Source organism: Pseudoxanthomonas sacheonensis, assembly GCF_031455975.1.
Taxonomy (GTDB): Bacteria; Pseudomonadota; Gammaproteobacteria; order Xanthomonadales; family Xanthomonadaceae; genus Pseudoxanthomonas_A; species Pseudoxanthomonas_A sacheonensis_A.
On the sequence record NZ_JAVDTT010000002.1, the window covers coordinates 56512 to 114182 of the forward strand.

Below are 57671 nucleotides of genomic sequence, written 5' to 3' on the forward strand. Positions count from 1 at the left end.
GTCTATCCTATTGACTACGCTTTGCTCAGTAGGTTCTCCGTTCAAGCGCGATACATGCTTTTCTAATCCGTCACGAGCAATGTAGAAGAGCTCTTGGCGAAGTCTCGCCTTCATCGCTCGAGGGGCGTGGGGTCTCAGGGAATCTGCAACGCTTAGTCCTGTTACGTAATGACGTTGTCCGCGCTTTGACAAACGCCATTTCTTGTCATTTGCCTCAAATCCATTGCGCGAGAAGATCTTAACTATGTCTTTACGCTCGGGCAGCAACTTATTGGACGAGAACGTGATGTCGTCGGCATAACGTGTGTAGTTGCAGTCCAGCTTTGCCGCAAGTTCTGAGAATTCAATGTCGAGAGGATGCGCGACGAGATTCGCTATCAATGGGCTGGAATTCAAGCCAAGCGGAAGCTCTTCATTAATCGTCAAGAACTTTGCCAGGATCTTAGAAATATCGCTCCGGATGCCCGCCCCCCTCAAAACTAGTTCCACACGACCAATGGTTATAGATGGGAAAAAGTTCTTGATATCAGCGCCCAGCAATCGTTTGGCGCCTTTGTGTCTCTCTGCGTTATCCCGCGTCGACCTTCCCTTTAGATAGCCGAATGAATCTGGGTGAGGAAATCCCCTTACTCGCGCACCTAGGTAAGCGCTCAAGCACGCAGCAGTGGATTTGTGCGCGAGCTTAAGGGGTATGGAATCTGGTTCCCAGACTAGTCTGTAATCCGGAAGTGAGACGACTTGCGCCCTGATTCCTGTGTTAGCGATCTCAGTAAAGTGGGGTGGCGACCTAGACGGCGCACGTTTCGCTATTTCGTGACGACGATAAAGATCGTGGGGTTTGATGTTCTCCACCACCTCTATAAAAAGTGGGGTGCTAACGCCCAAGGCACGCGCCAGGCCTTCGGTTGATCCTATCGCGCTTAGGTCCGGTACGAACTTAGATATGCTCATAAAGAGGGGCGGATGCTAAACCAGGCGAAGCAAGTGATACCGCGATGGCGGACGCGAGTCGCGCCCTGAACAACAAGTCTAGTCATCCGCCCCAAGCTGCAGCTTAACATGCTAGACCTTCCGAAGCCTTACCACGTCGAGCTGCTTTCACACGCAACACATAGGCTGAGTTGGTCCCATCAGTCCAGCGCGCAGGCTGGGTCGGCTCTATCAACCCAACATTGCAGGGATAAAGGCGGGGGGGGTCGATAGAACTAACCCGGCCTATAGCCCTTTGGTGTGAATTATTTACAGTCCCTAGCTTACTGATCGAGTGTCGGGGTGAGCCCAATGCGTGTAACACTCCAGCCTGCACGGGGGTGCGCGGTGGGTTTCTCACCGCTTGACACGGGGAGAGGGAATGATGATTCCTGTCGAATTGCCGAACAGAGAAAAGGAACGCGGCGTGAGCATCTTGCTGCGTTACAAAGGTATAGCCGTCGATGACGGCATCATGGACGTCTACGACGCCGCGCGGAACATGATGGCGTTTGCCGACTACGTGGTGGTGGCGACCCATGAGATGTACGGTCGAGACGTGGAGGTGAAGGCTGAGGTGAGCGCCTTCAATCAGGGCTCCTTCGAGACCGACTTGATATTCCAGGTCGTGGGCCTTGCCGCCACTATTCTCAGCACCACGCCCGACGTGGCCAGCGTGGTCAACACGGTGAAGGAGTCCTTAGGCCTCTTCCAGTTCCTGCGTGGTGAGCCGCCCGCGAAGGTAGAGCACAATAACGACCAGACAGTCACCGTCACCAACAACAACGGCAACATGACGGTAGTACAGACGGAGTCGCTTACTGTAGTGTTCAACGACAAGGCGGCTCTCGCGGCGCAGAAGTTCGTTGGCGAAGCGCTTGCGAAACCCGGCGTGGACAAGATTGAGATTCTGTCCGAAGGCCAAATGGTGGTTTCTGCAAACGACAACGATGCGGGCTTTTTCCATCCCATCGCAGCGGAGACCCCAGTGGTCGAGCAGTCCCTAAAGATGGGGCTAACGATCCAAGAGCCCAGCTTCAAGGACGGCACCTCTAACAGGTGGACCATGTGGGACGGCGAGAACTCGCTTCAGTTCACGATGGAAGATCCAGAGTTCATCGCCAGAATCGACAACGGCGAACGATTTGGTAAGGGCGACATCTTGGTATGCGACGTGTGCATCACCCAGACCAAGGCCAACAACAAGCTAAAGGTTCAGCGCGCCATCTTGCGCGTACACAGTCACCAGACAGGACCCGGGCAAGCTGACCTACGCTTGACCCTCGACTAATAGATAGCATGCCGTGTTGGTACGGTTCTAACCCTAGGTTGGCTCAAAGAGTAGGGGTCAGAGTGCGCTTCTTGAAAACGCTCTACGACCCCTTTCCTTAGCGTCCTTTCCCTTCGGCGGGTTCATGGACTACCCTTGCCTAAGGCCCGGTCGCGAGTCGAAAAAGATAATTTGGTACGTAGTATGTGCGAACGGGCAGGTATTTAGGGAGTAAAGATGAGCGGCAGCGGCGGTGCGGCGGCACATGCGGGAATAGATTTTCAGCAGCGCATAGCGGCATTGGTGATGCTGCAAATGCTTGTTGGAACTAAGAACTACGTTGCTCTTCAGTTGGGCGATGCACTGGATGTTAATGAGCTCCGATTCGAGACCGACGATGCGATTGATGATCTCGTACTCAATACATCCCGCGGGCGGGTATTCATTCAGGCTAAGCGGACCATCCATCTTTCATCCGGAGAAGGTTCTGAGTTTTCCTCAGTCATCCGGCAGTTCGTCCGACAACATATATATGACGATAGCCCTAGCGATGTGTATCTCTTAGCGACTTCGTCTCGCTCATCACGCAGGATCACACAGGAACTAAAAAGAATCACAGATTCCAGACGTCTAAACGAATCCAGCAGCGATGCGAATCCCGCCACTCAATCCGAGATGGAGGTATTGGCAAAGACTAGGGAGCTGGCAGAGGCCCATTATTTGGATCTGATCAAGCAGAAAATGCCAGCCGAAAGTTTTGAGCATATCCTGCGAAAGATGCGGGTCGCTCTTTTGGACATTGAATCAGGCTCCCCGCTGGAATCCGCTGTGCTCACACTTATATGCGGACATGCTGATCTACCAGCTAACGTGATCTGGGGGGCGCTTATTGCATTCGCTGTATCACTAGCTAAAGATCGCCTTTCAGTCGATAGGAGCGGCCTTGATAGCAAGATGAGCGCCATGTTCCGCTCCCGGACAATCACTCAAACCGACGAGACGACACCAAAGCTGTTTTCGCCTTTCCAGCTAGATGGTCATTTGTCTTCGGGTCGTGATGTCATTCTCGTCGAATCGTTCGTCGAGAGTTCCGATTATCTAATTATGGAGTTGTTCCGATTCAACGACGATGGGAGCCGCCGACTTCGCTACTCCCATGGCAACGTTCACTTACTGAATGGCATGAAGTTGCGCGTCTTGCACCGCACTGCCACTTTTGCAGGGATGGAACGTTTCCTCGAAGAATGCTCTCCATTGAATAATGATGATCGCGTCAATCTGCTTCTGGCAAACGACACGGACGGAGTCGAGGCTGAGCCATTTGTGATTGCTCATGAAGCGCTTTGTAGAAAACTTCTTTCGTCTAGCGGACCAACTTTACGATGCGTGCGTTGTGGAGACCCAGTTTCGGAATCATCAACGCCATCCATAGAAATAGACGAGGAGGATGCAGAACTCCAAGTGGGGCTTTGCCATAGAGATTGCGTTCGACCGACAGATAGGGTGATCGGTGTAATCCGTTGCGATTTCTTCGAAAGCAATAAATCTTTAAGAAACTTCAATTACGACCAATGGTTCGGTTTGTTGCCTCGAGGGCAAGGCGTATTTCGAAGCGCAGGGCAACTACCAGGCGTGAAGGTAATGCTGTGGAACCCGGGTTTCAAGCACTCCACCTTCGGGCAATGGTGTGTACGTATTGACCTCGTTGATGGTAGTGCCAGATATGCACACGAACGCGGACGTGTGGCACGCTGCGGACTGCAAGAAGCAGAGGAGCAGGCGACCAACTTAAACGAAAGCTTTGAGTCCGCGAAGTTGAAAAGCGACCCGTGGTGCTACACGTCGGTTAGCGACACATTTACGACGTATGTCGCCGCTATGAAATATATGAGTGCAGATGAGTCGTGTACCGAATGCGTCGGTGCTACAGCGACGCGTTATAGCGCTTCGATTGGCGGAAGCTATTCCGAGGTCGATGGTTACTACGCGCCGCTGATGATGTTACTTGAAGAAAGCTCGGGTGATCCCATCGCATTCCAGAACACAATCTTCCTGCTGACCGAACCATTGAGCCTAGAAAAATATCTTGAGAGCTGGCGCCGGGCCGGCCTGATAGTACCCAGATTTATCGTATCCATTATCGCCACCGACGCAGAGTTCGATACGCTCATGCGCCAGCTACACGAACGCGACCTGACAGTTCTCGTTGACCCTCTACTAGATCCCTCGGGCGGACTTTCCAGAGGAATTCGTATTGATAATTTCGAAGAAGTTATGCGCACTGGCAAGTTAGCGCGCCTAGAAGAAACCTGACCCTTGAGCCCCTCGAAACCAATCCATTTCCACCAGCCCGGCGAACGAACTGCCCGATTTCAATCTAAAAATGGGACGAAGACAACTAAGCGTGCAGGCTGGGTTGGCGAACCAAACTTATGGCTTTGAAAGACCAGCCATTTTTCTGTCGCGATATTTTATGAATGCGGGGTCAGTTCTCTTTGGCCATATGTTCCGTTGCAACATCGGAACTCCTTTCACCACCTGATCCAAGGCTCGGCCGCGATACTTCTTCAGCAGACTTTCCTTCTCATTTTCGAATCCCTTGGTCACCAGTATTCTGACCGTCCGCACCAAATCGAGGAACTCCTGCGCAAGTACGTCACCAAGCGCGCTAATTCTTTCAGGTTTCATTGGACCGACATAGACCAGCTCCAGTGAACCTGCGCCGTTAAGTTGAAGAGATGCAGTAATTTCATAGCTATCCCCAACGCCTAGTCGATGTGTGAACATCTAGTCACGCAGATACATCATGAAGAAATGCGTTTCGAGATGACCCGGGGAAAGCTTAGATAGAACTGTTTCGTTGGCCGGCCAATGAGCTGGGCTGAAAGCACGGAAGTACTTGATGACGGCAGCCGTCCAGCAAGCTTCGCGCTGAGTTCCTTGGGTCACTCCGCATAGCTCTAGCAATTCTTCAGAAAGCCATAGATCGTAGTGGGCGCCTGCCCATGACTCGAGCTTCTTGTTGGGCTGAAGGAGGCGGTAGTACCCAGGCTGAGTTATTGACATGGATCTAATCCGACGAAGTCAAAAACTGGCGGTCAGAAGTATAGATGTAGAGAAACGCGCTCTGACCCTGTTTTTGCACTGTTGTTCGAGCCCACGAATATCGAGATATCGTCTGCGAGCTCAATATGCGCCTCTTTTAGGCGCCGAAAATTTCGCAATCGATACGAATGAAGATGCACGTTAGTCCCTGGTTTTTGTTTTCATAAAAATGTAGGAATGGGCAACGAATCTCTACTGCTGCGTCGTCCTCGCATAGTCAGATTTATGCGCTTGACCGCCCAGCTCGCATCGAAGCATCCGAGATCAATTGAAGCAACGTAAGTAGTTCACACGTTGCGTGTAGAGCAAAAAAAGCGCTCATTGAGCGCTTTTTTATAGAGACAACCTTGTGGGTTGAAGCAAAAGCCGCTAGCGAAGAGCCTCTGCCCATCACCTACGAAAGGTGACTGAATTGACTATCCGCTACTGGTTGGCATGCATAAGGCTCTAGTAGCGTCGCGGCGGACACGCAAAAGAGGCTAGTTTCAACAAAGGCCGCGCAATTACTTTTCAATTCAACTATTTAGCGATACCACCGAACTTTCGCTACCAAGCCTATGCCAAGCTTGGAGTTGATCAACGAAGATGTAACTGGCGAGCTGGCGACTACTAGCCCAGGCCATCCACACCGCGATACGTCAGGCAACCTTAAGTTGAAGTCGCACCAAGGTCGCCACCGGTTGCTACAAGCCACCAAAGCCAAATCAACGGAATGCTGATGACAAGGGATGCAACCGAGAACGCTGCCGCGAACCCTATGGAAAGCAGAAGCGCACCGGGCGTGTACCAGAACGCCACACCGAGTACCAATGCCCCGATCCAACAGATGAATGCAAGAATGCGGCGAGACAGCCAGCGAAGTTTATGAAGCACCCCCGTAGCTATGGATATGGAAGCGAAGACGGAGCCCAACACAAGCAGATAAAACACCATAATTCGAGGTGGCTGCATGGATTCCAGTGCAGTGGCAGGCACGAATCCGACTAGCAGCAGCAACGCAAACGGAATCGTGGCAGTGGGGATTGCCGCAATAAGCGAGGCCCTTAGGATGCGCATAGAGGGCATGAATATGGGCCGAGTCGCCTAACATCTGAATTAAACTGGCCCCCGAAGCGGCTCGATCTGAATGAACTGTTAGGCCGCGACCCGGAGCAGGTAACACCGGAAGCGGCCCACAATGCTTCGAACTGCTCTTGTGCCATTGCTTCTCCGAAAGAATATGCTAACTGCATAGTTGTCTCCAACCAGAAGCCAGTCGTTGTCACTTGGACCCGCGACAACGTGCTATTGGCATTACTTCGGAGAAGAATTCATATTCCTGCCACCTACGATCAACAACGATGCGAAGAAAATGATGGCCCAAGCAATATTGTAGGAAATCAACTTCTGCACAACTCCTATCAGTTCTTTATCCATGATAGCCGGGTATTCAAACCAAATAAGCGCAATTAGGTTTAGACAGATAGCTCCCGCAAGAAATGATGTGATCGAACTTTTTGGAAAAATCTTTACCGCAACAGACAGCGCCATTGTTGGAATCAGCAATATCAATGCTCTGATAGTAATTAGATAAAAATAGGACAATATGAGGATCGAGCCTTCATTGTCATTGTCTGAATAATTCAAGAGCATGCTGATATACAAGGCCAACAACAAAGTCGCAGCCATACCCATTTGCGCTAGAAATAGCCGCGTTGCCGTTAGCATTCTATTTTCCATTGGACCCACGACAACGATAGCTCCATCTTCGTCTAGACCGATCTCTCGCCATGGACAGCCAGTTTCGTCAAACTCAATCATCCAGGAGCGAATGAGGTGGAGCTTGCACTTGTAATTGTGATTTGCCGTATCGATTGACAAGAGCATTCGCCCGAACCAACCTGAAGGCTTGACCCATTTCACAGATAGTGCAGGCATGCACCCGCTGGCTGCATGTCACTTTCAGACCTTGAACACCTCAATATCTTTGATTACGAAGTTGGGACTTGGCGGCCTGAATTCTTCTTTATTTGAGGAAAATTCAATGTAAAAGAAGCATCCCAGGACAACGAACAGGTCAGCAGTAATAGAAAGCTCATCGCCATATACGATATGGACACGCGCCAACTTTCTTTCCTTCTCTGAAGCTTCCCATTTCAATGGGAAGTCAGTTCTCGGCTTTCCAAAGTACTTCCAGTAAAAATATACAACCAGCTTATTCTTGTCTTCGTCGTAATCACGATGTGTCGAATTCAATGAATCTACTTGTGCCCGGAGGATGCGGGCGTCCTCCAGATCCAGCTGGTCGATTACCGACTGAATGATCAAAGTCTCAAAACTATTGAATGCATTCTTCTTTGAGAAGATGGTGCGATGCATTTTCTCGATAAATGATCTATTGGTTATCGCAGCCATGTCCGCTCCCGACTTGAATGCTAGGCCGCGGCCCACGTCCGCGCGTTGATAGTTCATCTTCGCCAAATCAACACGGAAATAGTGACCAGAAATCAATCCGGATCAACCGTTGCCCGATGCAATCTGTCTACAGTTACGTAGCCGACCAAATCATCGACTTCATCGTAGAAAGCCGTAACAGCGAACCTATCACTCATAAATGGTTGGACTAAAATTATCTTGTTTGGCTCTATTTCCTGCAGTGCTTCAACAAGCGAAGAGAGTCCACACTCAATAATTCCGCTCCGTCGAGAGTTGATAAGTCTATTGCTGAATATTCTCAACAAATCACCTGCGGTGCTTTTTGCATCTTCTTCAGTCTGCCCAATAAAGCGCATACCTATATCCGCCAATGCGGCGATTGTTGTTTCAACACATTTGTCTCTGGGTAGCGCATAAATCCGAGTGGATAATTTTCTTTGCTTGTTCATTGTGGTTATCAAGCGCGAAGGTTATTTCTCGCTCACTATTTTTTCTTCTCGCAGGTAACCCTAGCTGGATTACTAGTTCCCCCCTCTGCCGGTTCAAAAGAACATGATTTCACTACGCCGAGATTCTTTATCAACACGGCAGCAGAATCTGAGTATCTGCACTCTATCCAAATATTCTCACCCGCGAACCCCCAAATGCTAGAGCCATTCTTACCGGGTACAGGCTGTAGAGAGCGACGACGCGATGGTTCACCGCTATAAACAGTTACTCTTTCCAATAAGCGCGGTCGCTTCTCGATTCGGACATCCCAGCCCGTACTAACCGCAACAACTTGTGTGTCCTGAATCGTCGCAGGGCAGCCCGATACTTGGATTCCAGTAGCTAGTAGTAGTGCATACATGACCATATCGTTCACCAGATAATTGTGGAAAAGCTTGAAGCTGAATTAACATAATTTGTATGCGCGTTTGATCCCTGATACCTCCATGGAAGATCTCTGTACTGAAGACTCGTTCCGTCCCACTGGTCCAAAACATATATTCCGTTTCCGTCTTGCGAAAACGCTATGAAAATAGCCGCATGCTTTACATCCCCACTGGGATACCTTCCGTTCTCATCAAAAGTTGCAATAGCAGTTCCAACTTCTATCTGCATTCCTGGAACAATGGGGCGTCCCGCCCTCCACTCCCAAGTTGGCGCTGCATCAAATACACGCCGGTGCTTGATAAGTTCTGCACAATGCGTGTCACCATCATTGTCCTCATCAAATGCTTTGATGAAAGCACTCTTGGAAAGCTGCTCGGCCATACTCCAAGCATCTCGATATACATGCTCGCCTGGCGGAGAAGTTCTGACCCCTGGCATGTCGTTTCGCGTATGATACTCAGTCGAGTATGTATTAACCGGCCTTTGCTGTAGGCCTCTCGGATCGGCTGCTATTAATGGGCTTCCGCCCACATACCCGAAGGTACTGACCCCACCCCATAATCCGATCGGGTCGCTTTGCGTGTAGCGCCCTACTCTCGGCTCGTAATCGCGGTAATAGTTGTAGTTCATACCGCTGGCGCTGTCGTAACGCTGACCAGGAAAGCGCAGGTCATAAACGAAATCGATACCGTCTGCGTCTGGATCCGTAGCCGCCACACTGCTTCCAAATACCTCGCTCTTCAAATCCCATATCCAGATCGCCTTTTGCCGGGTCGCATCAATCACCGCTCGCGGCGTCCCCAGATGATCGGATTCGACGTAGTGCAAGGCGTCATTTGCAATTACACCTACCGGTTGATCATCCATCCAAACATACTGGTGCAGTGGCGTGCCGGTTGAGTTGTACTGGCCCAGCGTATGGCCAGCCTCGTCATAGATGAAAACTGTACTGGCGCTGGTAACACGCCGCACTTGCTCACCCAAGCCGTTGTACTCGTAGGTAGCCTTGACGATGCCAGCCTGTTTGGTCACGCTCATGCGACCAGCATCGTTGTAGGCATACTCCCGTGCGGTACCACCACTCGCAGTAAGGTTGCCTGCCGCATCGTAATCGCGCGCCACCCCGTCCACCTGGGTAAGACGATGGCTGGCAGCTTCATAGGTATAGGCCTGTGCCGCCGCCGCACCCAAAGCTACGCTGGTGCGGTTACCCGTAGCATCGTAAGTGTAGGTCTCAATAGCGGCGTTGGTACTGCCATCACTGGTTCTGAGCAACCTTCCCCGCGCATCGTAGGCATACTTTGTCTTGGGAGTGGTAGCCAATGCCGCATTTGTTAGCTGCGTCAGGTAGCCTGCGTTGTCATAACGCAATCCAATATCCAGGCCGTTGACTCCTGCGTCTTTGATGGTCGATGCACGGTAGTCCTTATCGTAGACCCTATTCAATGTGCGGCCGTTGCCGAAGGTCCAGCCCGATGACGGACCGGCTGGGTAGTAAGTCGCATTGCCTAGCAAAACCTGCCGCGCCCCGCCTCCCAAGGCGACACCAATCTCTCTGATGCGGCTCTGTGTATCACGCGTATAGTCCACCACCGCACCATCAGGATAAGTCAATGTCTTTAGCTGATTGGCCAACGTATAGGAATAGCGCACCGTAAATGCCAGACCCGCCGTGCTCTGTACTTTCCGGACTACATTTCCGAAGCGGTCGTAGCAGTACTCGGTAGTACCACTCTGATCGGCCATCTTGGTCAGGCGGCCAGTCGCGAAGGTCTCGCCGATAGCACAGGCAGCATTGGCGGCGTCGTATGTGTAAGTTACGCCCTCTGCAGTCGTTGGATAAGTGACCGTCAATAGGCGATTCAATGCGTCGTACGTGTAGTTGGAAATTACACCGCGCGCATCAGTCTGACTCTTACGATTCCCAGCGTCGTCATACGTATAGCTTGTTGTTCCGCTGTCCGGGCTCGACTGCTGCCCTAATCGGCCCAACGAATCGTAGACGTAGCTGGTCGCTAAGCCTTTAGGGTCGGTGACCTGTTTCAGATTACCGACGGCGTCATAGCTGTACTGCGTGCCAGCCTGAATACCGCCGGCCTTGGCATCGGCAACACTGCTTATAAGACGGTCAAGATCATCGTATGCCCGCGTGGCTTCCACGAGATTAGGATCAATTATGCTAGTTGCACGACCCGCAGCGTCATAGGTTATGTTGGTTGTTTGCGCTGCTGTTGAGCCAGTGAGCTGAACAAGACGACTCCATTTGTCGTAGACGAAGCTCTGCACGCGGCGCTGTGTGTTCCCGCTGTCGTAAGTCTCTTTTTTTGTTCTATTGCCAACGGAATCCAGCGTATAGCGGACCTCGTTGCCCGCCTGATCCCTGATTTTAGTCAGCCGATCGCGCGCATCGTAAGTCATCGTGATCGTGTTGCCATCCGGCGATGTCAACTGCGTCAGGTTGCCGCGGGCATCGACCTGATACTGGGTGATCGCATCGTCCGTCGTCACTGCGTCATCTGCGCCGCGAACCGTTGACTGTTGCAACCAGCCACGCGGGTGGTAGGTCATCTCCGCAACCACGTTATTGGCGTCCCGTATCCGATTGGGCCGGCCACTGGCGTCATAGCGCAGGAACTCAACTTCCTGATTCAATGCGTTGACGACGGACTTAAGATCTCCCCGTCGGAAGCAGTTGCCGGTTGCTTGATCGCAGCCCGAGGTGTCGGTGCTGCCGTAATAGGTGAATGTGCTGACGTCACTGACATCGGTCCGTGGCCCGTTTATCGACTTGACTAGCGATGTATCTGGACAGGCCGTATTGGTGGCCGCTGCGTCCGCGGCAGAGCAGTAGGTATAGCTGGTCGTCGCAAATGTTCCATCGTCCTTGCGCGCCTTGACGCTGGCGATGGTGATCGGGATGCCGCCTGCGTCGCGATTGAACGTGTACTCGGTACGGAATAACTGCGCGCTGGCCGTCGAGGCAGTCTGCTCACTCGACACCCAGCCGTTGTCATAAGTCCAAGTTTTGGTCACGACCTCGCCACTATCCAGGGTCACGGATTCGGTCAACTTCAGACCTTGAGCGGTATAGGTCGTATCAACCGCCTTCACCAACGCCAGCGTAGTACCGGACTTCTCCCACAGCTCAGTACGCGAGATCTGATTGTTGGCGTCATAGGTGTAGCGAAGTTCGTGCCCATTCGGATCAGTGTTCTTCACCAGATACCCGGCCGCGTTGTACTCGCGGCGGCTGACACGGGTTTGCAAGATGCTGCCGGCGGAGTTCTTGACCGTCTCAGTGACTTCGGTCACGCCGAGCGAAGGGTAAGTCAGAGCAAATGTACTGCTCCCCTCCACCTGCTTGGTCACGCGGTCGCTGGTATCGAAGGTGTTTACGACCGGCTCGGCTCCGGCCCCATCGATGATGGTCGTCAGATTATGCTTGTCATTGGGATCCGCGTACGCAAAGGTCTGCGCGTAGTCGGTGAGTCCTGAAACCGATACTAGGTTGCCTCGCGTCGCCGTACCGGTGACATCGTGCGCATAGCTGATCTGGCGGCCATCGCTGGCGGTCAATGTCAGCAGACGGCCGGTGGTGTCCTCATACACGAAGTTGACGAAGTATCCCGTCAGCGTGTTATCGGCGCCGCGTTCCTGGATCTTGGTGATTCGCGGTTGATAAGCCACCACCATCGGTGCGTTAGGATCGACGGCCCGTGGCGACGTGCCCACCAGCGGCAATTTGCCGCGGCTGTCGTACAGGAATTCCTGCCGCGCACCAGAGCGTTCGACACGGGCGACCAGGCGGCCATCCACATCGTACAGATCACGGCTGCCGCTGCGGTAACGGAACTCATAGGTGCCATCGGGCTTCTCGGTCAGCTGCCCCTGGGACCCGCCCTGCGGAGTGACATAAGCACCACCGCTGAACACATACTTGTCGCGGCGACCGCAGCCGGACCGAATGATGATCGAACCATCTGGATACTCGAACAGGCGCTGATCATGCTCAAACGACCAGCCATAGCCCACCGCACTGTCGTATTCGGCGCGGCTGTCGTAATTACGGACGATTTGAATGGGGAACACCGCACCTATGGCGATATCGGCATAGCTAAGATGCAAGCTGCCATCTTTGGTCCAGATCGGATCGGCGACGCTAGCGCCAGCGAATCCCGTCGAGTTTCCGCCGCCGCAATCGCAGCCTCCGCAGGGTCGCTGCTCAGCGCTACCTGGCTGTGCTTCCTGTGTGTAGGACGCCCGGAATCCATCGGCCTGCGCGGTCGATATGCCTACCCACAGCAGAGCCCCAAGTAATCCACGAATGAAGTAACGCATGTTCTGGTCCTTTGCAGTGCCCGGGGCAACTGCGTGCAAGTGGATTAGCGTTGGGGGGAAACGGATTGCCGGTCGCGGAGATTCACGTAAAGGCCATTGGCAGCCTCGGCTTCGCGCGACTTGCCCATGGCCGAAAGCACCTGGCTCCGGCGCAATTGCACATTGGCCTGGCCCGGACGCAGCTGCGCGACACGATTGAAGGTGGCCAATGCCTGTTGATACTCAGCCCGCTGGAACTGCAGATCCCCACGTAACAGCAGCGCGTCGCCGTCATCCGGCTGCTTGGCCAGCGCTGCCTGGGCCTGGACCAGGGCATCTTCCAAACGCCCCGTGCTGCGGTAGTCCCGGCCCAGCTGTACCCGCTGCGCGTTATTGCGTTGCGCCGGCGGGATGCGTTCGACCATCGCAATGCGCTGGTAGATGTCTTCGGGCAGGGTTATCGGCGGGTCGGCTATCGCTGTCGACGGCGCGATCGATATCGCAAGGATGACCAGAACCAGAACGCGAATCTTCATGGTGCAACCTTCGGAGCAATCGTGGATGCGAGAGCGGCCTTGGGGCGTGCAGCGGGTTTCACCCATACCTTGAGGGTGGCCGCGCCATAGTTACCTTCGTAGCCGCGGATATTGGCGGTGATGTAGTGCTCGCCAGGGTTGACGACCGTGCTGTCCCATTGCCAGGTGATAGGGAGCACGCCGACCTCAGTTTCGAAAACAAAGATGCCGTCGGTATAGAAGGCCGGTTCGAAACGCCGCTCGAGCACACGTGCGCGAACCTCACGCGGCACGTCCAAGCGAATGGGCACTATGCCCGATACCACCCATCGTCCTTCAGCATCGCGTTCTCCACCGCCGAAAAGGCTTAGGTTCACAGGAATATCACCGCGTGTTTCGAGCGGCTGATCGGCGTGGAAGTACATGCGGGTCTTTTCCGGCTTCGTCTGCCGTGCCCGGCTTCCCAGAGCTGGCATGGCCACGAAATGCACCTCGCTGGGGTTCGGCCCTACGAAGATCGTGTTGTTGGGCAAGGTATAAGCCCGCACGGTGGGCGAAAGCATCGGGTGCTTAGCTAGGCTCAGTACTTTCGAGGTGTCCCAACCGTCCCAGGCCTCGATCTGATCTCCCGCATCGCGCGGCACCCAATCGATGACGGTGCGCATATAGGGTCCGTCCATCAGCCCAAAGCGGACATTGACGCGTGCAGGACGGTCCAAGCGATAACGCAGTTTGCCGGTGGCCGCATCCCATTGGGGGTCGGCAACGATCAGCGCTTCGCTGCCGGTCAGATCGGTCAGGTCATGCGTAACCGTGCCTTTATCGTTGGTGGCGACGATTACATAGCTGTAGGCTTCAGGCGGGACGTCCTCCCCTAAGGCATCGGTGCCATCCCAGCTGAGCTTGTGTTCACCTGCGGCCACCTTTTCTGTCTCGCCGCGATAAATCAGCGCATCGCGACCATCGTAGATATGCAGCGTGATTTCTGCTGCTTCGTCAATGGCGTATTGGATGGCGACACTCTCCCCCTTCGTGGGATCGAAGCGATCGCGGTCAACGTGGACGTCAGTGATACGAAACGGGGCTGGTGTAGGTTTTGGAGCGACGGTCGCCTTTGCCGAAGCAGCCCCGACTGACGACGACGTATTGGGAACATCCGATTTACCACAGGCACTCATTGTGACTGATACGGCGATGGCGATGAATACTAAAGACGGGTGATTCATGCGCCCTTCCCCCGTGTAGCGATGACCGGCATGCGAGCGCCATCGATCGTTCGCGTAACAGGATCCATCGTCCGCTTCTTCAGATCGAAACGCCATATGTTCAGCGTGTCATTCCGCGAGGATTCGAATAGCAGCGACTGCCCGTCACCGGACCAGGTGGGACGCGCATCCAAGTCGATATCGTTGGTCAGCGCTTCGGCACGCCCGTTCGGATAACGTAGCCATAGATCGTAGTTGCCGTTGCGATTGCCCGAGTAGGCGATCACACCATCGGGGCGAAGGGCCAGATCGAAATGATAGAGCTCGTTGACCGTCACCTGCTCGGTCGAAAGATCCGCCACCTTCAGGCGCCATATGTCATGGAACTGGCCACCGCTGCCTGAGAGGAAATAGACCCACTGGCCATCGGCCGACCAGGCGGGATCGTGCTGGAGCCCAGGTGCCGAAGTGAGCTTAGTTTGTTCACCGGACAAGACATCGAACATCCACACATCGTTGTCGTAGGTGCTTTCGCTCACCCCGTACGAGAACGCGATGCGCTTGCCGTCGGGAGACACAACGGCATCCTGGATGCCGGGCATCGGCGCTTGAATCGGCTTGCTCTGTCCCGTAGTGACATCAACGCGGAACATCCGGCCATCCTGGAGATTGACCAACAGTTCCCTGCCTCCGGGGAACCAAGAGATGCGGGAGACATCCAGATCTTGTTTGGTGAGCTGCCTCGGGCCGGAACCATCCTCGTCCGCGACCCACACCTGCCAGTAACCCTTGGTTTGGGCGAGATAAGCCAAGGAACTCGACGACGCATCATTCCCGCCCAGCTGACAGGCCGAGAAGATTGCGGCAAGCACTATCAAGCCGCTGAACTGCAGACTGCGGGAAAAACCCGTTGCGAATTTAGGTTGCAACTTCACGGCTGTCATTGCCTCAGGTTGACCACACCGCGATAAACGGTGGTCTGATTGGTCGCCGATGATCTGGCCTCGATTGCGAAGGTGTAAGCCCCTTCCGGCGCAACGCGAATCTGCGAAGGCCTTGCCGGGTCGTAGCCGCGCCATTCGACGATGTAGTCATTCGGTGCGCCCGAGCCGTTTTTTGCCACCTGCAACTGGTTGTCGACCAGCACCACTGCCTCGGGCGCCTGAAGGTCCGTCACCTCCGGTGGCAGCAGCACGAAGCGGACATAAGCGTCATCGCTTAGGCGGTAGGCCATCCGCGTGATTTGCTCGAAGCTGTGCGTCACCAGATAGGGATCGGCTTTCACCTCAACGCTGGGTGCAACGCCGAGACCCGTAATACTCGGTTTGGCGATTAGTACTTGGATCGCGGTCGTGCTTACGTAGGCCGAGTCCGTGGTCAGAATCTCGACTGGGACGGTCACGATCTTGTTGTCAGGTCCTCGGCCATCCCAATAGACCCAATGCGTTCCTGCTGGGTAATAGACGTCTTGGAACGCATAGAACATCGTGCCGCCCTCAGGCCAAATCTCCATGCTGATCAAGCCGGGCGAGCCCAGGGTCACGCTCGCCTTATAGAATTCATTCTTGTAGGGGCGGTACACAGGCGCCGCGTTACCGCTCAGTGAGTCCACCCCTGCCGGCGCTTGCGAGTCGACGACGAATTCATCTAGTCCATCGGTCGCAATGAGCACCGCGCGGTACATCCCGGCAGGCACGATCGCACCTGATGTATCGCGGCCATTCCATGAGAACCCATACTGACCGGCGGTCGCGAAGTCCTGGTTGTATTGATATACCAAGAGGTTGTCGGTCTGCCGACGGATCTGTGTATTGACCGAACCCGGACGGCTGATCGTGAACAACCCTTGCGCGGGGGTCGAACTGTCCAGAGGCTGTATCTGGCGCGAAGTCATGCTCACGCCACTAACCACTATCGCCAATGGCCCTGTGGCCGAGGCAAGTGGCGTGCCGATATCTACCGTTGGAGACGTGGACGAACCGGTATAGATCGTCGCACGAATAGCAACCGGGTCCGTCAGATTCCACCAATTGCCGGTAGCATTGAGGATGGTGGTCGTCGGATTACCGAAGCTCCGGGCATAGTAATTGTTAGTACTGTTTCCGTAGAGATTGTTGCCTGTGACGACCGGAGCTGGGTTTTGCGCCGCCGTGCTGTTGCCTTCCACATAGACGCCGTAATCGTTAGACGTTATTTCGTTTCCATTTGTAATAGTTGGTTGGCTGTTCGCATACACCGAAATACCTTGTGTATTGAAGCGAATTAACGAGCGCTGGAGTGTTCCTTGGCCACCAGCGAAATCCACGCCGTAAGTCGAATGCTGCATCCGGATGTAATCCAGATCCACAGTTCCTCCCGGAGCTACCTGAAGGCCGAACCAATTTCCCTTGCCCGCATAAACTGCCGCAGATTGGAAAACCACGCGATCTGTGCTCGTACCGTGCGCCACAAGACTGCCATTGACCTGTAGGCGGCGCCCCGGCACAAAGCCCAACTCAGCGCCAGCATTTATCGTGAGCGTGGCGCCCGCGCTGACAATGACGTTGCCCAGAACACGATACTCGCCAGGTGTCAGCGTACGGTTCGCGGTGATCGGCCCGATCAATGTAGTTCCCGTAAACGCGGAGACTCCTCCCGCAGAATCCAGATAGCCACCGAAATCTACATAAGGGGAAGTATCTATATTCTTACGGTCATAGATCGTCGGCGAAATAAGCACAGGATTTGGCGTGCCCCACCAGTTGTCGCGAGCGTTAAGTAGGATGTTCGCCGAATCTCCGAAGTCGATGGCTCTGTAATTGTAGATGCGATTTCCGTATAGGCTGTTACCCGTAACGACGGGCAGCGGATTCGATGCAACGGCATTGGCACCATCCGCAACGATTCCGTAATCATTATTCGTTATTAGATTGCCAACACTGATTGTCGGCGTCGCGTTTGTGTTGACGTTGATTCCATACGTGCCGTTACGGATTTCGTTGGTTTGAATCGTCGGCGTGATCTTTGCCGAAGTACTTGCGCCCACCATATTCATGCCAACGACATTGCCGTATAGCCGACTATTCTTGATCGTGCCCGATTGATAGAAGTAAACCCCGGTTTGCGCGCAATAGATATCGGCGTAATTGATCGCGCCTACTGAGCCGACTTCGTATCTAATTCCGTACCAGTCTTCTCGCTCCAAGGCTGCGTTCGTGCATGCTGCAATCGATGGCTTGAATACGACGCGCGAGGCTGAGGTGCCGTTGACGTTCATCGTTCCTTTGACCACAAAGGAGAAATTGTCAACAACTGTGATCTGAGTACCTGCGTTGACCGCCACAGTGATGCCCGGCTCTACCGTGACGGTGCCGAGCATCAAGTGCTCCACGCCGGTCAACGTTTGGTTCGCCACGATCGGACCATTCAGCGTCGGGCCGGTCCACGCGGAAGTTCCACCAGCGGCGTTCAAGAATCCGCTGTAATCGACGATAGGTGCAGCCGCAGAGTCTTCGGTCCAATCGCGGATGCTGCGGGAAATCGCTCCGGCATCTGTCGTCCCCCACCAGTTGCTTGTCGCATTGACACGGGTACTGCGCGCATTACCAAAGGTGTTGGCGTATACATTCCAGCTGGAATTGCTTTGCACGGTGTTGCCGGTAATCACTGGTGCTGGATTTTGGGCGGCCGTACTGTTGCCGGTAATTTGGATGCCGAAACCGTTCCCCGACACGACGTTTCCGCCAGTGATGCTTGGCGAAGTGTTTTGACGAATGACGATGCCATAGGCATTGCCATTGATCTCGTTGGCCGTCGTGATCTGCGGTGTCGTTCGCGCGGGCGACACCGCCAACATATCAATGCCGATGTCGTTGTTCAGCAATCTTGTGTTGTGAATCTCACCGGTACCACTATTGAAGTGAACCGCTTTCGCCGCACAGTGAACCTCAGCATAGTCGATAGTCGCGATGGCACCAGAAACAACTTCGATACCAGCCCAGTCGCTGCGTTCCGTCGCGGTGCCATTGCATGCCACCACCGTCGGTCGAAGCACGGCACGCGCTACGGCCGATCCGGAAATAGTCAAAGTTCCGCGTACTTGCAACTTTGCATCGGGCGCAAAGATAAGTCGCGCACCAGGATCGATGCTTAGCGTGACTCCAGGGTTGACCGTTATGTTTCCAAGAACCTGAGCATCGCCAGGACCCAAGGTTTGGTTCGCGCTGATTAGGCCATTCAGAGTGGTTCCGGTAAAGAATGCAGTGCCGCCGGCCGCTCCTAGATAGCCGCTGAAATCGACGATAGGCGAGTCTGCGGAGCTGTTACTCCAGTCATAGATGCCGGCGGCAATGGCGCCATGATCGGTAGTTCCCCACCAGTTCCCTTTCGCATCTAGCACCGTCGTGGACGGGCTTGCAAAGGCGCTTGCGTAGTAGTTGTAGTTTGTATTTGAGTAGATCCGATTGCCGCCAATAACCGGCACTGGATTCTGAGTTGCGTCGGTACTTCCATATACCCAGACGCCATAGTAGTTTGCCGTGAATAGATTGTTTCCCGATATCGTCGGGCGAGAGTTCTTTTGTACAGATACTCCGTATGAGTTCCCACGAAACTCATTCTCAGCCGAAATGTTCGGGAAGGTGGCTGCCACGGCCGTCGCAGCCTCGGTCCTCACTCCCACCTCATTGTTTAGCAGCCGCGACCGCTGGATAGAGCCAGAACCTCCATTCAAGTAAACACCACGAAGTGCACACTGTATTTCCGCATACTCCAGACTTACCGAGCCGCTTGCCGGAACTTCAATTCCCATCCAGTCTTCGCGACGCGTGTTGACTCCATTGCAACTCGAATTTGCTGCTTTCAGTACGGACAGGGCCGTAGAGGCCCCCCTGATCACGAGATTGCCTTGGCTAAGGATCTTGAAATTACCTGCAGAGTTCACAAGCGCGCCCGGTTGTATCCACAAGGTAATCCCAGGAGCGATTGTCAGATTTCCGCTGAGTGAGTACGCCGTGCCGTCACCCTTGGTCCACACCGTGTTCTGCGAAATCGTCCCGGTTTGGGTACGTGGCACGCTATGGGTGTAGCTGACCTCTACCGTGTTGGAGGCCACACTGGTTTCACCCGCCGTGTTCGATGCAGTTACGTATATCGTGTTGGTTCCATCCTCCAGCGGCACCCATGTGGAAAACGTACCCGAACCATTCGCAAGAGTGCTTCGCGTGAAACGGCCATTCACATAGAAGTTGACGTTGCTATCCGCTTCCGCCGTGCCGCTCAGAGTGATGGGGTTAGCCGTACTCGTGGCTGGCGGTACGGTAATCACTGGCGCTGCCGGCGCGGTTTTAGGCCGTACCAACGTGGCGGTGCTTTTTAAATCTGCCTTGTCGGGAGCCGATCTGATTGCATCATCGCGGGGGATGTCGATCGTTGGCATATAGCGAAAGACATGCACGCCCGAATCCGAGACCAGCATCGTTTCTGGCACCACCACGCGCAGGCGATTCTGACCCTGGGCAGGGTGCAAGGTCACGGCAAAATCGCCACGTTCGTTCGAGAGGGTCTTGGTCACCACCTGACCATTGAGCTCGACATGCAACGTCTGATGCGGATCCGCAAGGCCCGTCAGATGGACTTCGGCGTCATAAACCGTCTGCGGCAGGGGATACAGCAGGATGTCCGGCTCGGAGAGCTTTACCGCAGCAATTACAGCCGGCGCTAGCAGCGCCAGCAAAAGCATAACCGCGTAACGCGGCTGCTTCATCAGCCGTTTCCATCCTCGTTGCGCACTGCTTCCGTTCATAGCCATGCGGTAGTTCCTGCGGACGTGTCGAGATGGCGTTAGACGCCGAGATTGTGGTGGCTGGACGCGGCCGCGCTAGCTTTGCGCAGACCTACTCTTTGCTGACGACTTCGTATCGCTGACCAAACACGTGCGGCCACCAGCAACGTCAGGCTCGAACCCGTGAACAAGAAGATGTAGCGCAGCGCACCATCGCGCGTCTCGCTACCGATACCAATCGAGTGCAACAACGCAAATGCGAACACGCCGATCCAGAGCATGTGCACCTTCTTCCACGCCCGCGTACCGCGATGGGTGCGCCAACCCGCGAAAAGCGCGATAGCCAAGAGGTAAAGTGCAAAGGCCCCAAACGTTATGAAGAGAAAGTAGTAGCCGTGGTCGAAGTTCGGCAATAGCAGGTCCCACGCCACCACTTTCTTGCGCAAGGACGAGGCGACAACAAACAGACCCACATGGGCCGCAATCAAGAATCCCGTAGCTGAGCCAAATACGATATGGGCACGACGGTTCAACGCAGGGAACCCACGGAACATCGGCACACGGGGCGCCATTGCGAGCAGCGCCTGCGCCCAGAACAAGCCGATCGCCAGCAAGCCCGCGAGCTTTGCGAAGATGAAAATGGACTGGCCCGGCGGCAACGCATGCGTGAAGTAGGCCGATGGATCCCCAACCGACCGCCACCAAGTCACGATCGGCGCAATGAGCACCGCCGCAACGATGCACCAGACGACCTTTGAAACCAGCTTGCTTCCTTGCATGTGGGCGTCCTCAATGTTTGGCGGTGGCTTTGGCCTTGCATGTGTTCGGGGAATCGATGCACTCGGTGAAGCGACGCTGGCCGTCGACTTCGGTCATTGCGGCGGATCCGATGGTCGGCAAGCCTTCCTCGACCCAGCCGCGAATACCAAAGGGGTTCAGGATCACCGAGTTCTGTACGCCGGCGTCCTTGAGAGCCTTGGCCATCTCGAATCCACGGAAGTCCTTGATGCAATAACTGACGACGTAATCCGCGGACTGCACACGCTGCACGACGCTTTCATCGAGGTCGCGGATAGGCAGGTTCAACGCGCCAGGAATGTGACCTTCGAGAAACTCGTCTTCTTCGCGGACATCGACGAACACCACTGACTTGCCGCGCTTCATTTCTGCCAATAAATGCTCGATCGGAACTTGCGCGACGATTTGGCCAGGGGCTGGCTGGGTTGCGATCTGATCACAGTCCACCGCTAGCGCGTCGGACGAAATGGCTTTGCTCGATTCACGGGCGTCGCGAATCGCTGAATGCACAGCATCGAAGAACTTGAGGTAGCAAGCTGGCAAGGTCGTGTCGCGACCGTAGCGTTCCTGCAGCGATCGGAACGCCCGCTCCACTACAGGCGAGTCGGCGTCTGCGGCCGCGCCCCAAGCGCCGATTTCAATGTCATGGACGATGCGTCCAAAACGCCGCGTATCTGGATCATCCAGTTGATGATTCGCGCTGACAATCTCGAATGCAGACAACTTGCCTTGGCGCTGCATGGCCGAACCAGGGACATCGAATGCGATGCCTTGTGGCAGTTCTTTGCCGATATCAACGACGTTGAGTTGCGCGCCTGGGCTGATGCGTTTTGTGAGTAGCCACGCGGTAGCCCACTTGTCGGGCCCCAATCCATGTTCGGTCACGTAGACCACCGGCTCTGCGCCGCAGCCTGTGAGCAAGGTGACGCTCAATGCGAGCCCGCCTGCCCATCGCCAAATCCTTTGACGTCCTGATCCTTTCACAACGGTTCCTTCCGCTATTCACGTTTTCTTCACTTCAGCCTAGCGTGCCTCATGAATCTTCACAAGGCCTTTGCGAGGTTCGCAGTGCGGCACTCAAGATGCGCTACCAAAAGAGCAAATTACGCTACCAAAAGAAGGCAGGGTGAATGGGGCGAGCAGGTGCAACGTAAATAATTCACACCACTAAAGCATGCCCGCTTCCGGCCAGAAACGGACATCATAGAAACGTCTGAATTAAGCCGCCAAGCGACGTCGGCTTGAATGAATTGTTAGGCCGCACCGATGTGCGTTCCCAGCCACCACAGGTTTCCTTGAGCATCCCGCACGCCAGCGCTGCGATCGCCATACGGAAGATCCCGGGGCTCATATCGTGACTTCCGATCAAATGACATGAGTGACCGCTTTGGGTCTGTAGCAGACACTATCGCCCGGTACCACGTGTAAGGGTTGGCTGTCGGCTCTGTCCGAGCTTGTTGTTGATAGCTGCCGTTTGGACTGCGCCGGCGTGAGGTTCCCGAGCTTGAATGCGGCCGGATCACAACTGCTAGAGAGGGCGCGGTTCCCCAAGCCAAGGCCGCGATAGAGGCCGTGGCTTTGGAGTCTAAGGTCGGGGGGCTTGCTGCCAATTGGCGCAACTAGCGCCTTATGGGTGCCAACTAGCGTCTTATGCGAGCCACGCTAGCATCTTATGGGTACCCAACTAGAGCCTTATGGGGGTCCGCACACCACTAACAACAGACGTCGCCCCGCTTATCTCAACCGCACTTCGAATACCCACAGTTCAAACAAGTAGCGCACCCATCCATGATGACCAGCGCCTTCGTGTTGCACTTGTGGCAAAGCGTCGCGCTGGGCGGGAAGCTGGTGCCGTCGCCGGTGACGGAGATGTCTTCGTGGGAGGCGGGCTCGGTGGAGCTAAGAGCGCCCCCATCCGTCCTACGGGCACCTTCCCCCGCTGTCGCAGGGGAAGGGTTGGAGGATGGGCTTACGTTAGAGTTTTTTTTTGCGCGGGTTTCGTAAGCGGCACGCTTCTCGGCCAGGATGGCGCGCTGGTGATCGCTCATTTCCGGATCGTGGATCAGGCCGATCGACTTCATGTGGTCTTCCACGATGGCGCCCAGTTCGGCCACCAACGACGGCATGTACACCCCGCCGGCCTTGAAGTAACCGCCGCGCGGATCGAACACCGCCTTCATCTCGTCCACCAGGAAGGTCACGTCGCCGCCCTTGCGGAACACCGCCGACATGATGCGCGTCAGCGCCACGATCCACTGGAAATGCTCCATGGACTTGGAATTGACGAAGATCTCGAACGGACGGCGCAGCTCGTGCTCCGTGCCCGGATTCAACACGATGTCGTTGAGAGTCACGTACATCGCGTGCTCCACCAACGGCGACTTGATCTTGTAGGTACTGCCGATCAGCACTTCCGGGCGCTCGATGCGCTCGTGCATGTGGATGATGTCGGCGACCGGGAATTCGGCCTCGGCCTTGGCGCGGGTGACCGACTCGGCCTGGACGGCGGCAGCGCTTTCGCGCGCACGGTCTTCCGGAGTGAGGACGGAGTAACCCTTGATTTTCTTGTCGATCTTGACGGCCATGGAGCTGGTTCCTGATTGCTTGTGTCGTGTGGCTTGGTAGGTGGTTCGGTTGGGGCGCTGAAGTAGTGGCCCTCACCCCAACCCCTCTCCCGCAGGGAGAGGGGCTAAAGCGGGGGCTTACTTCTTCTTTGCGGTTTTCTTGGCTGCCTTCTTCGCGGGCGCCTTTTTGGCGGCCTTGCGTGGGGCGGCTTTCTTCACAACTTTCTTGACCGCCTTCTTGGCCGCGGTCTTCTTGCTGGCGACCTTCTTGGCGACTTTCTTGACCGCCTTCTTCACGGCCTTCTTCGCCGTAGCGGTCTTCTTGGTCGCTTTCTTGGCGGCCTTCTTCGCGGGCTTCTTGCCGACCTTCTTCTTCAACGCGGCGGCTTCGGCCTTGGCCGAGGCGCTGGCCGAAGCGAGCGTCTTCTTGGCCTTGGCCACGGTCTTCTTCACCGCCTTGCTGGCCTTGTCCGTACGCTTGGCGACTGCCTTCTTGGCGGCGGCGGTGCGCTTCTTCACGGCCTTCTGCGCTTTCTTCGCCGACTTCTTCACCGAGGCGACGGCGTCGCTGGCGGTCGAGGCGATTGAGCTGCCGATGTTGCTCGCGGTTTCTTTCACGCTTTCTGCAGCGCCCGTTAGGGTCGCTACCACACCGTTTCCGTTGCTCATGTAGATGCCCTCCTGGGGCCGTGGGTTTGGTACAGAGCCGATGCTATACCGGTTGGTGTGAGGTGTGGAGTGATTGCGTGAATGGTTTAGTTGGCCGCGAAGAGCGAGCTCGCTGCGCTTCGCCTACCCCTCCCCAACCCTCCCCTGCTTCGCAAGGGAGGGGGAAGTACTCAGAACTTGCCGTAATAGCCTTCTTTCAGGGCGTCGAACAGGTTGGCGGCGGTGTGCATTTCGCCGTCGTATTCGATCTGCTCGTTGCCCTTGACCTCGACCACGTTGCCGTCTTCCAGCTCGAAACGGTAGGTGGTGTTCTCCAGGTCCGCTTCCTTGACCAGCACGCCCTGGAAGGCGGCCGGGTTGAAACGGAACGTGGTGCACCCCTTCAGACCCTGCTGGTGGGCGTAGCGGTAGATGTCCTTGAACTGCTCGTACGGGTAGTCGGTGGGGACGTTGGCGGTCTTGGAGATGGAGCTGTCCACCCACTTCTGCGCCGCGGCCTGCACGTCGACGTGTTCCTTGGGATTGATGTCGTCGGCGCTGATGAAATAGTCGGGCAGACGGGCGGCCGCGTCCTCGGCGAACGGAATGGCCGAGGGGTTGACCAGGTGGCGGTAGGCGAGCAGTTCGTAGGAGAACACGTCGACCTTTTCCTTGGACTTCTTGCCTTCGCGGATCACGTTGCGGCTGTAGTGATGGGCGAAGCTGGGCTCGATGCCGTTGGAGGCGTTGTTGGCCAGGCTCAGGGAAATGGTGCCGGTGGGCGCGATGGAGCTGTGGTGGGTGAAGCGGCTGCCGATCTCGGCCAGCTCGTCCACCAGCTCCGGCGAGACCGTGGCGATGCGCTGCATGTAGCGGCTGTACTTGGCGTGCAGCACCTTGCCGGGAATCTGCTGGCCGATGCGCCAGCCGTCCTTCGCCATTTCCGGGCGCTGGCGCAGCATGGCGGCGGTGACGTCGAACAGCTCCTCCATGATCGGCGCGGCGCCCTTTTCCTTGGCCAACGCCAGACCCATTTCCCAACCGGCCACGGCCATGTCGCGGGCGATGGACTCGGTGAACTCGCAGGACTCGGGGCTGCCGTACTTCATCTGCAGCATGGTCAGGGTGGAACCCAGGCCCAGGAAGCCCATGCCGTGGCGGCGCTTGCGCAGGATCTCGGCGCGCTGCTGTTCCAGCGGCAGGCCGTTCACGTCCACCACGTTGTCCAGCATGCGGGTGAACACGCGCACCACTTCCTTGTATTCCTCCCAGTCGAAGGTCGCCTGGTCGGTGAAGGGCTTGCGCACGAAAGTGGTGAGGTTGACCGAACCCAGCAGGCAGGCGCCGTAGGGCGGCAACGGCTGCTCGCCGCAGGGATTGGTGGCGCGGATGTTTTCGCACCACCAGTTGTTGTTCATCTCGTTGACGCGGTCGATGAGGATGAAACCCGGCTCGGCGTAGTCGTACGTCGAGACCATGATCATGTCCCACAGGTGGCGGGCGCGGATGTGGCCGTAGATCTTGCAGGCCACCAGGCCGTCGTCGCGGCTGACGTAGTTCTTGTGGGTGGGCCACTCGCGCCAGATCACTTCGGACTCGTCGTCGACGTTGATCTCGTGCTGTTCCTTGGCGTTGACCGGGAACACCAACGGCCAGTCGGCGTCCTTGGCCACCGCGTCCATGAAGCCGTCGGTGATCAACAGGGACAGATTGAACTGGCGCAGGCGCCCGTCCTCGCGCTTGGCGCGGATGAAGTCCTTCACGTCCGGATGCGACACGTCGAAGGTGCCCATCTGCGCGCCGCGGCGACCGCCGGCCGAAGACACCGTGAAGCACATCTTGTCGTAGATATCCATGAAGGACATCGGACCGCTGGTGTAGGCGCCGGCGCCGGCGACGAAGGCGCCGCGCGGACGCAGGGTGCTGAATTCGTAACCGATGCCGCAGCCGGCTTTCAGGGTCAGGCCGGCCTCGTGGACCTTGTCCAGGATGCCGTCCATCGAGTCCTCGATGGTGCCGGACACGGTGCAGTTGATGGTGGAGGTGGCGGGCTTGTGTTCCTGCGCACCGGCGTTGGAGGTGATGCGGCCGGCCGGAATGGCGCCGCGGCGCAGCGCCCAGAGGAAGCGCTCGTACCAGTAGGCGCGCTTCTCGGCGGTGGGTTCGGCGTCGGACAGGGCCCGGGCCACGCGCTGATAGGTGCCGTCGATATCGGCATCGATCGCTTCGCCTTGCTTGGTCTTCAACCGGTACTTCTTGTCCCAGATGTCTTGCGAGGCCGGCTGCATCGGAACCAGGGATCCTGCAGCTTCTTCTGTTTTAACCGCCTCGAGGCGCACCGTACTCATGATTGTGTTGCTCTCCCTGTTCTTAAACTGTGGTGTCTGAAACTGTGGTGTCTAATTTTTGTTTGGACTTGGTTTCTTATGCGCCTGGACGGTCGGGCCGGCCAGTGCGTGCGTTGCATAAATCTGTCACGGACCGGATCGGCAGCGACGGCGGCCCGCCCCGAAGCGCGGTGAGCGCCGCAGTGGGCTGCGAATTGTGCGTGCCGTCCCGTAAAACCAGCGTCGCCGTCGATGTCATGCGCCATCCCCTAAGCGCCTTGTTTCCAAGCAAAAACCCTACTGCTTGGGTCCGTTTCGCAAATGACCGCTATATCTAGTGGCCAAGCGAAGGCTGCAAGCTACGCCCGGCCGGCCGGCCTGTCAACGGGTCGAAGGTGAAATTGCAAAGCTTCCCTATTCAGCTTTTTGCGCCCACCCGGAACCCATCGGGTTCGACTTCATTGCGGGTTTAAGCAGCGGTGAGCACACTCATTCATATAGCCGACCACGCCTTGTCCGGCCGTCGCTTCCCCGCGACGGACCCGGCGGCCTCGCCAGCCCCTTTCCTTGTCGAACGAACCTCCTTGCCGAACCGACCCATGCGCCCGCTCCCCACCCTGCTCGCCCTGACCGCCGCTGCCGCTTTCGGCGGTTTTGCCGCCACCGGACTCCGTGCCGCGCTGGACACCCCCGCCCAGGCGGCGCCATCCGCGCCGGTGATCATTCCTTCCGTAGGCGCGCTGCCGCCGGTGGTGAACGGGCAACCGCTGCCGTCGCTGGCGCCAATGCTGCAGCGGGTGATGCCGGCGGTGGTCAACGTCTACAGCCGGCAGACCGTCAAGCTGCGCAGCCCGATGGGTCCGTTCGCCGACGATCCGGTGTTCCGCCGCATGCTGGGCATCCCCGACATGCCGCGCGAACGCGTGCAGCAGTCGCTGGGTTCGGGCGTGATCATCGATGCGAAGAATGGTTACGTCATCACCAATCATCATGTGATCGAGAACGCCGACGGCGTGTCGGTGACCCTGAGCGACGGCCGCAGCGTCGAGGCGCAGTTCATCGGTTCGGACCCGGACACCGACGTGGCCCTGATCCGCATCCCCACCGGCAACCTGACCGAGATTCCGCTGGCCGACAGCAGCGCCTTGAACGTGGGCGATTTCGTGGTCGCGGTGGGCAACCCGTTCGGCCTGGGGCAGACGGTGACCTCGGGCATCGTGTCGGCGGTGGGTCGCAGCGGCATCCGCGGGCTGGGTTACCAGAACTTCATCCAGACCGACGCCTCGATCAATCCGGGCAATTCCGGCGGCGCGCTGGTCAACCTGCAGGGCCAGCTGGTGGGCATCAACACCGCCAGCTTCAATCCGCAGGGCAGCATGGCCGGCAACATCGGCCTGGGTTTCGCCATTCCCAGCAATCTGGCGCGCAGCATCAAGGACCAGTTGATCGCCAACAACGGCGTGGTCATCCGCGGCACGCTGGGACTGGAATCGCAGACGCTGACCCCGGAGGTGGCCAAGGGCCTGGGCCTGACCGATACCCGCGGCGCGGTGGTGACGCGGATCTACGCCGGCTCCGGCGCGGCCGCGGCCGGATTGAAGACCGGCGATGTGATCGTGTCGGCCAACAACGAACGCATCGACAGCGCCGAGTCGCTGCACAACTACGAAGGCCTGCAGCCGGTCGGCAGTCCGCTGGCGCTGGGCATCCGCCGCGACGGCAAGCCGCTGACGCTGCGCGCGACCTTGAAGGAACAACCCCGCGCGCTGGCGGGGGCGACGCTGGATCCGCGCCTGACCGGCGCCTCGTTCGCCGAGCTGCCCGAATCGCTGCGCCAAGCCGGCTTGAGCGGCGTGCTGGTCAAGGACGTGGCGCGCGGCAGCCGGGCGGCGCAGAGCGGCTTGCAGCCTGGCGACGTGGTGCGGGGCGCGAGTTCGGAAGAAATCACCGATCTGGCCGGCTTCCAGGCCAGCTTCTCGCCCAAGCCGCCGCAATTGGTGCTGTCCATCCAGCGCGGCAATGCGCTCGGCAATCTGTTGTTGCAGTGATAGCTCCGTGTCGTAGATGGGCGCCGGGACGGACCCGCTACTGACAGGCTGTTAATGGCGACCTGCTATAGATGCTTTCCCCGGTAGGCGCACTCCGCCTTCCTCTTCATAGGAGATGACGATGAACAACCCCACCGCGACCGACGCATTGAAAAGCAACCTCGGCGAAGCCGGCGCGCATCTCAAGTCCGCCGCCGCCGCCGCCGGCGAAGCGCTGAAAGGCGCAGCCGGTTCGGCCGGCGACGAGCTGAAGCTGGGCAAGGCCAACGTGAAGGCCGAACTGGCCGACGGCGCGTTGTCGGGCCTGGCCGCGGCCGAACATGGCGGCGCCGCCGCGATGGAACAGGTGGACCATCTGATGGACAAGGGCCGCGACCTGATCGACAGCGCCGCCGACCTGATCCGCGAACGTCCGCTGGCGTCGTTCGGCGTGGCCTTCGCGGCCGGCTGGATCATCGCCAAGCTGGCCCGCAGCGGCGGTGGCGACAAGTAAGCCCGACGCGTGAACGAAACGCGCGAGGACGACCAGGATTCCGGCAAACCGGAGGCCGATCTGGGCGAGGCCATCCGCGACGTCGGCACCGCCGCGCGCGAGGGCTTGAAGGAAGCCGGTGGCGCGGCCAAGGCGTTCCGCGCCTTGCTGGCCGCCGATGTGTCGCTGGCGCGCAGCGCCTTCGGCAGGGCCATGGCGCTGACCGGCGTGGCCATCGTGTTCGGCGCTTCGTGCTGGCTGCTGCTGATGGCGACGCTGATCGTGTTCCTCAGCCGCCAGCTGGGTCTGCCCTGGGCCGTTTCGCTGTTGATCTGCGCGCTGCTCAGCGGCGCGGTGACCTTGTGGGCGGCGTGGCGCGCGGATTACTACTTCGACCACACCCGCATGCAGGCCACCCGACGGCAACTGGCGCGGCTGGGCATCGGCGAACTGGCCGACGTCGCTCCCGACCCGGGCTCGTCCGAATCGGCGCGCGACACGGTGAATCAGCGGACGCCGGAAAGGAACGCCGACGGCAATAGGATCACTCCGCCATGAAGCAGGCCGCCACGAACAAGGATTCCCGCCCCCGGGTCAGCTTCGAACATCTGGTGCGCAAGGTGGAGCGCGCTGAAGACGTGCTGGAGATGCGCGAACAGCGGCTGGTCGATCGCTACCGCAAGCTCAACGACACCTGGCGCAAGGGATGGACGCCGATGCGGATCGTCGTCGTCGGCCTGGCCAGCGGCTTCCTGGTCGGCCGCGCCGAGCCGCTGCGCGCGCTGACCGGTGCGCGCATGCTGCAGATGGTGAGCGCGTTGTCGGGACTGTTCGCTTCGGTGCAGGCCACCTTCGCGGCCGAACAGGCGGAGCAAGCGGCCGATACCGCCGAAGAGGCCGCGACCGATCAAGCCGCCGAGCCGGCGACGCAAGCGAAAAAAGAGCAAGCGGAAAACGTTCCGCCCGCCGCGCGCAGGAGCCAGACTCGCGACCAGGTCCATTCCACGCAACCGCGTCCGGCCGAAGCGGCTACGGAAGTATCCGAACGCTGAGGACATCGGCCCTGCAGCAGCGGCGTGGGAGCGGCACGTGGGAGCGGCGTCCGCGATCACTGCTTTCTCCTCTCCCCTTGCGGGAGAGGATGCCCGTAGGGCAGGAGAGGGGGCGTGAGCGCAGCGAGCGTGCTTTGCTTTCGTCTTCGAGGTATCAAGTACTGGTTGGAAGATCAAAAGCCGACTCCTCTCCCGGCCTGCAGCCACCCTCTCCCGCAAAGGGGAGAGGGAGAACGTCGGCAACCCGCGCCAGATTCCGGATCCACACTTTTCCGTCTCTCCCCAACCCATACGAGCCGCCGACTTGAGCACTTCTCCCAGCGATCCGCTGTCGACCGATCCGTTACCGGAACCCTCGCCAGCCCCACGCCGCCCGCGCGCTTCCAACGCGCTGCTGGTGCTGGCTACGCTGGCGGTGGGCTACACCCTGTGGGCGGCGCAGGACCTGCTGCTGCCCATTCTGTTGGGCATGTTCTTCGCGCTGGTGGCCAACCCGATCATCCGCCTGCTGAAACGCCTGTGGATACCGCGTTTCGTGGCCGCGCTGATCGTGGTGGTGGGCGGCATCGCCGGGACGGCGGCGCTGGCCAACCAACTGGTGGTGCCGGCCAGCGACTGGTTCCGCGACGTGCCGCAGGAACTGCGCGAAATGACCCCCAAGCTGCGCCAGCTGACCAAGCCGATGCTGGACGCCAATCGGGCCGCGGAAAACATCGCCCGCGCCGCCGGCGGCGAGAGCGCCAAGAAAGTGCAGGTGGTGCGCACCCAGGTGGACGATCCGTACAAAGTGCTCAACGCCACGCCGCGCCTGCTGGCCTCGGTGCTGGCGGTGGTACTGCTGACCTTCTTCTTCCTGGTCTACGGCGAAAACCTGCAGCGGCATGCGATCGCGCTGCTGCCGGGGCGGCAGAAGCAGAAGTTCAGCGTGGATCTGATGCATTCCATCGAACGCGAAGTGTCGCGCTACGTGCTCACCATCAGCCTGATCAATGCGGTGGCGGGGTTGGTGTATGCGGCGATCCTGTACGCGTTCGACATTCCGCTGCAGGAGGCCTTGCTGTGGGGCACGATGGTGGCGCTGTTGAACTTCGCCCCGTACGTGGGTCCGCTGATCGGCATGGGCGTGATGCTGCTGGTGGGTTTCGTGACCTACAACGAACCGTGGCTGTCGGTGATGCCGGTGCTGGTCTACCTGGGCCTGCACACGCTGGAAGGCCAGATCGTCACCCCCATCGTGCTGGGCCGGCGGATGGCGCTGTCGCCGCTGGTGCTGATCCTGGCGCTGATGCTGTTCGGCTGGCTGTGGGGCATCGTCGGCCTGCTGCTGGCGGTGCCGCTGCTGGTCTGCATCAAGCTGGTGCTGGCGCGGGTGGAAGGCATGGAGGGCTGGGCGCGGCTGTTGGAGTGACCTTGTCCTCCCGAGCGCAGCGAGGGATCTGCTTTCTGCCGGCAAAACAGCAGATCCCTCGCTGCGCTCGGGAGGACATCCGAATTATTCAGAGGCCCCCAGGGCCGCTTCTGCTTCCCTGCAGCGTGTCCCTCACGCCCCACCTCGTTAGAATACGGGCGTGAATTTCCCCGTCCGCGCCATCACCCTGGATCTCGACGACACCCTGTGGCCCTTCGCTCCGATCGGCGCGCGGATCGAGCAGGTGTTGCATGCGTGGATGCTGGAGCACAGCCCGCCCACCGCCGCGCGCTTCCCGATCGAGGCCATGCGCGCGCTGCGCGAGCAGGTGTTCGCCGAACACCCGCAGCTGATCCACGACCTCAGCGAGTTGCGCCGGCTCACCCTGCGCCGCGCGCTGCAGGAAAGCGGCGCCGACCCCGCGCTGCTGGAGCCGGCCTACGAGATCTTCTATGCCGCGCGCAACCAGGTGGAGTGCTATCCCGACAGCCTGGCCGCGCTGGAACGCATCGCTGCGCGCGTGCCGGTGGCGGCGGTGACCAACGGCAACGCCGATCTGGAACGCATCGGCCTGTCGCGGCATTTCTGGTTCCAGTTGGGCGCCCGCGAACACGGCGCGGCCAAACCCGAAGCCAGCATCTTCCACGCCGCCTGCCAACGCCTGGGCGTGCCGCACTTTGAGGTGCTGCACGTGGGCGACCATATCGAGATGGACGTGATCGGCGCCGCGCAGGCCGGGTTGCGCAGCTGCTGGATCAACCGCGAGGCGCAGACGTGGACCCACCCCACCCTGCGTCCCGATCTGGAATTCACCGACCTCACCGCACTGGCCGACTGGCTGGACGCAACGCACCTCCACAACACGGAGCACGCCGCCGCATGAGCCTGCCGAACGGATTCACCGAGACCTCTTCTTCCGCGCTGCCGCTGCACGTGCTGGAGCGCGACCGGTTCAGCGACTGGCGCAACGCGCTGTCGCCCGCCTTGCAGGCCTGGGTGGACGCGCAGCATTTCTCCGCGGCGCCCGGCGCGCTGGTGCTGTTGCCGGGCGAACACGGCATCGCCGCGGCGGCGATCGGCATCGGCGATCCGCTCGATCCCTATTCCTACGCGCATGCGCCGCACGGCCTGCCCCCGGGCGACTGGCAGCTCGCCTCGATGCTGGACGACGGCGCGCGCGCGGCCTTGCAGTTGGGCTGGGGCTTGGGCAGTTACCGTTTCGACCGCTACAAGAAACCCGCACGCCCGCCGGCTCGCCTGTTGCTGCAGAACGCCGATGCCGAAGCGCTGGATCTGCTGGCCGCGTGCGTGCGCGTGCGCGATCTGGTCAACACGCCCACCGAGCACATGGGGCCGGAGCAGTTGGAGGAAGTCGCGCGCGAACTCGCCGCCACGCATGGCGCGCAGCTTGAGGTCATCGTCGGCGACGAACTGCTGGCGCGGAATTTCCCGGCCATCCACGCGGTCGGCCGCGCTTCGCATCGCGCGCCGCGCCTGATCGCGCTGCGCTGGGGCGACAGCGGTCTGCCGCACGTGGCGCTGGTGGGCAAGGGCGTGTGTTTCGATACCGGCGGCCTGGACATCAAGCCGGCCGACGGCATGCGCAACATGAAGAAGGACATGGGCGGTGCGGCGCACGCGCTGGCGCTGGCCGAGTTGATCATGTCGCGCAAGTTGCCGCTGCGCTTGACCTTGCTGGTGCCGGCGGTGGAGAACGCGATCGGGCCGGATGCGTTCCGTCCCGGCGAAGTGATCGCCACGCGCCAGGGTTTGAGCGTGGAGATCGACAATACCGATGCCGAGGGCCGGGTGATCCTGTGCGACGCGCTGACTTATGCGGGCGAGCAGGAGCCGGACATCGTGTTGGATTTCGCCACCCTGACCGGCGCGGCACGCATCGCCTTGGGGCCGGACTTGCCGGCGTTGTTCGCCAACGACGATGCGCTGGCCAACGACTGGATCGCGGCGGGCGAACGCACGCGCGATCCGCTGTGGCGCATGCCGTTGTGGCGTCCTTATCTTCGTTATCTCAGCAGCGGCATCGCCGACCTGGCCAACGCGGGTTCGCGCATGGCCGGCGCAGTCACCGCTGCGCTGTATCTGGAACGTTTCGTGCCGGCGCAACAGAAGTGGGCGCATCTGGATGTGTACGCGTGGAACGACAGCGATCGCGCGGGTCGGCCGCCGGGGGGAGAGGCGATGGCGTTGCGGGCTGCGTTTGAGATGTTGAAGGGGCGTTACGCCGGATGATGGATCCATTCGCCGTCACGGTGATTGTCCTGCCCGGCGCACTCAGCGCCTTCTTCATATACAAGTTGTTGTCGAGCAAGCGAAGCGCATTTGAGAAGTCGGTTTACTGCGTCGTCTTGCTGGTGCCCGTCGTAGGGCCGCTGCTCTACCTCTTCCTAAGCGAAGAAGTACCTCCGCAGCCGCCGCTGCTGAGAAACAACGGCCCGCGGGGCTCTTACACAGACAGCATGATCGCCATCCAGGCAGTCTTGGAAGAAACCGCACGCCAAAAGGCGGAAGATTCGGCGGACGAAACGGTCCCGCGAAATGATGAAGACGCGGAGCCTCGGCCATAAGCTCGGAAATTGGGACAGATAACATATTCGTTTCAATCGCATATGTTCTCTGTCCCTTGTTCGCACCCGCGATCCGCTGCGCGCATGGCCGGCGCGGTCACCGCTGCGCTGTGTCTGGAACGTTTCGTGCCGGCGCAGCAGAAGTGGGCGCACCTGGACGTGTATGCGTGGAACGACAGCGATCGCGCGGGCCGTCCGCCGGGGCGATGGCGTTGCGGGCGGCGTTTGAGATGTTGAAGGGGCGTTACTTGCAGTAGCTACGCTCGCAGAAGCGGACGCTTGTTCCGTTTTTTGGCGTGTTTCGGTCCTCTATCTGTTAATCGAAATGCTGGAGTTGCCGGACCTCGTTTGACCCATATCGTGCCTTCGCAGCTCTTACTACGATTGTGTGACAGACACCTTGAGCTCATCGCTTGACAAAGTATTGAGGTAGACGTACGAATATAGACGTGGCCTGTTATAGGCTGCAGTTTCGGGTGTCTATCAATCACCGATAAGGCGGGGACAAGGATGAGTCCAGTTGAAGTGCGAGGGAGCGCGAAGTCGCGGCAATCGCCCGCGCATATTTTTATTTCTTACATGCCGCATTGCATGCCGCACTATCAGGTGCTGGCAAGACGCTGTCTTGAGCTAGAGCAACTAGGATCCGCTCATAGCTATAGCGGCGCAGTGCGCGCGAATTGATTTAACCAACAACTTAACGGAGACAGATCATGGAAGGTCAACGAAATGCAAGGACGCGGGAAGCTCTCCACATCTCGGTATCCGCGTCTCTACGAATGCTGGTCGCGCTTGCTCTGGCCGTTCTGATACAGGTGACTGCATCGGCCCAGGAGGCCGACCAGAATTTCTCAGTGCGTAGCGGAGACGGGAGTCTCTTTGGAACGTACGACACGCAGGAGCAAGCAGAAGCCGCGATTAGAACGATCCCCGGGCCATCGGATGCACCAGACGCTTATCAGTATGTTCGCGAGATAAAAAACCAAACGGTTTCCGAAGACGGAAAAACAACGATCACCTATTGGATGGGAAAGCATGACCGTAACTTTATGTTCTACGGAATGACTGCAATGCCGCGTGGAACGGAGGAGGAGGCGGTCAGCGACAGCATCTCGTATCTGAATCAACGAGGTTCTCCGCCTTGTCCATCAGCTTCAATGAATGCGCTTAATGACTGGACCCCATATTCTCCTGAGCTCGCACACTATGAGCTAAGGAATTATTCGACCAATTACTTTGATTATAATGAGCCAACAGAGACGTGTGAGCCCCGCGCTGACACAGCGACACTTTCACGCATATCGATTTGTCCTACTCCGTATACGTACTGGAGTAGTTCTCACAATGCTTGCGTCAATGAAGAGATCACTGCTTCTATAGAGACAACCCAATCGCAGTGTGAAGACGAGAGCGGCGACACTGGACTGGTTGGAAATCCCTGCGACGTTAAGACCGGGAACAAGTATGAAACCGAACCTGATTTCGACTTGGGTTGGGCGCAACTGACTCGCTATTACCATTCTGGGGTCGCAACCGCGACAGGTGGTTTCGGCTCGGGGTGGAGTGATACTCACCGTATTCGTTTAGAAATCAATCTGCCTGTTATAGGATTGATCGAGGGAAGCGGCTACACAGTACCGTTCCGCCAAGTCGGGAGTGAGTATCACGCCGCCAGCGGCAGTGGGGACCGCATAGCGGCTAGCGGCAACCAATGGAAACTCTACAGGCAGGACGCGGTTTACATCTTCAACGACATCGGGCGCCTGGTCATGCGCCAACCCGAGGATGGAAACGTACTAAGTTATGCCTACGACTCGTCCGGTCGCCTGGATACGATCACCTCACCGCAGGGTCGTTCGATCCAGTTCCAGTACGCGGATACTTCTAGCGATTCACTGATCACAGGCGTCTCATCGCACGGCACGCAACTTGCCAGTTACACATACGAAAATGGACGACTGAAAACTGTCACCTACCAGGGTGGCGGAACACGAACCTACCACTATGAGGACACGCGCTTCCCGCGCCACCTCACCGGAATCACCGCCGAGGACGGGCAGCGTTATAGCACTTTTGCCTATGACGACAAGGGGCGGGCTGTTTCGAGCCAGCATGTGGGCGGTACGGATGGCGTGGCGCTGTCGTACTCGCCTGCGGGGACGGTCGTTACCGACGCTCTCGGAAAGCAGACCAGCTATGCCATGGCAGATGCCGGGGGTGGATCTCCCAAGGTTACGTCGGTCACCGACAGTGCCGGAACCATCGCTTACCAGTATTACGGCCAGTCCGTGGACTTCCGGCGCCGCGTTGACACGATGACAGACCGCAAAGGCACTCAGATCAAGCACAGCTATAGCGAAGTCACCGATGCGGTGACGGGACAGCCTGCCAGCGTCCATACGGTGAGAGAAGCCTATGGCTTGCCAGAAGAGCGCACACGGGAGGAGCGGCGCGACTTAGCCAGTAACCGCGCTCTGCTACTCCAGACTGGGAATTTAGAAACCCGTTATACCTACAACGCCCGGCTACAGCCCGCCAGCATCACCGCCCGGGATACAGCGACCAGCCAAACCCGCACGACGAGCTTTGCCTATTGCGAAGCCGCGGATGTGGCCGCGCCGAGCAGTACCTGTCCCATCGAAGGATTGTTGAAATCGGTGGATGGCCCTAGGACGGATGTAACGGACTTGGTCATCTATGCGTACTACGGCAGCGATGATCCTGGCTGTACCACCTCGCCCCCAACCTGCACGCACCGCAAAGGGGATCTGTGGAAAATCACTACCGCTCTAGGGCATGTGACCGAAACCCTGGCCTATGACCCTACAGGACAGCCTTTGTCGGTTAAGAATCCCAATGGCATCGTCACGGATTTCGAGTACCACCCACGCGGTTGGTTGATGGCACGCAAGGTGCGGGGCACGAATACGGGGAGTGAGGCGGATGACCAGATCACGATGATCGAATATTGGCCCACGGGATTGGTGAAGAAGGTCATCCAGTCGGACGGCGCTTTTACGTCCTACGCCTACGATGCGGCCCAGCGCTTAACTGACGTTTCCGACAATATCGGCAACACGATCCACTACTCCTTAGACCTTGCTGGTAATCGCTTGCAGGAAGACACCAAGGATCCGGGCAGCGTCCTCAAGCGCACCCTGTCGCGTGTGTACAACCAGCTGGGCCAGTTGCAGACCCAGGCCGATGCGCAGGCCAATCCCACCGACTTCACTTACGATGCCAACGGCAACACCAACACCGTCACCGACGCGTTGGGTCGGGTCACCGACAACGACTACGATCCGCTGAACCGCTTGAGCCGCGCCCTGCAGAACGTGGGCGGGATCAATGCCGAGACCAAGTTCCAGTACGACGCTCAGGACAACCTGACCCAGGTCACCGATCCCAAGGGCCTCAACACCACCTACACCTACAACGGCCTGGGCGATCTGACCCAACTGGTCAGTCCCGACACCGGCACCACCACCTACACCTTTGATAGCGCCGGCAACCGTATTTCCAAACTAGATGCTAACGACCCCGAACCGCATACCTACCTCTATGACGCCCTCAACCGCCTGATCTCCGTCTTTTATTCGACGACCAGCGGAGGGACTAGTCCTGACGTCCGATATACCTATGACATAGTCAACTCCGAATGCGCGACTGATGAGACCTTCGCGAAAGGCCGTCTTACCGCCGCGCATGCAGAGGCCACACTGAAGTACTGCTACGACCGCTTCGGCAACTTGACGCGCAAGGTCCAGAGCATAGGCGGCAGAACCTTCGTCTTGCGCTATGCCTACACCAAAGCTGGCCAGCTGCAGAGCGTGACTTATCCGGATGGGGCTGTGGCGGACTATGTTCGCGACGCGCAGGGGCGAGTAGCGGAGGTAGGGGTAACCCGTGCTGACGGCGTGCGCGCGATCTTGTTGAACCAGACCAGTTATGCCCCTTTTGGCCCGCTTGTCGGTTGGACTTACGGCAATGGTCGGCAAATGCAGCGTCCGCTCAACCAGAACTACCGGCCCACCGCCATTCACGACCCCGGTGTGGGAGGGCTTGATGTGGGCTTCGGCTTCGATGCGGTAGGCAACCTCACCCAGCTCACTCCTGCCGCCAGCGCCACCCCGCTAGTGAAGTTCGACTACGACGCCTTGAGCCGTCTCACCAAGTTCAAGGACGGTCCTACCGACGTGGCCATCGAGAGCTACGCCTACGACGCCACCGGCAACCGCCAGAGCTTCACCAACTCAGCCGGCACGCAGACCTATACCTATCCGTCCACCAACCATCGGCTAGCCCAGGTTGGCGCCATTGCCCGTACCTACGATGCCGTCGGCAACACCATCAGCATCGGCGGCATCGCACGCGAATTTGGCTATAGCCAAGCGGACCGTCTGAGCAGCGTCAAGCAGGGAGGGGCCGTAACGATGCAGTACGGATACAACGCGCTGGGCGAGCGCGTTGTGAATGTGCAGCCAGGCCTGCCCTCCAACCCGGATGGCTCGGGCGGTACCCCCTCAGTGAGCACCTATTTTGTCTACGACGAAACGGGTCACTGGCTGGGGCAGTACGACAATGCGGCATCGGCAGTACAGCAGATCGTCTGGCTGGATGATCTACCGGTCGGCCTGATCGCCAATGGCAACCAGCTGCACTACATCGAACCAGATCACCTAGGAACTCCGCGGGTGGTCATCGAAGTGCTGCGCAATGTTCCGGTGTGGACGTGGGATCTGAAGAGCGAGGCGTTCGGGAATAGCGTGCCGAATCAGGATCCGGATGGGGACACCAATGCGTTGGTGTTTGATATGCGGTTCCCGGGGCAGCGCTATGACGTCGCTACTGGCATGAACCAGAACTACTTCCGCGATTACGATCCGTCCTCAGGACGATATGCGCAATCGGACCCGATTGGGTTTAATGGCGGTATTAATACCTACGCCTATGTCGGAGGGAATCCGATTAGCTTCGTTGATCCGCTGGGATTAGAAGGTTTCGGGCCTTGGTGGAATGCGAACGCGCTGAACCAACAGGGCTTAAGAAACGGCACGGCATTACGAGACACATATAGCCGTGCGCGTTCAATTAGAGATTGGGCAAATTCACGGTTTCCCAGAGTTCCTGGTGATCCAAATGATCCGATGCGTCATTGTGTAACTAGCTGCATGATGGCCCGAGACGCTTCCATTGGGGCTGGCATGGGACGTACATTGGGTGGCGCTAATGAGGCGTGGGGTTTCCTGCAACATGATCTTCCTGATCTTGGATCTAAGCTAAGAAACGGCGGCCCCTGGGCATTTCAGAAATCTGACTTGCAACACAATGAGAAGGGTTTCTGTTCTGGCAATTCATTGCCTGGTCCGAAACCGACAAACGCCGCTCTTGGCGAGATGGGGGCGCAATGTGTGCAGCAATGTTCAAAATAGTTACTGATTACAGTCGCGCTTATTCTGTAATGGTGGCGATCCTTATCTTGCTTGTTGGGTGCACGGTGGATCGCTATCCAGATGACACCATCGTTAAGCAAGACTTTATGAGGCTTGTGCCACAGCGAATACCTCCGGACGTTGAGGTTAATTTTATTGATACATATCGTAGCGATGGAGATGGGCAATCGTTTTCTCAAGTGTTTGTATTTGATGTGAACGCAAACAGAAGGATCTCGATTGAGAACGGTTGGCTAAAAGGCAGTTTTCTAGTTCCCGGTGACGAGGTACGACGTCGTAAAGTTGAATTTATTTATCAGAAGAAAGGTGACCGATGGAAGGTCGTTTCGGATGGACCAATCTCCTCGAAATAGATTTCGCGGAATGATTTTCGTCGAGTGAGATAGCCCGGGTAGTGCGCAGCGAAACCCGGGGCTTTTGATCTGGCATACAGATGCCCATATGGCACGCCCCACTCCGGCAAACATCTCTGGAACGGTGATTGTTCCCACGTCGGCCTCCCGGGTTTCGCTACGCTCTACCCGGGCTACGCCCCTTGAGAGGTTGTGGTGGCAGCCGCCCGCTCGCTTGCTTCTACTTCGCAATCAACAACAGCACCGACCGCCCCTGCAGCCCATACACCGTGTACTCCCCACCAATCAACGCCTCGGACCCCGGCACGACGACCGTATCGGGGCCTTCGTTCCAGGTGGCGGTATCGGTGACGCGGTACCACTGCTTGCCCGCGCCGGGCCACGGCAGCGTGAAGTTCACGTTGCCCGACCAGCCGTTGTAGGCCACATAGATCGCACTGGCCGAATCGCCGAACTCGCTGCCGTCGATGCGCCAGGCGATGGCGTGATTGTTCGCGTTGGTGAAATACGCCGTGTCGGCCTGCGCACCGTCCGGCTTGAACCAGCGCAGCTGCTCCATCACGTTGCCGTTGTTGTCCACGCCCGAATAGAAATTGGCCGGGCGCAGCGCCGGGTGCGCCTTGCGGAAGGCGATCAGGCGCTTGCTGTAGGTCTCGTGATTGGCCTCGACGGTATTGCGGGTCCAGAACAACCAGTTGGCCGACGAATCCAGGTTGTACACGTTGTTGTTGCCGAACTGCGTGCGCAGCGCCTCGTCGCCGCCGGTGATCATCGGCACGCCGGCGCTCAGCATCAGGAACGCCAGCCCGGTGCGCGCTGCCTTGCGCTGGTCGATCACCGCCCCGCCCTGGTCCCAGCTGTGGTTGTTGTCGTCGCCGCCATCGGACGGACCGTACGGCCAGGGCTGGTTGTTCTGCTTGCTGTTGTAGGCGTACAGATCGTTCAGCGTGAAACCGTCGTGCGCGACCATGAAGTTGACCGAATGCCAGGGCTTGCGGCCGTCGTCGCCGTACAGGTCCGACGAACCGGCGAAACGGTTGGCCAGTTCCGCCGGCGTCACCGCCTCCACGCCCATCTGGTTCTGCTTCTTGCGCAGCGAATCGCGATAGATGCCGTTCCATTCGGCCCAGCCGGTGGGGAAACCGCCGACCTGATAGGAATTGCCGCCGATCGCCCACGGTTCGGCGATCAGATCCAGCCCGGTGCCGCCCGCGTCCGGCCGCGGCGGCAGTTCGGTCACGATGCGGTTGAGCGCATTGCCCGCATCCATCTTGTCGAAGTTGAAGCAGCCGTGCTGGCAGGTGTTGCCCAGCACCGAGGCCAGGTCGAAGCGGAAACCGTCGACGCCGAGCGTGTCGCGCCAATAGGCCAACGAATCGACGATCAGATTCTGCGCGATGGTATTGCGCGTGTTGTAGTTGCCGCCGACACCGGTGTTGTCCCACGAATACTGCAGGTCGTTGGTCAGCGAGTAATAGGTCGGATTGTCCAGGCCGCGCCAGGACTGCAGGTTGTACACGGTCAGTCCATCGCTGCCGCCCCACGCTCCGCCCTCGCCGGTGTGGTTGTAGACCACGTCGATGTAGACCTTGATGCCGGCGTCGTGGAAGGCCTTCACCATCGCCTTCCACTCGCGGGTGGGGCCGCCCGGCGTCTTGTCCGCCGAATAGCGGCGGTCCGGGGCGAAATAGTTGAGCGTCATGTAGCCCCAGTAATTGTCCCCGGTCGTGGAGGTGGGGTCGACATCGTTGGTGTCGTTCTGGGTTTCCTGCACCGGCAGGAACTCGACCGCGGTGACGCCGAGGCTGGCCAAAGTCGACGCCTTGAGCGCGGCGCCCGCATAGGTGCCGCGCAACGAGGCCGACATCGCGGTGTCGTCCTTGGTCAGCCCGCGCACATGCACTTCGTAGACCACCTCGTCCTTCAGTGCGCGCGTGGGCTTGGTGCCGTTGGAGGTGGTGATGGGCGCCAGCACGAGGCCCTTGCTGGCGCAGGCGCCGCTGTCTTTGTTGCGATGGGTGGCGCCGCTGGCGTAGATCGTGCCGTCGGTGCAGGTGGGGGTGTTGGGGTCCTGGCTGATCTCGAGCGCGTACGGATCGATCAGCAGCTTGTTCGGGTTGAAGCGGTTGCCGTTGGCGTCGATGTCGGTGACGAAGCCGGTGCCGCTGCCTTTGGTCCAACTGGCGTTGTACGGCCAGTTCGGGCCCCAGGCGCGATAGCCGTAGTAGACCGTGCCGGTGATGCCGTAGGTGTTCTGCAGCGTCGCCACCGAGGCGGTCTTCGACCAGACGTTGGTGGCGTCCTTGGTCAGCACGTAGCGCACTACTTCCTGCGCGCCGGAGGGAGTCTTGTAGAGGAAGACCTCGATCCGCGTGGCGCGCGAGGAATAGACGCGGAAAGTGATGTTGCTCTGGGTGCCGTCGTACTTGGCACCGAGGTTCTGCGCGTTGATCGCCGCCTGCGCGGCCGGAGCCGGTGCGAGCAACACGGACAAAAACAGCAGGCACGCACCCACACCGCCGAACAGACGCATTGCGTTACGCATCGCAGCACCCTCCCAGGTAGCCGATAACGCGCGACGGTTCGTCAGCGCGCCGATGCATTGTGGGCCGTGGTGCAACTGCACAACGTGACCGTTGAAGCCGATGCATTCGTATTCATTGCCCTGTTTCGGCCGCCTACGCGGCGCGTCCGGCTTTCACCGGAGTTTTTACCGGGCGGCGGTAGCATGCCGATCTCACATTAAGGAGTCCGCCATGACCCCGCTGGACAAACCCCTGCGCAGAGCGCTGGAAATCGGCGACCGTTCCTACACCCTGCTGGTGGATGCTTCCGGGTTGAAGCTCACCGAGAAGGGAAAACGGAAAGGGATCGAACTGAAGTGGGACGACCTGGTTTCCGGAGACGCGGCGCTTGCGGTCGCCTTGCAAGCTTCGGTGGATGCAAAGTGATCGTCAGCTCATCAATCGATCGAGTTGCCGCGCCGGGTTGTCCAGGAACGCCTTGGTCACCTGGTAGTGCTCGGTCTGCTCGTACTCCACCTGATGCAGGCCGTCTTCCCTGATCTGATAGATGCAGGCGTCCGGGTAGGCCATCAGGATCGGCGAATGCGTGGCGATCACGAACTGCGAACGCGACTGCACCAGTTGATGCAATCGCGCGATCATCGCCAGTTGCCGTTGCGGAGAGAGTGCGGCTTCCGGTTCGTCCAGTACGTACAAGCCTTTGCCGCCGAAGCGGTTGACCATCAGCGCGAAGAACGACTCGCCGTGGGATTGTTGGTGCAGCGAGGTTCCGCCGTACGAATCGATGATCAACGACCCGCCGGGCCCGCTATCCAACCGCTCGATCTCCGTGGCCAGGTTGAAGAAACTCTCGGCGCGAAGGAAAAACCCATCCTTGGCCCGGCGCACGCTCTTGCCCAGCGTCAGATACTCGTGCAACGCCGAGTGCGAGGCACGGGTCTGGAAGTTGAAGTTCTTGGTGCCGCCTTCGGGATTGAAACCCCAGGCGACCGCGATGGCCTCCAGCAGCGTGGACTTGCCGCTGCCGTTCTCGCCCACGATGAAGGTGACCTTCGGATGCAGTTCCAAGGTATGCAGGTGATGCACCACCGGCAGCGAGAACGGGTACTGGTTGAAGTCGGGAACCTTGCTGCGTTTCAGCTTTACGTCCAGCAGGTAGTGTTCGGCGTCGATAGCGCGCATGGATCGGCCCTGATTGCCCGGCCGTCAGCCTACCCCGCCGCATTCGCGCGCCTTGAGACACGCAATACCCAAACAGCGGCTGTGGGAGCGCCGTCCCGGCGCGAGCTCTTCATGCAGGACAAAGATCAAGAGCTCGCGCCGGGACGGCGCTCCCACGTCTCACCAGTTGTCGTGATGCTTACAGCCAGCCCTTCTGCCGGGCCAGTCGATAGGCCTCGATGCGGTTGCCCACGCCCAGCTTGCCGATGGCTTCGGAAAGATAATTACGCACCGTGCCGTGCGACAGATTGAGCTGCAGGGCGATGTCGCCCGCCGAGACACCCTCGCCGGCCAGGCGCAGCACTTGCCGTTCGCGGTCGTTCAAGGGGTCGGCTTCGGACCACGCTTCCACCGCCAGATCCGGATCGATCGCGCGCCCGCCCGCATGGACCTTGCGCACCGCCTGGGCCAGATGGTCGGCCGGCGATTCCTTCAGCAGATAGCCCAGCACGCCCGCATCCAGCGCGCGGCGCAGGAACCCGGGCCGCGCGAAAGTGGTGACGATGATGACCTTCACCGGCAACTGATGGCGCTGGATGCGCTGCGCCAGTTCCAGCCCGCTGAGCCCGGGCATCTCGATATCGGTCACCAGCACATCGGGCTTCAGCCGCTGCAGATCGCGCCACGCCGCTTCGCCATCGGCCGAGGCGCCCAGCACTTCGAAATCGCTTTCCATGCCCAGCAACGCCGACAGCGCGCCGCGCACCATGGCCTGGTCTTCAGCCAGCAGGATGCCGATCACGCGAGGGAGGTTGCAGTGCGCATGCGGCGAAAATAGCAAATCCGGACGCCCGACTGGCGTTCGCATTCCGCGACGACTTCTTTATTCGCCCGAAACATCATTCACCTGGAGCATCCACCGCCTGGACGGCAATGGTCGCAGGCAGCGGCAAGGTCACCTCCACGCGCGTGCCCTGGCCCGGCGTGGCGTCCACGCGCAGCCGGCCGCCCAGCGATTCGATGCGTTCACGCATGCCGCACAGGCCGTTGCCCGGCACGATGGCGCCGCCGCGCCCGTCGTCCTCGATGCGCAGACTGACCTGCCGGTCCGCGCTGCGCAGGGACACGCTGGCGCCTTCGGCGCGCGCATGGCGTTGGATGTTGGTCACCGCTTCGCGCACCGCCAGGGCCAGCACGGTTTCCTGCTCGGCCGACAACGCCACTTCGCTCATCTCGTAGCTGAAACGCACGCCGTCCGATTCCAACAGCAATCGCGCCGAGGCCAACTCCGCCGCCAGCCCCGCGGCGCGAATGCCGCTGACCGCGCGCCGCACCTGCGCCAGCGCATCGCGAGCCACGTTGCTGACGTCGTCCATTTCCTTGCGTGCGGCTTCGGGATCGTGGCCGATCAAGCGCGAGGCCAGATTCGATTTCAACGCCACCAGCGACAGCGTGTGGCCGAGCAGATCGTGCAGGTCGCGGCCGATGCGTTCGCGTTCGGCCAGGGCAGCCAGGCGCCTGACCTCTTCGTGGCTCAGGCGCAGCTGCGCTTCGCTGCGCAGCTTCTGCAGCAGGCCGATGTTGAACACGCCCACCACCACGCCGGCGATCACCGCGCTGCTCATGTAGATCATTGGGATGTCTACGGCGAGCCACGCCACGGAGTAAAGGGCCAGCAGCGCGCAGATGGTCAGCAACGCCTTGCGCGCGCTCATGCAGAACGGAAAGAAGGCGCAGGCGTAGATGATGTAGCTCTGCGAACCGGGGTTGTAAGGCAGCAGCGCGAAGCCCAAGGCGCCGATCGCCAGCGCGATCGCCAACCGGTGGCGCGGGTGGTCGTAGTGGAAGCGCTGGAACAGGAACAGGAATACCGCGTAGCTGGACAGCGTGGGCCACAGCCAGGTGGAGTAGTACTTATCGGAATAGAACGGAGTGATGAACAGCCAGACCGACCAGACCAGGTTGATCCAGGGGAACCAGCGCATGCCGACGTCGGCGCTGGCCTGTTGCTGACAGGCCAGCGAATCCGGAGCGGTACGGAACAGTGAGCGGAACAGGGCGGTGGTCACGGCAGCCTCAGGCGCGTTGCAGGCGTCGTTGCGCCAGGAACAAGCATATCGCCGTGAAGGCCAGCATCACCGCTACATGCATCCACACCGGGCGGCCGCTGTCCTGGCCGACGATCTTCAGCGCCAGCTGGCTCAAGTGCCAGGCCGGCCATAGCGGTGCGATCTGTTCCACCACGGCCGGCAGCAGGCGCAGCGGCAGCCACAGGCCGGACAACAAGGCCATCGGCATGTAGATCAGGTTGACCACCGCCGGCGCGCCGCTGCCGTTGACCAGGGTGCCGATCAACAGGCCCAGCGCGCAGAACGGCATCACTCCCAAAATATCCACGCACAGCAACAGCGCGGCCTGCGACGGCGTCATCTGCACGCCGCCCAGGGTCACCCCGGCGACCAGCAGCATCGCGCCGATGCAGGCGGCGAAGATCATGGCCATGGCCACTTTCGCCAGCAGCGGCGCAGCGGCCGGCACCGGCTGCACGCGCTTGAGCGTCAACAGGCCGCGCTCGCGATCGATGGCCAGACCCACGCCGAAACCGAACAGGCCCGGGCCGATCACCCCGAACACGCTATAGGTCGCCATCAGATAGCTGCTGGCGCCGGCGTTGCCGCGGTTGAGCAACACGCCGAACAGCAGGTAGAACATCGGCGCGAAAACCAGGGTGGGAACACTGAAGGCCGGGGTGCGCAGCAGGCGCAGGAATTCCAGGCGCGCTTCGCGCAGGTACAGCGCGACCGTCGCACGGGGGGTGAAAGGGATCGGAGCGAGTGCGTTCATGCGGCCTCCGCGGCGCGGGTGATTTCAAGGAAGGCGTCGGCCAGGCCGGCGCGGTGCACTTCGAGGGCGGACAGTTGCGGATCCTCGGCCAGCAGGCGCGCGACCACCGGTTCCACCGGTTCTGCCTGGATTTCCAACAGGCCGCCGTCGCGCTGTACGCGGCGTACGCCCGGCCAGGCGGCGACGCCTTGTTCGTCCACCTGCGACTGGCAGCGGATGCGCCGTTGCAGCACGCGTTCGCGGATCTGCTCCACGCTGCCTTCGGCCAGGGTGCGGCCGGCCTGCATCACCACCACGTGGTCGGCCAGCGCTTCGGCTTCCTCCAGGTAATGCGTGGTCAACAGCACCGCGCAGCCGGCGGCGGCGCGTTCGCGGATGGCGGCCCACATCTGCTGGCGGGCCTCGATGTCCAGGCCGGTGGTGGGTTCGTCCAGGAACAGCACCTGCGGACGCCCGCAGATCGCCATCGCGAACTGCACGCGACGCTGCTGCCCGCCCGACAATTTGCCGTAGCGCCGTTCCAGCAGGCCGTCCAGCCCGGCCATCGCCACGCAGTCGGCCACGCTCAGCGGTTGCGGGTAATAACCGCGCGTCATCGCCAGCAGCTCGCCGACCTTCAACGTGTCCGGCAACTGGGTGGATTGCAGCATCACGCCGGTGCGGCGGCGCGCTTCCATCGCCTGCGGAGGCTGGTCGAGCAGGCTGGCGTCGCCCTGGTCCGCCTCGCACAAACCCAGCATCACCGATACCGCGGTGCTCTTGCCCGCACCATTGGCGCCCAGCAATGCGAGCACCTGGCCGCCGCGCAGTTGCAGATTCATCTCGTCCAGTGCGACGGCCTTGCCATAGGATTTGCGCGCGGAACGCAGCCGGGCCAGGACTACAGGAGGAGAAACTACGATGGAACCAGACATGGCGACATCCCAAATGGAAGTAACGCCATCCTCCGCCGCAGGCCGCCTGTGTTGCAGTGCAAGCCATCAGCCCAATGAGGTGACAGCTGTCACTGGCCCCGTGCGGCGACCGCAGGCAAGCTGGCCGCCGTCGCATCGTCAGTGCTGCCAGTTCCCGCTCCCGCGGAAACGCAGAAAGTGACTTTCGGCAACTGGGCTCGGTTAACCTTGCCGGTCACACTCTCCGCCCTGCCCCGTCTGGCTACTCGATGAATACTTCCGCAGACCTGCTCAAAGAACTCCGCATCGACCGCAAGGCGCCGCCTCCGCCGCCGAAATCACGGCGTGGGTTGTGGCTCTGGCCGGCTATCGCCCTGGTCTTGCTGCTGCTGGCGATCGCGGGATGGTTCGCGTTCGGCCGCGAAAAGGCGATCGAAGTGCGCACCGCGCCGACCGCCGCGATCGGCGCGGGCACCGCATCGGCCTCCGTGCTGGACGCCAGCGGCTACGTGGTGGCGCGGCGCATGGCGACGGTATCGGCCAAGATCACCGGCAAGGTGAAGGAAGTGATGATCGAGGAAGGCCAGCGCGTGGAGGCGGGCCAGGTGCTCGCCACCCTGGACCCCATCGACGCCAACGCCGAACGCTCTCTGTACGCGGCGCAGTTGGGCGCCGCACAAAGCCAGGTCACCGGCACCCAGGCCCAGTTGGTGGAAGCCGAAGCCAATGCGCGGCGGTTGTCGACCCTGGTCAAGCAGCAGCTGGTGTCCAAGTCGCAGTACGACCAGGCCGTCGCCCAGCGCGACTCGCTGCGTGCGCAGCTGGTCACCGCCCAGCGCAACGCCAAGGTTTCCGCCGACCGCCTGACCATCGCCGACAACGGCGTGGACAACACCGTGGTGCGCGCGCCGTTCGCCGGCGTGATTACCGCCAAAGCCGCGCAGCCGGGCGAAATCGTATCGCCGCTGTCGGCCGGCGGCGGCTTCACCCGCACCGGCATCGGCACCATCGTCGACATGGATTCGCTGGAAGTGGAAGTGGAAGTGGGCGAGCAGTTCATCGGCCGCGTACAGCCGAAGATGCCCATCGAAGCCACCCTCAACGCCTACCAGGAGTGGAAGATCCCGGGCGAGGTGATCGCCATCATCCCCACCGCCGACCGCAGCAAGGCCACGGTGAAGGTGCGGGTGGCCTTGAACGTGAAGGATCCGCGCATCGTTCCGGACATGGGCGTGAAGGTCAGCTTCCTGGAAGCGGGCAAGCCGGCCGGCGCGCAGCCGAAGAACGAAGGCGTACGCGCCCCCAGCGCCGCCATCAGCAACCGCGACGGCAAGGACTATGCCTTCGTGGTGACCGAAGAAGACACCGTGGAACAGCGCGAACTCCGTCTGGGCCGCGAAATGGGCGACGATCGCCAAGTGCTGCAAGGCTTGTCGGCCGGCGAATCCGTGGTCCTGGACCCGCCGGCGGAACTGAAGGAAGGCATGAAGGTGAAGATGGCGGAGGAAACCACCGAATAAGCCGTGACTGCCTCGTGATTTTCATCGCTCCAGAACGAATCAAGTAGGAATCGCTGTCGATTTTGCTGTTGCTTCTCCGTCGCTTCACGAGACCCGTGAGACGCGGCAAGCGGATCGGGACAAACCCCGCAGGGGCGGCGCACAGGGATGTGCGCCGTTTCCGGAGGCGCAGGAGGCGCCTTACGGAAATTCCCGATCGGCTTGCGGACCCAGCGGCTTCATCGCTGGGCGCGGCGTAGGGCGGCTTTCTTTTGGTTACTTTTCTTTGCCGTTCAAAGAAAAGTGACTCGCGCGTAGCGCGAAACGCTTTTTGCATCAAAGCAAAGATGAAAGCAAAGTCACTGGGTTCCCGCCTTCGCGGGGTGTTCAACAGCCGAATGGCTGGTCATGACGAGCAAACGACAGAGCAAGAGATCAAAACAAGATCAAAGGCACCCCTCCTCAATCCTCCCCTGCGCTGCGCGCAAGGGAGGAGGCAGAAGCAGAAGCAAACGCAAACGCAGAAGCAAACGCAAGATCAAGATGGATCCCAGCTTTCGCTGGGATGACGACGATGGGATGACGGCGGTGGGGTTACGCGGGTTGCGCGTCCGGCGCTGGAAGTTCAGACGACAGAAAACTTCAGACGAAACAAACTTCACAAGAAGGAAAACGCACATGTCCTCACTGGTCTCCATCCGCAACCTCACCAAGAACTACCAGCGCGGTCCCGAACAGGTCCACGTCCTGCATGGCCTGGACCTGGAAATCCCGCGCGGCGACTTCGTCGCCCTGATGGGGCCCTCCGGCTCCGGCAAGACGACCCTGCTGAACCTCATCGGCGGCCTGGATACGCCCACCGGCGGCGAGATCGAGATCGAAGGCGAGCGCATCGACAGCTTCAGCGACGGACAGCTCGCGCACTGGCGCAGCCAGCACGTCGGCTTCGTGTTCCAGTTCTACAACCTGATGCCCACGCTGACGGCGCAGAAGAACGTCGAGCTGCCGCTGCTGCTGACCAAGCTCGGCGGCGCGCAACGCAAGCGCAATGCCGAGATCGCGCTGCAGCTGGTGGGCCTGGCCGACCGCGGCTCGCATCGCCCCAACGAACTCTCCGGCGGCCAGCAGCAGCGCGTGGCCATCGCCCGCGCCATCGTCTCCGACCCGACCTTCCTGATCTGCGACGAACCGACCGGCGACCTGGACCGTCATTCGGCCGAGGAAGTGCTGGGCCTGCTGCAGCTGCTGAACAAGGAGCACGGCAAGACCATCATCATGGTCACCCACGACCCGAAGGCCGCCGAGTACGCGACCCACACCATCCACCTGGACAAGGGCGAACTGGCCGACACGCCGGCCGCTCACTGAGGAGGGCGCCATGAAATATTTCTCCCTCATCTGGTCCGCGCTGTTCCGCAGCAAGACGCGCACTTTCCTGACTTTGCTGTCGGTGATCGCCGCGTTCCTGCTGTTCGGCCTGCTGGACTCGGTGCGCGTAGCCTTCAATAGCGGCGGCAGCGTCGCTGGCGCCGACCGCCTGGTCGTGGCTTCGCGCCTGTCGATCACCCAGATGCTGCCGTACAGCCTGCTGCCGCAGATCCAGTCCACCCCGGGCGTGAAGAAGACCGCGTACGCGGCTTGGTTCGGCGGCATTTACCAGGATCCGAAGAACTTCTTCCCCAACTTCTCGGTCAGCCCGGACTACTTCGAGATGTACCCCGAATACATCATCGACCCGGCGCAACTGAAAGCCTGGCAATCCGACCGCACCGGCGCCATCGTCGGCGAAGCGCTGGCCAAGCGCTTCAACTGGAAGGTGGGCGACACCATTCCGCTGCAGGCGACGATCTTCCCGCAGAAGGACGGCAGCAACGCCTGGCCGCTCAAGCTGAGCGGCACCTTCAAACTGGCCGATAGCAAGCGCAAAGGCGAAGAGAACCAACTGGTCTTCCATTGGAAATACTTCGACGAAGCCAACCAGTACACCAATGGCCAGGTCGGCTGGTACATGGTGAAGCTGGACAACGTGGACCACGCCACCCGCGTGGCCAAGGCCATCGACGCCATTTCGCAGAACTCCAGCCACGAAACCAAGGCGCAGACCGAACAGGCGTTCAACCAGTCCTTCGCCAAGCAGTTCGCCGACATCGGCCTGATCGTTACTGCGATCATGGCCGCGGTGTTCTTCACTCTGCTGCTGCTGACCGGCAACACCATGTCGCAGGCGGTGCGCGACCGCATTCCGGAACTGGCCGTGCTGAAGACGCTGGGCTTCACCAACGGCACCGTGCTGACGCTGGTGCTGGTGGAAGCGATCCTGCTGATCGTGCTGGGCGGAGTGATCGGCCTGGGCATCGCGGCGATCATCATCCCGGTGGTCAGCGCGATGAGTGGCGGCATGTTGAATCTGCCCGGCATACCGAAGGAAACCTGGCTGGTGGGACTGACCCTGATGCTGGGCATCGGCATCGTGGTGGGAGCGTTGCCCGCGATGCGGGCGATGCGCCTGAAGATCGTCGACGCGCTGGCTGGCCGATAAGGAGCACGACATGAAGAATCAATGGCTTTGGAATGCGCTCTCGGTCCTGTTGCTGATCGTGGGCCTGGTGGTCTGGATCATGTTGCCGTGGTACGGCGTGGCCGCGGTCGCGGCGCTGCTGGCGCTGTGGCTGCTACTGACGCGCACGGGCAGGCTTGCGCTTGCCGCCGCGCGCATCGGCATCGCCAGCCTGCCGCAACGCTGGGGTGCCTCGAGCGTGATCATCGTCGGCATCGCCGGCGTGGTCGGCGTGCTGGTGGCGATGCTGGCGATGGGCGAAGGCTTCGACGCCACGCTCAAACAGACCGGCAGCGACGACACGGCGATCATCCTGCGCGGCGGTTCGCAGGCCGAAACCAATTCGGTCATCACCCGCGACCAGGTGCCGCTGATCGGCAACCTGGCCGGCATCCGCAAGGATACCGCCGGCAAGCCGGTCATCTCGCCGGAGCTGTCGCAGGTGGTCAACCTGCCCACCGCGAGTTCTGGCGAGGACGCGAATGCGCAGTTCCGCGGCGTCAGCGAGGAAGCCTGGACGATCCGACCGCAGATCAAACTGATCGAGGGCCGCAAGTTCAACGTGGGCGTACGCGAACTAGTGGTCGGACAGGGAGCGAAGGGCCAGTACCGCGGGCTGGATGTCGGCAAGCAGGTCAAGCTGGGCAACCAGACCTGGACTGTGGTGGGCGTGTTCGCTTCCGGCGATGCGCACGATTCGGAATTGTGGACGGATATCGAAACGCTATCCTCTGCCTACGATCGCCGCGCCTACCAGTCGGTCACTGTGGGCGTGAACGGCAAGGCCGGCTTCACCGAGCTGAAGAGCGCGATGGACAACGATCCGCGCCTGAAACTGGATGTGTCGACCACACGCGATTACTACAGCAAGCAGTCCGCCGGCCTGACCAAGCTGATCAAGGTACTGGGCACGGTGATCGGTACCATCATGGCGATCGGCGCGGTGTTCGGCGCGTTGAACACGATGTACGCAGCGGTGGCCGGACGCGCGCGCGAGATCGCCACGATGCGCGCGATCGGTTTTCGCGGCACGCCGGTGGTGATGGCGGTGATGCTGGAGACCATGCTGCTGGCGCTGCTGGGCGGGTTGCTGGGCGGCTTCATCGCCTGGGCCATCTTCAACGGCTACAGCGTGGCCACGCTGGGGGCGAATTTCAGCCAGGTGGTGTTCCAGTTCAAGGTCTCGCCCGAGTTGTTATGGAGCGGTCTGAAGTGGGCGCTGGGCATCGGCCTGGTGGGCGGTTTGTTCCCGGCCTTGCGTGCGGCGCGGTTGCCGGTGACGGCGGCGTTGCGGGCGACTTGAGCCGAGTGGAGCAGCGTGGGTCGGGGCGAGTACGCCCCGACCCGTTCCACTGAAAAGTAAAAAGATGTCATCCCGGCGCATGCCGGGATGACGACTCCCTATTTGCTTTGCGCAACCGATTTCAAAGAATCCGGCGGGTCAATCGAGCAATCCTTCGCCAACGGCTTTTTCAACATCGCCCGGCGTATCCAAGTCGAACTCCAACTCCACCGCCTGCATCAGATAAATCGAATCCGTCGGCAGCCGCTGTAGCGCCCCGCGCAAGCCGCGGTCGCCATGCAGATCGCGTGCTTCGACAAGCACGGCCGCACTGACCACCGCGGGAACGCCGCGCGCTTCACCGTGCAAGGTCGCCGCGCAACCCGAGCCCGATGCGGCTGCGCCGAAGAGCAACCGCTGCAGGTGCGGGAAGTCCAGCGCCGGTTGGTCGCAGCCCAGGATCAGTGCGCTTTGGTCGTCGCCCAGACTCCCGACCGCCAACCGCAGACTGCTGGCCAGTCCTTCCTCCCATTGATCGTTGTGCAGGACCTCGACGGATACATCTGCAATGGCGTCGCGCACTTCGTCCGCATACGCGCCGACCACCACCAGCAGGCGTTGCGGCTGCGTAACCGAAGCCAACCGCACCGCACGATGCACCAGCGTTTCGCCGCCGCGCTTCAACAATTGCTTGGGAGCGCCAAGGCGGACACTTCCGCCCGCTGCCAGCACGATCGCAGCATGCGGAAGCGGGAGCGTCATTGCGGAAACCGGTAAGCCTGCAACTGCGCGGCGATGCTCAAGGCGATCGCTTCCGGCCCCTGTCCGCCCAGCTTCAATCCGACCGGCGAATGCAGGCGCGGCAGCAGGCTTTCACGAGCGGCTGGCGGCAAGACGCGGAATAGATCCTCACGGCGCCGCACCGGACCCAGCAAGCCGACGAAGGGAAGTTCGCCGGCGGCGAGCGCGTACAAAGCCTCGCGATCCATTTCGAAGTTGTGGTTCATCACCAGCGCGGCATCGAACGCTTGCCCGGGCATCGACACCGCCGCTTCCGGTGAAGCTTCGATCAGCGCGTCGGCATAATGGACTTCGGTCAGCCAGCGCGCGCGACGCTCCACCAGCGTGGTCATCCAGCCCAAGCTGCGCAATAACGGCAGCAAGGTCGGCGTTTCGGGACCCGCACCGAACACCAGCACGGCAGGCGGCGCGGAAACCGTCAGGTTCCATCTTGCCGCCGATGCATGGAACTCTTCCGAATGCGCGGCGTCCATCCGCCATTGCTGTTGCAGCTCGCCGACTTCGGACGAGACTTCCCCTTCCGAAGAAATCGAAAGCCGCAACGTTCCCCGCCCCTGCCGCCAGACTTCCACCAGCGCCGGCCAACCATGCAACGCGGCCAGCGGCAACAAAGCCAGGCGCAGGCGACCGCGGCAGCCGAGCGCGGAGCCGCCGATCAGGTCTTCGTCGTCGCGGGTGTCGATGTCCATCCATTCGATGCGCGAACGCGCCACCGCGTCGCCTGCGCGCCTTTCTATTTCGGGCTCCAGGCAACCGCCGCTCAACCACCCTACCTGTCCTTCACGCGCGCCGAACAATGCCATCGCGCCGGGACTGACATAGGTGGAGCCTTCGGTCTCGACCACGACGACCAGCGCAGCGGAATCCCCGCGCTGGTGCGCGGCGGCGGACGTTTCAAGAATGCGACGATAGCTGCTCATAGACATTAGACGATGGACTAAGCCGTACGCAGTTGGCAACCCGGTAGCGGCGGGAGTAAGGTGAGCGTCACCCCAGCCGCCGCCAGGGAACTTCCCATGAAATTGAACGTCAACGGCACCGAACGCGAAGTCGATGCGCCGGCCGACATGCCCCTGCTGTGGGTCCTGCGCGACCTGATGGGACTCACCGGCACCAAGTTCGGCTGCGGCATCGCCCAATGCGGCGCGTGCACCGTGCATATCGAGGGCGCGCCATTGCGCGCCTGCATCACGCCGGTCTCGGCGGTCGCGGGAAAGAAGATCACCACCATCGAAGGACTTTCCGCCGACGGACAGCATCCGGTGCAACAGGCATGGACGGAGCTGGATGTGGTGCAGTGCGGCTACTGCCAGTCCGGACAGATCATGTCCGCAGTGGCGTTGCTGGCGAAAATTCCCAGCCCCACCGATACCGATATCGACCAGGCCCTATCCGGCAACATCTGCCGCTGCGGCACTTATCCGCGCATCCGCGCGGCGGTGCATCGCGCGGCGGAACTAGACAAAGGCTGATTTGAGCCCCTCTCCCGTCGGGAGAGGGGTTGGGGTGAGGGTACGCCGAAGTCACTGGCACCCGAATCATCATGAGCTTCATCCGAATCATCATGGACTCCGCCGTACCCTCATCCGACGCTTCGCGCCACCTTCTCCCGATGGGAGAAGGGAACAAAAACGGAGATCGACCGTGAACACTGCAACTCCCAATTCGCGCCGTCAATTCCTGAAAACCAGCGCCGTGCTCGGCGGCGGACTGGTGATCGGCTTCGTCATCCCCGGCGCAAAGCGCCTGGCTCTCGCGCAACCGGCGGCCGCCGCGGCGGTCGCCGGCTTCGCACCCAACGCCTTCTTGCGTATCGGCAACGACGACAGTGTGACCGTGCTGCTGTCGCATTCGGAAATGGGCCAGGGTGTGTGGACCGCGTTGCCGATGCTGATCGCCGAAGAACTGGATGCGGACTGGTCGAAGATCAAGGTGGAGCATGCACCGGCGGCGCCGGCTTACTTCAGTCCGGTATTCGGCATGCAGGGCACGGGCGGATCGACCAGCAGCTGGTCCGAATTCGATCGTTACCGGCAAGCGGGCGCTGCGGCGCGCGCGATGCTGGTGCAGGCCGCGGCCGCGCATTTCAAGGTGCCGGCAGCGGAAGTACGCACCGAAAACGGCGAGGCCATCGCCGGCACGCAGCGCGTGCGTTATGGCGCGCTCGCCGACGCCGCCGGCAAGTTGAAGGCGCCGGATGCGGCCACGATCACGCTCAAGGATCCCAAGGACTGGAAGATCATCGGCAAACCGACCAAGCGCCTGGACTCGCCGGAGAAGATCACCGGCCGCGCGCAGTTCGGCATGGACGTGCAGTTCGAGGGGCTGCTGACCGCCGTGGTCGCGCGCTCGCCGGTGTTCGGCGGCAAGGTCAAGTCGTTCGACGCGGCTGCAGCCAAGGCGGTGGCCGGCGTGCGCAACGTGATGCAGATTCCGACCGGCGTGGCGGTGATCGCCGATCATTACTGGGCGGCGAAACTGGGACGCGATGCGTTGAAGGTCGAATGGGACCTGGGGCCGAACGCGGCGCTGGACAGCAAGGCCCTGCGCGCGCAGTTCACCGAACTCGCAGGCACGCCGGGCCTGCCTGCCGCGCAGGCCGGCGATGTCCTGGCCGCGTTGCCCAAGGCGGCCAAGACGGTGGAAGCCGAATACGCCCTGCCGTACCTGGCGCATGCACCGATGGAACCGTTGAACTGCACGGTGAAAATTTCACCGGACAAGTGCGAGTTGTGGATCGGCACCCAGTTCCAGACCCTGGAGCAGAAGACCGCGGCGGAAGTCACCGGACTCAAGCCCGAGCAGGTCTTCGTCCACACCACTTTCCTGGGCGGCGGTTTCGGGCGCCGCGCCAATCCGTCGCCCGATATCGTGTTCGAGGCCGTGCACATCGCAAAAGCCGCCAACGCGCCGGTGAAAACCGTATGGAGCCGCGAGGACGACGTGCGCGGAGGTTTCTACCGCCCCGCGTTCGTGCACAAGGCGAAAGTGGGACTGGATGCGGACGGCAAGCCGATGGCGTGGCAGCACGTGATCGCTGGCCAGTCGATCATCGCCGGTACGTTCTTCGAACCGATGATGGTCAAGAACGGCATCGACGCGACCTCGACCGAGGGCGTCGCCGATTCTCCCTACCTCAAGGACGTCCCCAACCATCGCGTCGGCCTGCATTCGCCCAGACCCGGCATTCCGGTGCTGTGGTGGCGTTCGGTCGGCCATAGCCACACCGCCTTCGCCATGGAAAGTCTGGTCGACGAACTGGCCCACGCGGCCGGCAAGGATCCTGTGGAATATCGACGCGGCCTGCTCGCCAATCATCCGCGGCACCTGGGCGTGCTGAACCTGGCCGCCGAAAAGGCCGGCTGGGGCGGTCCGCTGGAGAAAGGCCGCGGACGCGGCGTGGCGGTGCACGAATCCTTCGGCAGCTTCATCGCGCAGGTGGCGGAAGTGTCGGTGGAGAACGGCGCGATCCGCGTGCATCGCGTGGTCTGCGCGGTCGATTGCGGGGTGGCCATCAATCCGGCCGGCATCGCCGCGCAGATGGAATCGGGCATCGCCTTCGGCCTGGGCGCGGCGCTGCACAGCCGCATCACCTTCAAGGAGGGCCGCGTGCAGGAATCCAATTACCACGACTACCAGGTGCTGCGCATGAGCGAGATGCCCGCGGTCGAAGTGCACATCGTACCGAGCACGGAAAAGTCCGGCGGCGTCGGCGAACCCGGCACCGCACCGATCGCACCTGCGGTGGCCAATGCGCTGTTCGCCTTGAACGGGCAACGCCTGCGCGAACTTCCCTTCCAGCTTGCAGCGCAGACGCCGGCCGCGCCGGCGAAGGCGTGAGGAGACGACGATGCGCATCCTGTTCGCCAGCCTCTTCCTGCTTGCGCTGACCGCCTGCGGCCCGCGTGTCAGCCCGGAGCAGAAGACCAAGGCCGTCGAGGCCTTCGCCACGATCGAGAAAGTGTTCC

44 protein-coding genes and 1 pseudogene (2 of these 45 only partly in view) are annotated in these 57671 nt (G+C 60.0%); 21 read left to right on the top strand and 24 right to left on the bottom strand.

All coding sequences use genetic code 11. The features are described 5' to 3' along the window. On the bottom strand, positions 1 to 951 hold the 5' portion of the coding sequence (locus J2W94_RS07435; RefSeq protein ID WP_310091787.1) for a reverse transcriptase family protein. The gene continues 840 nt to the left of window position 1, outside the view; the window shows 951 of its 1791 coding nt (coding positions 1–951); the start codon lies at positions 949 to 951; the stop codon falls past the left edge of the window. Between the two features lie 400 nt (positions 952 to 1351). Here J2W94_RS07435 and J2W94_RS07440 point away from each other — a divergent pair, with 400 nt between their 5' ends. After that, the gene (locus tag J2W94_RS07440; protein WP_310091790.1) at positions 1352 to 2260 is read left to right on the top strand and encodes a hypothetical protein; all 909 of its coding nucleotides are present in this window, start codon (positions 1352 to 1354) and stop codon (positions 2258 to 2260) included. A gap of 216 nt (positions 2261 to 2476) precedes the next feature. Beyond that, a complete protein-coding gene (locus J2W94_RS07445; RefSeq protein WP_310091792.1) occupies positions 2477 to 4552 on the top strand; it encodes a hypothetical protein in 2076 nt (691 codons plus the stop codon). A gap of 117 nt (positions 4553 to 4669) precedes the next feature. On the opposite strand, the gene J2W94_RS07450 is transcribed toward J2W94_RS07445, so the two are convergent. The 15 genes from J2W94_RS07450 to J2W94_RS07515 form a co-directional block, all read right to left on the bottom strand. After that, entirely contained in the window at positions 4670 to 5026 is a 357-nt protein-coding gene (locus J2W94_RS07450) for a hypothetical protein (RefSeq protein WP_310091794.1), read from the bottom strand. 1611 nt (positions 5027 to 6637) lie between these two features. Continuing rightward, positions 6638 to 7261 carry a hypothetical protein gene (locus tag J2W94_RS07455; protein WP_310091796.1) on the bottom strand — a complete coding sequence of 208 codons (624 nt, stop codon included), beginning with the start codon at positions 7259 to 7261 and terminating at the stop codon, positions 6638 to 6640. Between the two features lie 24 nt (positions 7262 to 7285). Next, a complete protein-coding gene (locus tag J2W94_RS07460) occupies positions 7286 to 7795 on the bottom strand; it encodes a hypothetical protein (protein ID WP_310091798.1) in 510 nt (169 codons plus the stop codon). 35 nt (positions 7796 to 7830) lie between these two features. Continuing rightward, positions 7831 to 8208 carry a hypothetical protein gene (locus tag J2W94_RS07465; RefSeq protein WP_310091800.1) on the bottom strand — a complete coding sequence of 126 codons (378 nt, stop codon included), beginning with the start codon at positions 8206 to 8208 and terminating at the stop codon, positions 7831 to 7833. Positions 8209 to 8243: 35 nt separating this feature from the next. After that, positions 8244 to 8615, bottom strand: a complete 372-nt coding sequence (locus tag J2W94_RS18155; RefSeq protein WP_430540593.1) for an STY0301 family protein — start codon at positions 8613 to 8615, stop codon at positions 8244 to 8246. Positions 8616 to 8620: 5 nt separating this feature from the next. Next, complete coding sequence (locus J2W94_RS07470) at positions 8621 to 12973, bottom strand: BPSL0067 family protein (RefSeq protein WP_310091802.1); 4353 nt, start codon at positions 12971 to 12973, stop codon at positions 8621 to 8623. 44 nt (positions 12974 to 13017) lie between these two features. Continuing rightward, on the bottom strand, positions 13018 to 13488 hold the full coding sequence (locus tag J2W94_RS07475; protein WP_310091804.1) for a tetratricopeptide repeat protein: 471 nt from the start codon (positions 13486 to 13488) through the stop codon (positions 13018 to 13020). Beyond that, on the bottom strand, positions 13485 to 14693 hold the full coding sequence (locus tag J2W94_RS07480; RefSeq protein WP_310091806.1) for a FlgD immunoglobulin-like domain containing protein: 1209 nt from the start codon (positions 14691 to 14693) through the stop codon (positions 13485 to 13487). The genes J2W94_RS07475 and J2W94_RS07480 overlap by 4 nt, the downstream gene beginning before the upstream one ends. After that, positions 14690 to 15607, bottom strand: coding sequence for a TolB family protein (locus J2W94_RS07485; protein ID WP_310091808.1), 918 nt, complete (start codon positions 15605 to 15607; stop codon positions 14690 to 14692). Before J2W94_RS07485 ends, J2W94_RS07480 begins: the two co-directional genes overlap by 4 nt. A 5-nt stretch (positions 15608 to 15612) precedes the next feature. Beyond that, positions 15613 to 20415 (bottom strand): NosD domain-containing protein, encoded by a 4803-nt coding sequence (locus J2W94_RS07490; protein WP_310091810.1) that lies wholly within the window; start codon positions 20413 to 20415, stop codon positions 15613 to 15615. Positions 20416 to 20492: 77 nt separating this feature from the next. Beyond that, a complete protein-coding gene (locus J2W94_RS07495; protein ID WP_310091811.1) occupies positions 20493 to 21212 on the bottom strand; it encodes a hypothetical protein in 720 nt (239 codons plus the stop codon). 10 nt (positions 21213 to 21222) lie between these two features. Next, a complete protein-coding gene (locus J2W94_RS07500; protein ID WP_310091813.1) occupies positions 21223 to 22164 on the bottom strand; it encodes a chromate resistance protein ChrB domain-containing protein in 942 nt (313 codons plus the stop codon). Positions 22165 to 22970: 806 nt separating this feature from the next. Beyond that, positions 22971 to 23816, bottom strand: a complete 846-nt coding sequence (locus J2W94_RS07505; protein ID WP_310091816.1) for an NrdJb — start codon at positions 23814 to 23816, stop codon at positions 22971 to 22973. Positions 23817 to 23933: 117 nt separating this feature from the next. Then, positions 23934 to 24464 carry a hypothetical protein gene (locus tag J2W94_RS07510; RefSeq protein WP_310091818.1) on the bottom strand — a complete coding sequence of 177 codons (531 nt, stop codon included), beginning with the start codon at positions 24462 to 24464 and terminating at the stop codon, positions 23934 to 23936. A 170-nt stretch (positions 24465 to 24634) separates the two neighbouring features. Further along, on the bottom strand, positions 24635 to 26791 hold the full coding sequence (locus J2W94_RS07515; RefSeq protein ID WP_310091821.1) for an adenosylcobalamin-dependent ribonucleoside-diphosphate reductase: 2157 nt from the start codon (positions 26789 to 26791) through the stop codon (positions 24635 to 24637). A 578-nt stretch (positions 26792 to 27369) separates the two neighbouring features. Here J2W94_RS07515 and J2W94_RS07520 point away from each other — a divergent pair. From J2W94_RS07520 to J2W94_RS07570, 11 genes and pseudogenes are all read left to right on the top strand, one after another. Further along, positions 27370 to 28818 carry a Do family serine endopeptidase gene (locus J2W94_RS07520; protein WP_310091823.1) on the top strand — a complete coding sequence of 483 codons (1449 nt, stop codon included), beginning with the start codon at positions 27370 to 27372 and terminating at the stop codon, positions 28816 to 28818. A gap of 121 nt (positions 28819 to 28939) precedes the next feature. Beyond that, positions 28940 to 29311: a hypothetical protein gene (locus J2W94_RS07525; RefSeq protein WP_310091825.1), complete on the top strand. Its 372-nt coding sequence runs from the start codon at positions 28940 to 28942 to the stop codon at positions 29309 to 29311. Between the two features lie 9 nt (positions 29312 to 29320). Beyond that, entirely contained in the window at positions 29321 to 29848 is a 528-nt protein-coding gene (locus J2W94_RS07530; RefSeq protein ID WP_310091827.1) for a phage holin family protein, read from the top strand. After that, positions 29845 to 30342, top strand: a complete 498-nt coding sequence (locus J2W94_RS07535; RefSeq protein ID WP_310091830.1) for a protein sip-5 — start codon at positions 29845 to 29847, stop codon at positions 30340 to 30342. The genes J2W94_RS07530 and J2W94_RS07535 overlap by 4 nt, the downstream gene beginning before the upstream one ends. Before the next feature lie 304 nt (positions 30343 to 30646). Continuing rightward, positions 30647 to 31750: an AI-2E family transporter gene (locus J2W94_RS07540; protein WP_430540569.1), complete on the top strand. Its 1104-nt coding sequence runs from the start codon at positions 30647 to 30649 to the stop codon at positions 31748 to 31750. A gap of 160 nt (positions 31751 to 31910) precedes the next feature. Next, positions 31911 to 32633, top strand: a complete 723-nt coding sequence (locus J2W94_RS07545; RefSeq protein ID WP_310091833.1) for an HAD family hydrolase — start codon at positions 31911 to 31913, stop codon at positions 32631 to 32633. Next, positions 32630 to 34000 (top strand): leucyl aminopeptidase family protein, encoded by a 1371-nt coding sequence (locus J2W94_RS07550; RefSeq protein ID WP_310091835.1) that lies wholly within the window; start codon positions 32630 to 32632, stop codon positions 33998 to 34000. Before J2W94_RS07545 ends, J2W94_RS07550 begins: the two co-directional genes overlap by 4 nt. Continuing rightward, positions 33997 to 34335: a PLDc N-terminal domain-containing protein gene (locus tag J2W94_RS07555; protein WP_310091837.1), complete on the top strand. Its 339-nt coding sequence runs from the start codon at positions 33997 to 33999 to the stop codon at positions 34333 to 34335. The genes J2W94_RS07550 and J2W94_RS07555 overlap by 4 nt, the downstream gene beginning before the upstream one ends. A 72-nt stretch (positions 34336 to 34407) precedes the next feature. Continuing rightward, a pseudogene (locus tag J2W94_RS07560) lies at positions 34408 to 34592 on the top strand (leucyl aminopeptidase family protein); the annotation flags it as partial. 522 nt (positions 34593 to 35114) lie between these two features. After that, positions 35115 to 39767, top strand: coding sequence for an RHS repeat-associated core domain-containing protein (locus tag J2W94_RS07565; RefSeq protein WP_310091839.1), 4653 nt, complete (start codon positions 35115 to 35117; stop codon positions 39765 to 39767). After that, positions 39755 to 40141, top strand: coding sequence for a hypothetical protein (locus J2W94_RS07570; protein ID WP_310091841.1), 387 nt, complete (start codon positions 39755 to 39757; stop codon positions 40139 to 40141). The genes J2W94_RS07565 and J2W94_RS07570 overlap by 13 nt, the downstream gene beginning before the upstream one ends. Before the next feature lie 220 nt (positions 40142 to 40361). Here the strand turns inward: J2W94_RS07570 and J2W94_RS07575 are convergent, their stop codons facing one another. Next, positions 40362 to 42686 (bottom strand): glycogen debranching protein, encoded by a 2325-nt coding sequence (locus tag J2W94_RS07575; protein ID WP_310091844.1) that lies wholly within the window; start codon positions 42684 to 42686, stop codon positions 40362 to 40364. A 211-nt stretch (positions 42687 to 42897) separates the two neighbouring features. Here J2W94_RS07575 and J2W94_RS07580 point away from each other — a divergent pair, with 211 nt between their 5' ends. Then, the gene (locus J2W94_RS07580) at positions 42898 to 43092 is read left to right on the top strand and encodes a hypothetical protein (protein ID WP_310091846.1); all 195 of its coding nucleotides are present in this window, start codon (positions 42898 to 42900) and stop codon (positions 43090 to 43092) included. Positions 43093 to 43095: 3 nt separating this feature from the next. Here the strand turns inward: J2W94_RS07580 and J2W94_RS07585 are convergent, their stop codons facing one another. From J2W94_RS07585 to J2W94_RS07605, 5 genes are all read right to left on the bottom strand, one after another. Continuing rightward, positions 43096 to 43848: an AAA family ATPase gene (locus J2W94_RS07585; RefSeq protein ID WP_310091848.1), complete on the bottom strand. Its 753-nt coding sequence runs from the start codon at positions 43846 to 43848 to the stop codon at positions 43096 to 43098. A 178-nt stretch (positions 43849 to 44026) separates the two neighbouring features. After that, on the bottom strand, positions 44027 to 44629 hold the full coding sequence (locus J2W94_RS07590; RefSeq protein ID WP_310093643.1) for a response regulator transcription factor: 603 nt from the start codon (positions 44627 to 44629) through the stop codon (positions 44027 to 44029). Between the two features lie 97 nt (positions 44630 to 44726). Continuing rightward, positions 44727 to 45812, bottom strand: coding sequence for a sensor histidine kinase (locus J2W94_RS07595; RefSeq protein ID WP_430540594.1), 1086 nt, complete (start codon positions 45810 to 45812; stop codon positions 44727 to 44729). Positions 45813 to 45903: 91 nt separating this feature from the next. Continuing rightward, a complete protein-coding gene (locus tag J2W94_RS07600; RefSeq protein WP_310091852.1) occupies positions 45904 to 46671 on the bottom strand; it encodes an ABC transporter permease in 768 nt (255 codons plus the stop codon). Beyond that, positions 46668 to 47585 carry an ABC transporter ATP-binding protein gene (locus J2W94_RS07605; RefSeq protein ID WP_310091854.1) on the bottom strand — a complete coding sequence of 306 codons (918 nt, stop codon included), beginning with the start codon at positions 47583 to 47585 and terminating at the stop codon, positions 46668 to 46670. The genes J2W94_RS07600 and J2W94_RS07605 overlap by 4 nt, the downstream gene beginning before the upstream one ends. A 248-nt stretch (positions 47586 to 47833) precedes the next feature. Here J2W94_RS07605 and J2W94_RS07610 point away from each other — a divergent pair, with 248 nt between their 5' ends. The 4 genes from J2W94_RS07610 to J2W94_RS07625 all read left to right on the top strand — a co-directional run bounded on the left by J2W94_RS07610 (position 47834) and on the right by J2W94_RS07625 (position 52923). Continuing rightward, positions 47834 to 49084, top strand: a complete 1251-nt coding sequence (locus tag J2W94_RS07610) for an efflux RND transporter periplasmic adaptor subunit (RefSeq protein ID WP_310091856.1) — start codon at positions 47834 to 47836, stop codon at positions 49082 to 49084. 657 nt (positions 49085 to 49741) lie between these two features. Next, positions 49742 to 50431, top strand: a complete 690-nt coding sequence (locus tag J2W94_RS07615) for an ABC transporter ATP-binding protein (protein WP_310091857.1) — start codon at positions 49742 to 49744, stop codon at positions 50429 to 50431. Positions 50432 to 50441: 10 nt separating this feature from the next. Continuing rightward, positions 50442 to 51602, top strand: coding sequence for an ABC transporter permease (locus J2W94_RS07620; protein ID WP_310091859.1), 1161 nt, complete (start codon positions 50442 to 50444; stop codon positions 51600 to 51602). 10 nt (positions 51603 to 51612) lie between these two features. After that, positions 51613 to 52923: an ABC transporter permease gene (locus tag J2W94_RS07625; protein WP_310091861.1), complete on the top strand. Its 1311-nt coding sequence runs from the start codon at positions 51613 to 51615 to the stop codon at positions 52921 to 52923. A gap of 138 nt (positions 52924 to 53061) precedes the next feature. Here J2W94_RS07625 and J2W94_RS07630 read toward each other — a convergent pair whose 3' ends face one another. After that, the gene (locus J2W94_RS07630; protein WP_310091863.1) at positions 53062 to 53664 is read right to left on the bottom strand and encodes a nucleotidyltransferase family protein; all 603 of its coding nucleotides are present in this window, start codon (positions 53662 to 53664) and stop codon (positions 53062 to 53064) included. Then, positions 53661 to 54623, bottom strand: a complete 963-nt coding sequence (locus J2W94_RS07635) for an XdhC family protein (protein ID WP_310091866.1) — start codon at positions 54621 to 54623, stop codon at positions 53661 to 53663. Before J2W94_RS07635 ends, J2W94_RS07630 begins: the two co-directional genes overlap by 4 nt. Before the next feature lie 96 nt (positions 54624 to 54719). On the opposite strand from J2W94_RS07635, the gene J2W94_RS07640 reads away from it, so the two are divergent. The 3 genes from J2W94_RS07640 to J2W94_RS07650 all read left to right on the top strand — a co-directional run. Further along, a complete protein-coding gene (locus J2W94_RS07640) occupies positions 54720 to 55175 on the top strand; it encodes a (2Fe-2S)-binding protein (protein ID WP_310091868.1) in 456 nt (151 codons plus the stop codon). Positions 55176 to 55347: 172 nt separating this feature from the next. After that, positions 55348 to 57543: a xanthine dehydrogenase family protein molybdopterin-binding subunit gene (locus J2W94_RS07645; protein ID WP_310091870.1), complete on the top strand. Its 2196-nt coding sequence runs from the start codon at positions 55348 to 55350 to the stop codon at positions 57541 to 57543. A gap of 10 nt (positions 57544 to 57553) precedes the next feature. Further along, positions 57554 to 57671, top strand: the beginning of a protein-coding gene (locus tag J2W94_RS07650; RefSeq protein WP_310091872.1) for a hypothetical protein. It continues 455 nt past the right edge of the window; the window shows 118 of its 573 coding nt (coding positions 1–118); its start codon is at positions 57554 to 57556; its stop codon lies off the right edge, out of view.

Excerpts from the sequence above, each read along its gene's own strand:
- J2W94_RS07440 (WP_310091790.1), top strand. The coding sequence starts at position 1,352 with ATGATGATTCCTGTCGAATTGCCGAACAGAGAAAAGGAACGCGGCGTG.
- J2W94_RS07445 (WP_310091792.1), top strand. The coding sequence starts at position 2,477 with ATGAGCGGCAGCGGCGGTGCGGCGGCACATGCGGGAATAGATTTTCAG.
- J2W94_RS07450 (WP_310091794.1), bottom strand. The coding sequence starts at position 5,026 with ATGTTCACACATCGACTAGGCGTTGGGGATAGCTATGAAATTACTGCA.
- J2W94_RS07455 (WP_310091796.1), bottom strand. The coding sequence starts at position 7,261 with ATGCCTGCACTATCTGTGAAATGGGTCAAGCCTTCAGGTTGGTTCGGG.
- J2W94_RS07460 (WP_310091798.1), bottom strand. The coding sequence starts at position 7,795 with ATGAACTATCAACGCGCGGACGTGGGCCGCGGCCTAGCATTCAAGTCG.
- J2W94_RS07465 (WP_310091800.1), bottom strand. The coding sequence starts at position 8,208 with ATGAACAAGCAAAGAAAATTATCCACTCGGATTTATGCGCTACCCAGA.
- J2W94_RS18155 (WP_430540593.1), bottom strand. The coding sequence starts at position 8,615 with ATGGTCATGTATGCACTACTACTAGCTACTGGAATCCAAGTATCGGGC.
- J2W94_RS07470 (WP_310091802.1), bottom strand. The coding sequence starts at position 12,973 with ATGCGTTACTTCATTCGTGGATTACTTGGGGCTCTGCTGTGGGTAGGC.
- J2W94_RS07475 (WP_310091804.1), bottom strand. The coding sequence starts at position 13,488 with ATGAAGATTCGCGTTCTGGTTCTGGTCATCCTTGCGATATCGATCGCG.
- J2W94_RS07480 (WP_310091806.1), bottom strand. The coding sequence starts at position 14,693 with ATGAATCACCCGTCTTTAGTATTCATCGCCATCGCCGTATCAGTCACA.
- J2W94_RS07490 (WP_310091810.1), bottom strand. The coding sequence starts at position 20,415 with ATGAAGCAGCCGCGTTACGCGGTTATGCTTTTGCTGGCGCTGCTAGCG.
- J2W94_RS07495 (WP_310091811.1), bottom strand. The coding sequence starts at position 21,212 with ATGCAAGGAAGCAAGCTGGTTTCAAAGGTCGTCTGGTGCATCGTTGCG.
- J2W94_RS07505 (WP_310091816.1), bottom strand. The coding sequence starts at position 23,816 with ATGGCCGTCAAGATCGACAAGAAAATCAAGGGTTACTCCGTCCTCACT.
- J2W94_RS07510 (WP_310091818.1), bottom strand. The coding sequence starts at position 24,464 with ATGAGCAACGGAAACGGTGTGGTAGCGACCCTAACGGGCGCTGCAGAA.
- J2W94_RS07515 (WP_310091821.1), bottom strand. The coding sequence starts at position 26,791 with ATGAGTACGGTGCGCCTCGAGGCGGTTAAAACAGAAGAAGCTGCAGGA.
- J2W94_RS07520 (WP_310091823.1), top strand. The coding sequence starts at position 27,370 with ATGCGCCCGCTCCCCACCCTGCTCGCCCTGACCGCCGCTGCCGCTTTC.
- J2W94_RS07525 (WP_310091825.1), top strand. The coding sequence starts at position 28,940 with ATGAACAACCCCACCGCGACCGACGCATTGAAAAGCAACCTCGGCGAA.
- J2W94_RS07535 (WP_310091830.1), top strand. The coding sequence starts at position 29,845 with ATGAAGCAGGCCGCCACGAACAAGGATTCCCGCCCCCGGGTCAGCTTC.
- J2W94_RS07550 (WP_310091835.1), top strand. The coding sequence starts at position 32,630 with ATGAGCCTGCCGAACGGATTCACCGAGACCTCTTCTTCCGCGCTGCCG.
- J2W94_RS07555 (WP_310091837.1), top strand. The coding sequence starts at position 33,997 with ATGATGGATCCATTCGCCGTCACGGTGATTGTCCTGCCCGGCGCACTC.
- J2W94_RS07565 (WP_310091839.1), top strand. The coding sequence starts at position 35,115 with ATGCTGGTCGCGCTTGCTCTGGCCGTTCTGATACAGGTGACTGCATCG.
- J2W94_RS07570 (WP_310091841.1), top strand. The coding sequence starts at position 39,755 with ATGTTCAAAATAGTTACTGATTACAGTCGCGCTTATTCTGTAATGGTG.
- J2W94_RS07575 (WP_310091844.1), bottom strand. The coding sequence starts at position 42,686 with ATGCGTAACGCAATGCGTCTGTTCGGCGGTGTGGGTGCGTGCCTGCTG.
- J2W94_RS07580 (WP_310091846.1), top strand. The coding sequence starts at position 42,898 with ATGACCCCGCTGGACAAACCCCTGCGCAGAGCGCTGGAAATCGGCGAC.
- J2W94_RS07585 (WP_310091848.1), bottom strand. The coding sequence starts at position 43,848 with ATGCGCGCTATCGACGCCGAACACTACCTGCTGGACGTAAAGCTGAAA.
- J2W94_RS07595 (WP_430540594.1), bottom strand. The coding sequence starts at position 45,812 with ATGCGCTGGTTCCCCTGGATCAACCTGGTCTGGTCGGTCTGGCTGTTC.
- J2W94_RS07600 (WP_310091852.1), bottom strand. The coding sequence starts at position 46,671 with ATGAACGCACTCGCTCCGATCCCTTTCACCCCCCGTGCGACGGTCGCG.
- J2W94_RS07605 (WP_310091854.1), bottom strand. The coding sequence starts at position 47,585 with ATGTCTGGTTCCATCGTAGTTTCTCCTCCTGTAGTCCTGGCCCGGCTG.
- J2W94_RS07610 (WP_310091856.1), top strand. The coding sequence starts at position 47,834 with ATGAATACTTCCGCAGACCTGCTCAAAGAACTCCGCATCGACCGCAAG.
- J2W94_RS07615 (WP_310091857.1), top strand. The coding sequence starts at position 49,742 with ATGTCCTCACTGGTCTCCATCCGCAACCTCACCAAGAACTACCAGCGC.
- J2W94_RS07620 (WP_310091859.1), top strand. The coding sequence starts at position 50,442 with ATGAAATATTTCTCCCTCATCTGGTCCGCGCTGTTCCGCAGCAAGACG.
- J2W94_RS07625 (WP_310091861.1), top strand. The coding sequence starts at position 51,613 with ATGAAGAATCAATGGCTTTGGAATGCGCTCTCGGTCCTGTTGCTGATC.
- J2W94_RS07630 (WP_310091863.1), bottom strand. The coding sequence starts at position 53,664 with ATGACGCTCCCGCTTCCGCATGCTGCGATCGTGCTGGCAGCGGGCGGA.
- J2W94_RS07635 (WP_310091866.1), bottom strand. The coding sequence starts at position 54,623 with ATGAGCAGCTATCGTCGCATTCTTGAAACGTCCGCCGCCGCGCACCAG.
- J2W94_RS07640 (WP_310091868.1), top strand. The coding sequence starts at position 54,720 with ATGAAATTGAACGTCAACGGCACCGAACGCGAAGTCGATGCGCCGGCC.